We start from the raw sequence: 57,671 nt of genomic DNA, 5'->3' as shown, positions 1-57,671 counted from the left end.
CGCTCGCGGCGATCGGGCAGGAGAGCATCGACGTCGTCATTTCCGACAATGCGTTGGAGCATGCGCTCGAGCCCTGGCAGGAGTTGCGGGCCTTGAAACCGCTGTTGAAACCCGGTGGCAAGCTGCACATCGTGGTTCCCTGCGAAAACATCAGCTGGGTCTATAAGACGAAGGACATCAATCAGCATGTCTATTCCTGGAGCCCGCAGAGCATTGGCAATCTGCTCAAGGCGGCTGGCTATGAGGTCGAATATTCCCGGCCCTATATCCACAAATGGCCGCCCAGGATGAGCAGGCAGCTCGCACGACTCGGACGCCCCGTGTTTAATTTCTGTTGCCGGGTCTGGGGGCAACTCGATCGCCGCTGGTTTCAGATCGAGGCGATGGCCACGAAGCCCATGAGCGATCATGACTGAACGGCGAGTCATGATGATCCAGCAGGGCGCGCGACGAAACTTCGTCTATGCGCGACATTTGGAAGCCGCGAATTTGCTGCATAGTCTCGTGACCGACGCCGCCTGGCCGGAGGGCGATGCTGGCTCATTGGCGCAATTCGCCGCTCGGTTCGCGCCGCGGCTTCGCGGGGCCATCGCGCGCCGGACGGTTCGCGGTGTGCCTAGCGCACGCTTGCACGCTAGCGTGCTGCCCAACCTCGTCTCGACGTCGATGTCCTTTCTGCATGCGGAACGCGCCTACCCGCTGATCGACGAGGCGCTCGCTTGGCCCAATCGCCTGCGCGGCCTCGAGGGCGCTGACATTGTCGTCAATTATCACGGCAATGGCGGCTCGTTCCTGGCGTTTGCCAAGCGCCGCGGCGCGCGGATTGTCTCCGATTTTGTCGTCACGCCCAAATATCTCGAGATCGAACACGAGGAACGCTCGCGATGGCCGGGTTGGGAAAGCGACAGCACTTCCCCGTCAGTAATCGAATTCTACCGCAAACGAATGAGCCGCCTCGTCGCCATATCCGATCTCTACCTTTGCCCCTCGCGGGCCGTGGCGCGCGATCTCGGAGATTTGCCCGGCTTCGATCCGGCGCGGGTGAGGCTCGTTCCCTACGGCGCCAGCGGCGTCCTGCTGCGCGAGGCCCGGCCGGAGCCGGGGCGAGTGTTGTTCGCCGGCGCGGCGGGCCTGCGCAAGGGCATTCCGTATCTCGCCGAGGCGGCGCGCATCTTGAACCAGCGGGGAATGAACATCGCACTCATTGTCGCCGGTCGGGTGTCGCCGATTGTCCGAGCGCGGCCGGAGACACAAGACCTCGTCTTCCTCGGCGCGCTCGACCGCGAACGGATGGCGGAGGAGTTCGCGCGCACGGATGTATTCTGTCTGCCCTCGCTCGCCGAAGGGTCCGCGACATCGATTTATGAGGCCCTGGCCAACGGCCTTCCGGTGGTCACGACAGAATCGAGTGGTTCGGTCGTTCAGGACGGCGTCGAAGGCCTGATCGTTCCCGAACGCGACGGAACAGCCATAGCCGATGGAATCGCGCGCATCGTAACCGATCGGCGATTGCGGGCCGCCATGTCGGCGGCGGCGCTGGCGACCGCGCAACGATACAGCGACGAGGCCTGCGGCCGCGCTTTTGTCGCAGTCATCCGAAAGCTGGCAGGTTTGAGCGACGTCCGCCTCGCTGAGCCGAAGGCATGACTCCTGATCTCAATCAGGGTCGAACCGGGATTGCTCACTCTCTTTCCGATCTTAGAGCAATTTCCGATCTGATTGGATCGAAAACGGGCCTGCTGAATTTGGCGTTGCTGGCGATCGCCAATTTCGTCTCGGTGCAGTCATTCAAGCTCGGCGCAATTTCTCTGCCGTGCATGCTGTTGATGACCAGCTTCGTTTACTTCTACCTCATGCCAGGACTGTCCTCCGCCGACGGCCAAGTGACGCCGCGGTATGCGGGCGGGTATTCCCTCGCAAATCCCACAAGGCGCCAATAGCGAGATTCCTCGGTGGTTACGCCGCTCTTCGTCGGCGGAGGTGAGCAGGTGGTGACTGCATTTTGTCATCGACCAAACGCCGCACGTCGAGCGCCCCTTGATTTTCGCCTGCAAGACCCACACTCCAACCGGCTCTCCCAAGGTTTCTGGAATGAAAGTTCTCGTAGATTGCACGCCGCTCGCCTGGGGGGGAGGGGTTCAAGGAGCTATCGCCCTCCTCGTCAATTTGCGACAACAGTCCGATATCGATTGGCAGGCGGTTGTGCCCATCCCACTCCAGTCTTTCCTTCCGCCGGAAGTCGCTTTCGATGCTCGTGTGTTCTTCGTGCAGAAAAGACACAATTTTGACCGCGTGTGGCTTCGCTATAAGCTGCCCCATATCGAAGCCGCATTTGCGCCGGATATCGTATTCACGGTTAGCGGGCCGGCATACTTTCGCGCGCGCGCCTACCATGTCGTCGGCTTTGCGCTTCCCACTCTCATTTATAAACCCGACGGCCCGCTCACATCGCCGACGCTCCTCGGGAAGCTCACCGATTGGTTACGGTGTATCGCGCTTCGCCAAGCCGATCATTTTGCAGTCCAAACGCAAGTGGTTGCCGACAGGTTGGCACGCCGCCTCCAAATTGATCCAGACCGAATTTCCGTGATCGGAAACTGCGTCAATCCGCTTCTCGCGCAGCACAGTCCCGGAGAGGATCCGCCCATTGGATGTTTCGGAATCTTGATTCCAACGGCATATTATCTCCACAAGAATCTTGAGATTACGCCCCCAGTCGCGGCGGCGATGCGACGGCTCGATCCTGAGTTGGACTTTGAGTTCCGATTCACGCTGGAGCCGTCGAGTCCCCACTGGCGCGCGATTGCCGCCGAGGCGAAGCGGCTTGGGATCGCGGATCGCCTCGTTGCCGTGGGCACGTTGCGGCTCAACGAGCTGGCGCTCGCCTATCGAGCCGCTTCCGCAGTATTCCTGCCGACATTGCGCGAGGCCTCGACCGCCGTCTATCCTGAAAGCTTTTTCTTCGAGCGACCATTGGTGACGTCCGATATGGATTTTGCGCGCGAGCTGTGCGGAGACGCGGCGATCTTCGTGCCACCACAGGATGTCGACCAAATCGCTGCCCGCTTGATCGAGCTCGCTCGCTCTGCGGAACTGCGCTCGCGCCTCATCACGGCCGGACGACGACAATTGCCGCGCGCGTACCCAAGTTCCAGTGAAAAGTTCAAACTTCAGGTGGAACTGCTCCACAGAGTGATCGCCACGCGCAATATCGACGCACGCAGACAGCGATGATCTCGCGAACGAGATCCCGGCCTTTGTGAAAAGAACGTCAAAGGTCGACATCATACTCACCCCGCTCCTCGCATCGAGCGGCCGTGCCCATCGCCCGTCGTTTGCACCAGAGTTGTAACTTGACCGGCAGTGATCGCCGCTGACAGAGGACACGATGAGAAATTCTGAAGGCCTTGTTTTTTCTAGCCAGCAACCGGCGGAAGCCGCCCCCTGCCAAGAGGCTGTGGCGGGGCATTTTGAACGATTGGCGGAAAGTTACGCGACCAACTTTGACCCCCACACACACACTGGTGCCGCGGTTCAATTTCAACTGCGACGCCAACTCACTGTCGAATTGTTGTCTGGAGAGAAACCGCGTGCGCTCCTCGACATTGCGGCGGGCTCAGGCGAGATTACCCATGCAGTTGCCTCATTCCTCGCATTCGACGAGTTGCTCGTGAATGACATCAGCCCGGGAATGCTGCAGTTGGCTCAGCGAGGTTTCAAGCAGCGGCCACCGGCCGGCAGTATTACATGGACTAATGAAGACGGATTCGAACTGCTGACGAAGGCGGGCGCTGACCGATTTGACGTGATCCTTTGCCTTGGTTTGATTGCGCACACTGGTCGCCTCCCAGAACTCCTGGCGCGCGCCTTCACCAGCCTCCGGCGTGGTGGCGTGCTCATCTTGCAGTCCACTCTGACAGACCATCCAGGCGCCTGGATCAGCACCCTCTACGCGCGGTCGCCGTTGCGACGCGTGATCTACAAGGTCGAAGCTTTCTCCAAGGACGAGATACTTGCCGCTGGATCCGCGGCCGGGTTCGAGTTGGCTGAGATGCGTCGTTACGGAATCTGCCTGCCGTTCGGCGACCGCATTCTGCATCAGATCAATTATCTCCTCGAGGCGGCCTACGCCGGTAAGTTGAGCAAGCGTGGCGGAGAAGCTTTGTTCAAGTTGAGGAAGCCGATTTGAGCCCGGCTTAGACGTTCTGCGGACGGATGCATGCATCCGGCTCGGCTGCGGCGTGAGCGCGATGAAGTCGGCGCTTCATTTGCGCGAACCAGCCCATTCACGATGATGCGGCGTCGTAACAGCCCGTTGACGAAGTCGCGCCTGGCTGATTCGGTTTCCAAGTGAGATTCGGCTGAGGTTGGCTTGATGGCGATGCGGCGTGAGACGGGGACGCAGGGGGGATCTGGTTGTCGGCTGGGCCGAGCTACCGCGCTCTCCGGGGCACGCATTTTACGACGAGCTGACCTGCCCCTGAAAAACTCCACCAGCATCGATTAGAGTCCGGCCGATTGCAGGACGGACACGATGAAGAAGAAACGGTTCACGGAAGAGCAGATCATCGGGATTTTGCGGGAGCAGGAAGCCGGCGCGAAGGCGGCGGACCTCGCGCGCAAATACGCGGTTTCGGAGACGACGCTCTACAATTGGAAGAGCCAAATTCGGCGGGATGGACGTTTCCGAGGCCAAGCGGCTGAAGGCGCTGGAGGAGGAAAACGCGCGTCTGAAGAAGCTCTTGGCCGATCAGATGCTCGATGCGGCGGCGCTTCGCGAGCTCCTGGCAAAAAAATGGTAGGGCCCGCCGTCAAGCGCGAAGCCGTCGCGCACCTTCAGGCCGTCATGGGCCTGTCGGAACGTCGGGCCTGCCGGATCGACGCGATCGATCGCAAGACGGCGCGCTACACGTCGACGCGCCCGGCCGACGCCGAGCTTCGCGCCGAGCTGCGCGATCTCGCCAATGCGCGTCGGCGCTTCGGCTACCGGCGGCTGTTCGTCTTGCTTCGTCAGCGGGGCGAGCGCTCGGGTAAGAACCGCATCTATCGGCTCTACCGCGAGGAAGGGCTGACGGTGAGGAAGCGCCGCGCGCGCCGCCGCGCCGTGGGAACACGGGCGCGATTATCGTCGAGGCGAAGCCGAATGCCCGATGGTCTCTCGACTTCGTGCGTGACGCGAGAATGCCTGGCGGCGATCCTGGACACGTCGATCTCCGGAAAGCGGGTTGCGCGCGAGCTGTCGGCGCTGATCGAAAGGCGCGGCAAGCCTGGCATGATCGTTTCCGACAATGGGACGGAGTTCACCTCGAACGCCGTCCTGTCCTGGTCGGAGGCGAACAAAATCGAATGGCATTTCATCATGCCGGGGAAGCCGATGCAGAACGGCTTCTGCGAGAGCTTCAACGGCTGCATGCGGGACGAGCTGCTCAACGAGACGCTGTTCTTCGGCCTCGACCATGCGAGAGAGAAAGTTCGCTCTTGGGTTCACGATTATAACCACCGGGGCCCGCACTCTTCCCTCGGCTATGCGACGCCAGCGGACTATGCAGCCGCGCTCACCGCAACAGGCGATCGGCTGCGCAATCCGGACCAGCTCCGCTGATCGCCTGTTGCTCACCCCACGCCTGCGGGCGTATCAACCGCCGGGACTCAAATCGCCGCTGGATGAAACTTCGGGGGCACGTCAGTGGGACGACGAAGCGGCGCGCGACGCCGTCTACGCCAATCGCGCGCGGCTGAAATCCAGCGTCGGCCGCGCCGCTATGCGGCAAGCGCCGCGAACTGGTCGAACGCAGCTTCGCCCATGTGCTCGATCGCGGCGGTATGCGCTGCACATGGCTGCAAGGGCGCGAAAATATCGCCAAACGCAACCTGATCCAGGTCGCAGGCTTCAATCTCGGCGTCCTGATGCGCGCCCTCGTCGGTTGCGGGACGCCAAGAGAACGCGCCGAGGCGGCCAGAAACGTCTTTTTGTTCGTTATTCGGACGGATAGCGCCACGGGCATCGTCATCATCGTTGACATCGGCAGCGCGCCGGCCATGCTCGCCGTCATCGCCGCTCCGGAACTCGATTAATCAAGCCGCGACTTCGTCACCGCGCTGGTAACTTGAGGCAACTCTCGTCCCGTGCTCATAAAGCAAGCTGCATCCCGGCATAGACCACACACACCTAATCCCTGGACCAACAGCGAAATGTGCGCTTTCTAGCAAGCATCAGCGCGAAGGTTGTGGCCGCCGCCCATCGCGGCCAGGACAATCAGGACAGCTTCGTCGATGAGACGATCGCGCTCAGACATACTCAGCTCGCCATCATCGACATGTCGCCGGCAGGCAAGCAGCCCACGCGGTCCCCGGACGGCCGTAAGATCATCGTTTACAACGACGAGAGCTACAATTTCCGAGAGCTACGGCGCGACCACGAGAAGCGGCGCGAACCGGAGCGTGCTCTCGTCGGACTGCGGGTCGGCAAAATGACTGAGGTGGGCGAGGCTTGGCTTGGTGTCGAGCCGGGAGACAATGGCGATGCTTGAGCACCGCGGAATGGTCAACGGACGCACGAAACCGTTGCGCGTCGCTGTGTTCAACGCCAGCGAACGCTACCACGGCTATGCGACCGGGGTCGGGAAGCACGCTGTCAACATGGTCGGGGAACTTGCCAGAAGGAAAGACGTCGACCTGACATTCTGGGTGCCAAAGGACTACTGGGCCCTAGACCAATCGGCACCTTCGATGGCACCACTCGCCCATGTCCAGAGTTGCCGTTTGCCGATATCACGACGCGCTTATGCCGCTGCAACCCTGAGCTTGAACTGGCCCTCTCTCGACTTGTACTCCGGCGAGGTGGATTGGATCTACAGCCCGCGGGAGGTCCTCGTCAGCGCGCGCCATGCGAACACGGCGGTAACGATACACGATGTCTATCATTTCGAGCCCGGCCGCAAAAAGCGCTTCGATCCACGAACACTCATGCGGTTTGCAATGTGGTCACGGATCGTATCGCGGGCCTCGGTCGTCCTGACAGTGTCGGAATTTTCGAAAAGCCGCATTTGTGAAGTGTTCGGAGCCGATCGGGCACGCGTCCAGGTTCTCGGCAACGGCATCGAGCAGCACTTCTTCGATATATCGCGTATGGATCCCGACGTGGCGTCGCCCTTGAGCGGAGTGAAATACTTCATTGCAGTGGGCGGCATCTCCCGGAAAAAAGGCGGCCACAACTTATTGCGCTTTGCCGAGCAGCTCGCAATCCAGGCGTCGGAGATCCGGCTCGTGGTGATCGGTCCAGTAGAGCAGGAATTTAGAAGTGACGCCTCTGCGGCGCGGAATGTGATGCTCATCGACGGCGGCATCGACGACCTGTCGATGGGCCGCTGGATCCGTGGAGCCATTGCCCTTGTCTCCCTCTCGAATTACGAGGGGTTTGGCATCCCAGGACTTGAGGCCATGGCAGCGGGCGTTCCCGTCGTGGCGAATAGGGGGGGAGGCGCGTTGCCCGAAATCATTGGTGAAGCGGGCTTGATGATCGATGCCGATTCCGCGACTGACCTCGCCGAGGCCGTGGAACTCCGGCGTGACGCCAATCTGCGCGACACGCTTATCAAGCGGGGGCATGCGCGCGCCGCCGAATATCGTTGGGATCGGTTCTGCGACCGGCTCGCCACTCTCCTCAGCGCTTACGCCGCACGCCCGTATAGCTGACGGGCTGATATGGGCCAAGCACATCAGCGAGCGCCCGCTACGGCCGAAGACCGAGTGATGCAATTTGGTGGAACCATGTGCTTGATATCTGGAATGCCACGCTCGCTGCTTAGCCCAGCCGGTAGTGGCGCCGCTTCTCGCGCTTCATGAAACGTTGGTGCCAGAACTTCCTTCAGCCTCGAAAACAAGGACGACTCATGACGGACGACTATGCGGGATATTCCGTATGGAAGCAGTGGAATCCTTCGCAGTTCATGGTCTGCGGCCCCTATGAGAGGCGCTATTATAAGGGTGAGTTCCGAGGGCTAGACTTGTCTGGCCGGAGAATACTCGAATTGGGATTCGGCAATGGCGGCTTCCTCCGTTATGCAACGGACCAGGGAGCCAGAATATCCGGCACGGAACTGCTCGCCGAGGCGCGAGCAAGCGCAGCGGAACGCGGCGTGCGCGTCTATGCGCTCGATTTGTCCGACGCCTTGACGGAGGACACAGGCAATTTTGACATCGTTGTCGCATTCGACGTCATGGAGCACTTGACGCGCGAGCAGCTTCTCGTCTTGTTCGAGTCCTTGGCGAAGCTGCTGAAATCCGGCGGACATGTATTAGCGCGCTTCCCCAATGCCCAAAGCCCACTTGGTTGCGTGACCCAAAACGGCGATTGGACACATCGCTCCGCGCTCTCCGGGCAAGTGCTGATGCAGCTTCTGGTCGGCAAGCCTTGGACAATGGTACGCGCCGAAAACCCCTTCACGGTGGTCGATGCTGACAGCGCGCTGAAGCGAATCGGAATGCGCTTGCGCTACGCCACGCGCCGGGGTGTCGAATGGACCCTAGCCAAGCTCTACGGAATCGCCATCGCGCTCGACCCCAATGTCACCGTTCTACTCAGACGTGACTGAATACCAGAACTCTCCCGGCTCCCGTGAACCGATAGATGGTTTTTTCGGTGGGAGCGTTCTCGAAAGCGCGTTTTTCCGGTGAATCCGCGTTCATACGTCGGCACCGACGTTGACCAGGGCCTTCGCCGGCTTATGGAGGAAGACGGAGATGTTCAAATTTGCCTATCGCATGCAGCAAACGGAGATGTTCAAATTTCTCCGTCTCGTCCGGGATTGGCTACTTGCGCCAATTTATAAGAAACAAGATACGCTGCATGACTATCTTGTGAGAACACAATGGACTCAATCAGTGAGCGCAACGAAAAACCCACTTAGTCGCTTCGGGGCTAAGTATTTCTCTCAAACAGACGAGGATGGAATCACACTCGAAATTGTTAAACGTCTTGGTATTGCGAATGGAACATTTGTTGAGCTTGGTGTAGGCGATGGACTAGAAAATAACACTCTAATTCTTCTAGCGATGGGTTGGCGCGGGTTCTGGATCGGCGGCGAAGATTTGTGCTTCAATCATAAGTTGAACCCACAACGATTCGCTTTCTTAAAGGCTTTTGTAACGCTGGAAAATGTCATACCACTCATGCGGCAGGGCTTCGAAAAGTTGGCGATTATTACTGCAGACGTTATAAGTATCGATTTAGATGGCAACGATTACTATTTTGTAAATGATATACTAGAGAGTGGCGTATCTCCTAAGCTTTTTATAGTTGAATATAATGCAAAATTCCCTCCGCCAATTAAATGGACTATTGATTACGATGCAAATCATTTATGGGACCATAGCGACTATTCAGGCGCATCTTTACAACTGCTATCAGATCTGTTATCGTGTTTCTCTTATACATTATTATGTTGCAATGCGGCGACGGGGGCTAACGCATTTTTTGTTCGGGATGAATATCTATCGTATTTCCCAGAGGCTCCAAAAAATATTGACGATATTTTCGTCCCGGCCAACTATCAGCTTTTTAAACAGGGTCACCGCCCGTCGCCAAAAACCATTGAGCGAATGCTCAGTATGGGCGGGTCTTCGTGCGGCGGCGCGGCCCCCGTGATTGCTGAAAAGCAAGTTCGTCAATACGTGGACTGAATGCACCCGAGACAGTTTCTCGCCCCTCCTTGTTCGGAATTATCGAGCTTTCAACTAGGCTTTGCGTATTAGAACAAACATAGAACTCGTCGATTTGGCGACGAGCAGCGCCACGCCTACCTCATGGTTCGCCCGATGGCTTCGAATGCGTCTGTCGCTGCGACTCGGGATCGAAAAACGCTCTCAGCTATAGGTGAAAGTAGTGACCAACGGAGGCTTGACCAGCGATGCTTTCTAAGACAACTTGGCACACAATAATTTTAAGTCGCCTGGTCGGTATTATTGATTACCCTCTATATCGGGCGCAAACTCCTAACGTTATTGTTTTATCACGCCTGTTTGGCGTAAAATCGATTGATTTACGAATCCCCTCATCCTTATCGGCGGACAACCCAAGTATAATTCCTACTGCGTCAGGATGGATGGCAATTGTAAGGGCACATAATTGGATAACAAGTTGTTGCGGTCGGTTTATCGGATTTCATGGATCGGATTTGCACAATGAAAACTGGCTGTTAACTCTTAATAACGATTTAAAAGTCATCGAGCGGCTAAAACTTTGTGATTTATCCGATTATACAACAACAACGGATGAGCATCCCGCGCGAAATGGCATTGAGGATGCTCGGTTAAGCGAAATAGACGGAGATGTCTATTTAACAGGAAGTGCTTATAATACAGTAACTGGGCGCTGCACAATGACAAGGGCGCGCGTCGTCGGAGATCGACTGGCGGATGTGACATTCCTCAGGTCCCCGTTCCAATGTGCGCAAGAAAAAAATTGGATGCCCGTAGATATTGATGGCGTTATGAATGCGATCTATCGCGTCAGCCCATTCTGTCTATTGCGATTGGAAGGCGAGGCTAAGGTCGTCATCGAAAGCACAGGTAAGCCACATTTGCGGGTGTATAATGGATCGTCACAACTTGTGCCATTCGGCGAAGGCTGGCTGTGCCTGCTTCATCGTCGCATTAATGTGACACGAAGAAGCTTTCGCTCAAGGAAAAATAGTGTATCTGGGATATTCTATGTACACCGCTTTATTCATTTTGATAGATCGTGGGAGATCGTCTCGGAATCCGGAGATTTCTTTTTTGAAAAAAGGGGTCTTGAATTCTGCGCCGGGCTCGCTCGGAAGGGTGATCGCTTCGTTGTTTCGTATGGCCTGAATGCTAGCGCGGCGAAGTTGATGGAACTCTGCAAGTTTCAAATTGAAAGCTTACTCTCTGATCCTGCTCAATAAGAGTTCGTCCATGAACGAAAACTGAACTCATGCCGCCGCGACCACACACGCAGAAAGTGATGATCTTGCAGCCGAGATCCCGGCCTTTGCAAAGATCGTCGACACGCGAAGTCGTGCTCATCCCGGCAATATCGCTCCTCGTATCGAGCAACCATGTAAGTCTCGCGCCGTTTGCGCCAGAGCGGCTTACCGTAACATTATCCAGCCGAACGGGATGCTGAGTGTCGGCCGACGGATCATGCTAGGTCCCACGGATTGATTATCGTCGCCCCGGTGTCGTTGAAGTCGGCGATATTCCGGGTAACGACGATGAGATCGTGAACGATCGCCGTCGCAGCAATCAACCCGTCTACATCGCCCCGCGGACGAATTGCCGCGATCCGGCCCCATTCGACGGCGATCTGGTCGGTGATCGGCAGGATGCGATCTGCATGGTCGCTTCGCAGCTTGCGTAGCCATTCGGCGAGATGTCCGGCGGCTTTGGGGTCCAACTTCTGCTTCAGCGCAATCCCCCGCATGATCTCACCAAGCGTCAGGACACTCAGATATACGCCGAGCGGATCGACGGAGCGTAGCCACGAGATCGCCTGTGGCGCGCCGCGCCGGGCCTCGGAAACGACATTTGTGTCGACCAGATACATCAGAAAGCAGGACTACGGCTCGGCGTCTTTGCGCGTTGCATGACTGCCTCGGCGAACTCGCCGTCCCAGCTCGGGCCAGTGAACAGGTCGTCGACAAACGACGGCCTGCCGGGGCGCAACGCATCATAGTCGCGCGCCGACAGCACGACGACCGCGCGTTCACCGCGCAAAGTGACGGTCTGCGGGCCTTCCTCGCGCGCCTTCTGCACTACCTTGGAGAACTGGTTCTTAGCGTCCTGCAGCGACCATTCCACGAGCTCGCTCCTAGCTAGGCTGTCTAGCCATATAGCCGGAAGTTCTGAAATGTCAACACTCTCTCGGAGCCCGGATCGACGTTGGTCACAATATCTGATCGGGAGACTATATGGGCCATGATCGAAGGCGGAGGCGGAGGACGAATAGAGAAACAGTCAATTTCGAGGGCAGCAATTTCGAATGAGAGGTGATCCAATGCGTCTGGCGGCTCTTCTTCGTCATCGAAGGCTCCTGATTCGCAGCGAGAATCCTCGCCGCTGTCAGGCAGAAAATCCAATCAAGCCACTGTCCGAATTTCCGAGGTCGCCTCTGATCGCGTTCATTACAGCTGATCTATGTCCTCGCAGCGTGAGCAGTCACATTCTCACATGCGCGACACACCCAAAAAATTTGCGCCCCAACGGAAGCTGATCAGGGACCAAGTCATGGTCGGGATTTACCAAGATCGCTTGACAGAAACTCTTCGAGGTTCGATGAAACGCATTATTGAGGTATTGAAAGCGGTGCGTTCCAGAGATACACGCGGCTTTCGCATGCTTAGATACACGCTGATGTCGATTTTCACCCGGGGAACTGGAACCCTAGCAAATTTTTTCATCCTACCGTTCATGGTAAGTTATCTCGGACCCGATCGTTACGGTGTTTGGGCCACTCTCAGTTCTCTAATGATTTGGTTCTCTCTTGCCGACGGCGGGGTTACCGCCGGTGCTACGGCGCTAATCGCTCACGCCCACGGCGCAGATGACAGAATCGGAGTCCGAAAACTTCTTTCCACGACATACGCCGCCGCTTCTAGCGCAAGTTGTATTATTGCACTTATTGCACTTTATGCAAGTCCGCATATCGATTTTGGCTGGGCGTTGAATATATCAAGCCCACAACTTCAAATGGAAGCGCGCGATGTTGCAAATGTAATTCTATATCTAGGGGCAATGTCATTTCCAACAGCAGTTGCAATTCAGGCTCGCACGGCGCTTCAACAAGGCGACGTCGCAAAACAGTGGGAATTTATATCTACTATATTAACAATATGCGCGCAGGTTATCTCTATATATACGCAGTCAAGTATGGTAATAGTTGTATTTGCAACACTAGGGATTCGTCCTATCATAAATAGTGTTGCCTCACTATATTTTTTCAATAATGATGGGATTGATATCCGTCCGCATTGGAAATTTGTCGAATGGCGTGTGTGCCAACGCCTATACGTTTCAGGATCGATTTATCTAACATTTATATCGCTACAGGCCCTCGCAGTTCAATCTGATCAAATACTTGTAGCGCATCTGCTAAACATTGAATCCGTAACAGACTACTATATAGTTCAGAAAATACTAACTGCTCCTTCATTGGTGACAGATATGTATTTGCTTGCCCAAATGCCAGCTTATGGCGAGGCTTTCGCGAGAGGAGATTTTCGTTGGGTGCGCCGCCATTTTATAATCTCAAATATTATTATAATAACGTTTAACGCGTTTGTGTCATGCGTCATCGTTGCTGTGTTGGATAAAATTCTTGCCGCCTGGATGGGAGAAGCAATCGATCCGTCGCCTTTGCTGGTCACCAGCATGGCGGTTTACGGGGCCGTCTCAGCGGTCGCGCATGGGTTCACTGGTTTTTTCTACATGGCGACGATCCACCGCATGGTGCTGTTCGGCCAGCTTGGGATGGTGGTCATCAATCTGCCTCTAGCGATTATTCTCATTCCGAAGATTGGCAGCGCTGGCGCGGTCATAGCGACCAGTATTGGATATTCAATCGCCGTCATTGCGCCCGGCATTTGGAGGATCATCAGCCTTTTCCGCGATTTTTCAGAGGTGCAAACACGCTTGGTCGGGCAGGGCTCAAACAAGAGCCCCGCTTTGACGGAGTGATCGGCGATACTCGGCTTCAGCCGAGCAGGTGGAACAACGCGATGATCGATTTCAAGGGTGGCCTCTGACAGTCGCAGCTAGGGCCGCAGGGAGGCGATCTTCCGTTCTCGCCTCTTGCCTTCCTCGACTGGACGTCGGGGGCGACCCCGCTGGGAGACTCTGGCGCAAACGACGAAAGACGGGAGCTATCGACGAAAGTGGGTGATGTCGCGGCGAGAGGCAGACGGCATATTAGCCCGTTGACGAAGTGAGGCTCACCTGATTCTGTTCGTTGAAGAGAGACGAATGCGGCTATCGTGACGGCGATGCAGCGAGAGACGGGGGCGCAGGGCGATTTGATCGTGACATGGATCGATCTGCCGCGTTCTCTGGGGCACGCATTTTACGACAAGCTTCAAAAAGGTGCTGCTCGACGCCGATTTCGATGCCTTCGTCGTGGACGCATGCAAGCCCTATTACGCAGCGCGGATAGGCGCGCCGTCGTTGCCACCGGGCCGGTATTTCCGTATGCGCATGGTCGGCTATTTCGAAAGGCGCGACAGCGAACGGGGCATCGTGTGGCGCTGCGCCAATTCCTTTTCGCTGCGCGATTTCCTGCGGCTTTCGACACGGGACAAAATTCCCGATCACTTCTGACTGTCGAAGACGCACTCGCGTCTCCAGCACGAAGTCCACGAGAAGGTTTTCGGCGTTGTCTTGAAGCTTGTCGCCGAGCAGGGTCTTGTCAAGAGTAAGCGCATCGGCGTCGCCGACTCAAACGCGGCGTTGCGCAGCATCGTGCGGCGCGACAATGGCGAGACCTATCGTGCGATGCTCGAGTGCATGGCGAAGGAAAGCGGCGTCGAGACGCCGATTATCGACGTCCTCGTTCGACTCGACCCGCAAGAGCAAAGGAGAGAAGCTGTCGAACGAGGACTGGACGAACAAGACGGACGCTGCGGCGAAGATCGCCAGGATGAAGGACGGGACGACGCATCTCGCCTACAAGCCGGAACACGCGGTCGATCTCGAAACGGGCGTCATCGTCGCTGCGCCGATCTAAGAAGCCGACGAGGGCGATACGACGACGCTCGGCGAAACGCTGAAGACGGCGAAGAACAATCTTTCGGCTGTCGGCCTCGTGTCGACGTAGGACGATCCTGCGAAATCATCGCGGACTTGGCTATCATTCGCGCGAGGTTTTGAAAGCTCTCGACGACGGCGAGTGGAAGAGCCGAATCGCCGAGTCTTCGCCGGCGAAGGGCTATTTGCGCCGGTGGTAACGCGCCCCTGAAAAACTCCACCAGCATCGATTAGAGTCCGGCCGATTGCAGGACGGACACGATGAAGAAGAAACGGTTCACGGAAGAGCAGATCATCGGGATTTTGCGGGAGCAGGAAGCCGGCGCGAAGGCGGCGGACCTCGCGCGCAAATACGCGGTTTCGGAGACGACGCTCTACAATTGGAAGAGCCAAATTCGGCGGGATGGACGTTTCCGAGGCCAAGCGGCTGAAGGCGCTGGAGGAGGAAAACGCGCGTCTGAAGAAGCTCTTGGCCGATCAGATGCTCGATGCGGCGGCGCTTCGCGAGCTCCTGGCAAAAAAATGGTAGGGCCCGCCGTCAAGCGCGAAGCCGTCGCGCACCTTCAGGCCGTCATGGGCCTGTCGGAACGTCGGGCCTGCCGGATCGACGCGATCGATCGCAAGACGGCGCGCTACACGTCGACGCGCCCGGCCGACGCCGAGCTTCGCGCCGAGCTGCGCGATCTCGCCAATGCGCGTCGGCGCTTCGGCTACCGGCGGCTGTTCGTCTTGCTTCGTCAGCGGGGCGAGCGCTCGGGTAAGAACCGCATCTATCGGCTCTACCGCGAGGAAGGGCTGACGGTGAGGAAGCGCCGCGCGCGCCGCCGCGCCGTGGGAACACGGGCGCGATTATCGTCGAGGCGAAGCCGAATGCCCGATGGTCTCTCGACTTCGTGCGTGACGCGAGAATGCCTGGCGGCGATCCTGGACACGTCGATCTCCGGAAAGCGGGTTGCGCGCGAGCTGTCGGCGCTGATCGAAAGGCGCGGCAAGCCTGGCATGATCGTTTCCGACAATGGGACGGAGTTCACCTCGAACGCCGTCCTGTCCTGGTCGGAGGCGAACAAAATCGAATGGCATTTCATCATGCCGGGGAAGCCGATGCAGAACGGCTTCTGCGAGAGCTTCAACGGCTGCATGCGGGACGAGCTGCTCAACGAGACGCTGTTCTTCGGCCTCGACCATGCGAGAGAGAAAGTTCGCTCTTGGGTTCACGATTATAACCACCGGGGCCCGCACTCTTCCCTCGGCTATGCGACGCCAGCGGACTATGCAGCCGCGCTCACCGCAACAGGCGATCGGCTGCGCAATCCGGACCAGCTCCGCTGATCGCCTGTTGCTCACCCCACGCCTGCGGGCGTATCAACCGCCGGGACTCAAATCGCCGCTGGATGAAACTTCGGGGGCACGTCAGTGGGACGACGAAGCGGCGCGCGACGCCGTCTACGCCAATCGCGCGCGGCTGAAATCCAGCGTCGGCCGCGCCGCTATGCGGCAAGCGCCGCGAACTGGTCGAACGCAGCTTCGCCCATGTGCTCGATCGCGGCGGTATGCGCTGCACATGGCTGCAAGGGCGCGAAAATATCGCCAAACGCAACCTGATCCAGGTCGCAGGCTTCAACCTCGGCGTGCTGATGCGCGCCCTGACTGGCTGCGGATCGTCGAAGGAACTCATCGACCTCGCCAAAAAGGCCAAGCTGTTCGTCTTCAAACGGACGTCGTGATCGCCATTGTCGTCATCGCCGAATTCAACGGCGTACTGGCCATGCTCGCTGTCACCGGGCTGATAAGGGGTTAGTGTGCAACAGACGCTCCCAGAAGGAGCGTTACGCTGTCGCCTTCCATCAGAAAGACGAAATTGGCGCGCCCCGATTGAAACGGATCCGAACCGCTTCGATCACCATCGCCGGAGTTGCGCTCCTGCACAGGATCCCGAAAGGCAAGTTCAGACTCGGAAGTCTCGGCATCAACGAGAGCTGCGCCCTCGCTATCTGGAATGCCGGCTCGGTGGATAACCCAGCCGATACTGGCGCCGTTTCTCGCGCTTCATGAAATATTTGCACGAGAATATGGTAGAGATGGAAGACGCGCGATGCAAATGAAACATCCGACAAAGTCGCGTATAAGAGAGATGATCTCGTACTATCTGTCGAAAGTTCGCAGCGTGTCAAATCTTACCCAGAGCGCCGAACACGGAGCGCATTTGAGCGATCGCGACGAAAGCGAACTTATGAATGCGGTGAGCTTCCACGACGATCTCGCTGATGCCTGGGACGACAAATATCTTTCGGGAGGCTTCCAGCGACGCGTGGACTTCTTTCGACGAAAGATCGCGCCGGCGATTGCGCGGCCGGGCCGTTGGCTGGATGCTGGCTGCGGCAGCGGCTTTTTCTCGCGCCTCTTGGCTGATCGAGAGAGGCATTTTACAGGTCTCGACGCATCGACGCCAATGATAAACTCCGCCCGGCACCTCGCTAAGCGATACGGCCTTTCCGATTTGACGCAATTCGAAACGGTGGCGGACCTCGATCGACTCTCCTATGCAGATGGATATTTCGCGGGTTGCATATGCCTTAGCGTGATCGAATATCTCGATCGGCCATATCAGTGCCTGGATGAATTGGCGCGGGTCATCGAACCAGGTGGCTTTTTAATCGTTTCCGTGCCGCATGCGAATTCTCCGCTTCGATTCGCGCAACGCCTCGCGGATCGACGATTCCGATGGAGTGGCTCTGGAGCATGGAGCTATCTGTCCGTTTCGAAATTCGAGACCACCCCATCCGCACTCGACCAGGCCTTCTTTGAACGCGGCTTCAATGTCACAGAAATGTTCGAATTCGATCCTTTGATTCCGGCGCCACTGCTGCGTGTTTTCCCGCCGAGCCTCATATTCGCCATAGCAGTCAAGAATGGCGTGGCCATCTCAGAGCAAACCGTCGAGGGCGCCGGTCAGATGGAAACTCGGAGGGGGGGGGCCGTTCCCCGAAGGTAGCCGCCTGCGTGAAACGGTTCTGGTGCAAACGGCGTGACCGGGACATAATCGTTCCGAGGGCGGAACCGGACGCCGGGGTTATGGGCGGTGCTGAGCGTGGGGAGTGTCGCGGCAGCGATCGTGTCCCAGAGCGTGGTGTAGCTGGATCGAGGCGGACACTGGGATTTCCGGCTTTGGCCGGCAGGATCAGGCGGTCACAGCGGACAGCCTGACGATGGGATCATCGCTCAAAGACGCGATGGTTTCCAGCGTCATATAGCGACCGCGCTGCACGGCCCATTCATCGTTTGTCTCGAGCAGGATCGCGCCGACGAGATGAACCGCGCCGGGATCGCCGGAGGCCATTTCGTCTGAGTCACGCCGCGATGGCGGGCTCCTCGAGTTGCGCATAGTAGCGCGCTTCGGCTTCTACCGGCGGAATGTTTCCGATCGGCTCGAGCAGTCTGCGGTTGTTGAACCAGTCGATCCATTCGAGCGTGGCGAACTCGACCGCCTCGAAGCTTCGCCACGGCCCCTTTCGCCAGATCAGCTCGGCCTTGCCCCAGCCCCGCGATCATAGCCCCAACCGACCCGTGAGAAAAATTCGCGACAGAGCCGGATTATGTCCCGGTCACGCCGTTTGCACCGGAACCCCAGGGAGCCCTATGGATACGAACGGATAGATTTGTCGACACTCCAAGCGCTATGTCACTCCCCGTGCCGAAGGTACGCCTTTCGATCCTCCGTGGGCGGAGTGCTTACTCAACCATACTGCGGCAGCGTGGCAAAGACGGACACTAGATCGATGTGAACCCTGTGTCATCCGCGTTAGCGTATCGTTCCGGAGAGTAGCGCCAGCCACGGCGGCCGCTACAGTGACGAGGCCGAGGGAGCGCCTCGTCATCGTCGCCAAGGAACAGCTCGGAGCCGATAGACGGTCCCGCTCGTGCGGCAGTCGTGGGAGGTAGGTATGGGACTCGTTACATCAGGAATAGGCATCGTGACGGTCGTCCTGCTCATAGCAATCTTTGTCGTTTCCGCGGGAAGGTTCGTACTAGGAGCAATGTGCCTACCGAGCATGATGGCGCTGACCGCCATTACCTATTTCTTCGTCATGCCCGCTATCTCACTCTCGGGCAACAACGAAGCCCACTTCGGGATGGTTCTCACAACGCTTGAATGGCCGCATTTCGCAGTCCTATTGTATGCGTTGGGAGCTTACGCTGCCTGCGTAGCTGGACGCCGCGACCTAGCCGTCGATCCGGCGCGGCCTCGGTTGGTCGAGCGTCGGTCGAGTGATGCGGTTTTCTGGTTTCTCGCAGCGTCGGCAGCTGCAGGGATTGCAGTCACCGTGGCCTTGGGGCGCCTCAACCTCATGGCGGACGAGAATTATTCGGCGTCCATCACGGCGGATGTGAGCGATTTTTCCTTTCTCAATATGTCCTTCACGATGCTGTTACCGCTCACACTCGTCGTTCTTATTCGGGAGAATTTCAACGCGCGGTCACTTGTAGTCCTGGTAGTCGTATGCCTGATACTGCTGACAACGGGTTTCCGGACCCGGTTGATTTTCATGGGCTACACCGTGGCCGCGAGCTTCCTGCTCATGCGCCGTATCAAGATCAGGGTGAGTTACATTGTCGTCGGGACAATTGTCGGGATCCTCGGCGGCAACGCCATGGGCCAGGCCAGGACCTACGGCCAAGGCGTCGACCTCGCTAAGCTCGATGGCATGACCTGGACGGACATCCTGTTTTCGTTTGGCGGAGAGGTCGGGTCGCTTTATGCGTTTTCATTTACCGCCTCCAACCCGTTGCCCGAGCTCATTTTCGGCAAGCCGTGGATCGTGGGAATGGCGCGTCTCATTCCGAGCTTCATCTGGAAGGACAAGCCTGGGCCGGATTATCTAGCCCACTATTTGGGCGGATTCAGCACCGAGGGTGTCGAACAGGCCGGCGTCTCCGCGCCGCAGCATGTGGAAATGTTGCTGCAGTTCGGCTGGGTTGGACTGCCCATATTGGCATTTTTGTATTTCTGTCTCGCCATCCATCTCGTCCGTCGCCTCAACCACCTGGGACGAGAAGCCCGCATCGCCGGGTGCGCGCTCGTGCCGGTATTCTTCGGCTTCTACATGCAGACACGGGGATATTTCTTCCAGATTCTGGCGGACGGGCTGTTTACTTTCGGCCCATTGTTCCTTATGCATTTATGGGACAAGCGGTCCCTCGGTCGGCCAATCGCCCCCGCTTCAAGAACATTCACGTTCATTGGGCGCCTCTGAGTGTCGGTCCGAAGACAAGGTGAATCGGATGAATCGCTTGTGATTCAATAGAGGCGGTCTGATTCTCGCGGAGACCGCCGATGTGGACGAATGAAAACCGCGCACGATACGATCGTAGCAAATTGCGCTACCCGAGCGACATGACGGACGCGGAATGGGCGTTTGTCGAGCCGCCGATCCCGCCTGCGAAACGCGGTGGCGGGAAGCGCACAATCGAGATGCGCGCGGTCGTGAATGGCTTGATGTTTGTGCTCTCGACCGGCGGCCAGTGGCGCGCGTCCCGAAGGATTTGCCGCTCAAGAGCACGGTCTACGGCTATTTCGATCTTTGGACCTACGACGGAACGCTCGATTGATGTGCCCCGAAGTTTCATCCAGCGGCGATTTGAGTCCCGGCGGTTGATACGCCCGCAGGCGTGGGGTGAGCAACAGGCGATCAGCGGAGCTGGTCCGGATTGCGCAGCCGATCGCCTGTTGCGGTGAGCGCGGCTGCATAGTCCGCTGGCGTCGCATAGCCGAGGGAAGAGTGCGGGCCCCGGTGGTTATAATCGTGAACCCAAGAGCGAACTTTCTCTCTCGCATGGTCGAGGCCGAAGAACAGCGTCTCGTTGAGCAGCTCGTCCCGCATGCAGCCGTTGAAGCTCTCGCAGAAGCCGTTCTGCATCGGCTTCCCCGGCATGATGAAATGCCATTCGATTTTGTTCGCCTCCGACCAGGACAGGACGGCGTTCGAGGTGAACTCCGTCCCATTGTCGGAAACGATCATGCCAGGCTTGCCGCGCCTTTCGATCAGCGCCGACAGCTCGCGCGCAACCCGCTTTCCGGAGATCGACGTGTCCAGGATCGCCGCCAGGCATTCTCGCGTCACGCACGAAGTCGAGAGACCATCGGGCATTCGGCTTCGCCTCGACGATAATCGCGCCCGTGTTCCCACGGCGCGGCGGCGCGCGCGGCGCTTCCTCACCGTCAGCCCTTCCTCGCGGTAGAGCCGATAGATGCGGTTCTTACCCGAGCGCTCGCCCCGCTGACGAAGCAAGACGAACAGCCGCCGGTAGCCGAAGCGCCGACGCGCATTGGCGAGATCGCGCAGCTCGGCGCGAAGCTCGGCGTCGGCCGGGCGCGTCGACGTGTAGCGCGCCGTCTTGCGATCGATCGCGTCGATCCGGCAGGCCCGACGTTCCGACAGGCCCATGACGGCCTGAAGGTGCGCGACGGCTTCGCGCTTGACGGCGGGCCCTACCATTTTTTTGCCAGGAGCTCGCGAAGCGCCGCCGCATCGAGCATCTGATCGGCCAAGAGCTTCTTCAGACGCGCGTTTTCCTCCTCCAGCGCCTTCAGCCGCTTGGCCTCGGAAACGTCCATCCCGCCGAATTTGGCTCTTCCAATTGTAGAGCGTCGTCTCCGAAACCGCGTATTTGCGCGCGAGGTCCGCCGCCTTCGCGCCGGCTTCCTGCTCCCGCAAAATCCCGATGATCTGCTCTTCCGTGAACCGTTTCTTCTTCATCGTGTCCGTCCTGCAATCGGCCGGACTCTAATCGATGCTGGTGGAGTTTTTCAGGGGCAGGTCAGTTGCAGACCAGGGGCGAATTGCTTCCAGCCCAGCAGTTCTATGCGCTCGCGGAGTGAGCCGCGTCACTCTCACACGCCCGCGTCCAAAAAACAAAATTTGCGACAAAGCGCCTCGGCCTCACGCCGCCCCGCATCCATTTGACGTGACATCGCCGAAAGCTGGCGTTGTCGCCACGGCTTCGCCGAGCGACCGCGCCAGCTCGTTTACGAAAAAGTCTCGTGATTAATGGCTGATCATCCAGGGCCTCGCAGAAGGGAAAGACTTGGCCCCCTCCCCAGAGGTTTTCGACGCCCCGCCGCAACAGGCGCAGCCGGCTCCGTGCGACGATGACCGCCGCGGCGCATAGCGGCTCCGCTCATTCGCCTCGAACGCGCCTCGGCTCGCCGAGCTCATCAGCGACGTGCGCGGCGCCGTCAGCACGACACGCGGTGCCGAGGCGCCGCAATCGGGACAGTCGCAAGGCTCGAGATAATCCGCCATCGGGCGCATTGTCGTGAACGGTCCACAGGCGTCGCAGAGATATTCATAGATCGGCATGACCGCCTCATTTGTCGGGAACGATCGGCATCTGGACCGAGCCGTCGAGATATTTGATCGGACCCGCCGCCGACGGCGAGATATCGAAGTCGAAGATTTGGGTCGGCAGCCACAGGGTCGCGCAGGCGTTCGGCACGTCGACGACGCCCGAGACATGCCCCTGTACCGGAGCCGTGCCCAGGATCGAATAGGCTTGCGCGCCCGAATAGCCGAACTTCTTCAAATATTCGATCGCGTTCAGACAGGCCTGGCGATAGGCGACCGTCACATCCAGATAGTGTTGGCCGCCGTGCTCGTCGACAGAAATGCCTTCGAAGATCAGATAATCATTGTAGGTCGGGGTAATCGGGCTCGGCTTGAAGATCGGATTTTTGATTCCGTATTTCGACATTCCGTCCTTGATGACGTCGACCTTCAAATGCAGCCAGCCGGCCATCTCGATAGCGCCACAGAAAGTGATCTCGCCGTCACCCTGGCTGAAGTGCAGATCGCCCATCGACAATCCACCGCCCGGCACATAGACGGGAAAGTAAATTTTCGAGCCGCGCGAGAGATCCTTGATGTCGCAATTGCCGCCGTGCTCGCGCGGCGGCACGGTACGCGCGGCCGTCGCCGCGGCCCTCGCCTTGGCCTCGCCTTCGAGGCGGCCGAGATGCGCCGTCGGCGCGAAAGGCGGATTGGCGAGCCCGGGAATGCGCGTCGGATTGGTCGCAATCAGCGCTTCCTCGCGCGTGTTCCATGTCTCCAGCAGCTTAGGGTCGGGCAAGCAGCCGATCAGGCCGGGATGGATGAGGCCGGCGTAGCGCACGCCCGGCACGTGACGGGATTTGGTGAACAGTCCCTCGAAATCCCAGATCGATTTCTGTGCGAGCGGAAACTGCTCTGTCAGAAAGCCGCCGCCGTTCTGCTTGGAGAAGAAGCCGTTGAAGCCCCATTGGCTCTCCGGCTTCGCGCCGATGTCGAGCAGATCGACGACGAGGAGATCGCCGGGCTCCGCGCCTTTGACGCCGATCGGTCCCGACAGGAAATGCACGATCGATAGATCGATGTCACGCACGTCCGAGGCGTCGTCGTTGTTCTTGATGAAGCCGCCGGTCCAGTCATAGGTCTCGATGATGAAGTCGTCGCCCGGCTTCACCCAGGCGACGATCGGTATGTCCGGGTGCCAGCGATTGTGCACCATATCGTTTTCGAATGCGGATTGGGTCAGATCGACCTTGATCAATGTTTCGGCCATTGTTCTCTCCCTTCGTGGTTAGCCGGTCAGACCGACAGAAAGTTTGCGACCTTCGTCTCGTCGATCGTCGCCCGGCTCTCGGAATGGACGATCTCGCCGTTCTCGAGCACCAGCACGCGATCGGCGATGTCGAGCGCGAAGGACAGGACCTGCTCGGAGACGACGATCGACAATCCGCGCGTATCGCGGATCTTCTTCAGCATTCGCGCCATCTCGCGAATGATCGAAGGCTGTATGCCTTCCGTCGGCTCGTCGAGCAGCAGCACTTTGGGTCGCGAGGCGAGCGCGCGCGCGATAGCGAGCTGCTGCTGCTGGCCGCCGGAAAGATTGCCGGCCTTGCGCCGTCTCATATCCAGCAGCACGGGAAACAGCTCATATATGTCTTTGGGAACCTCGCGCTCGCCCGTGACCGTCAATCCGGTCTCGATGTTCTCTTCGACCGTCATCGCCGGAAAAATCATCCGGCCCTGCGGCACATAGGCGAGGCCGGCGGCGACGCGCTGGTGACTCTTCAGCGCAGTGATGTCGCGATCGGAGATTCGCACGGCGCCGGCGGTCGTGCGCGCAATGCCCATCAGCGCCTTCATGAGCGTCGTCTTGCCCATGCCGTTGCGTCCCATGAACGCGACGATCTCATTCGGCGCGACCTCCGCCTCGAGGCCGTGAATGACCTCGCTCTCGCCATAGGCGACCCGCAATCCTTCGATGGCCAGCATGGCGCTCCTCAATGTCCGAGATAGACTTCGACGACCTTCGGGTCTGTCTTCACATGCTCCATCGAGCCTTCCGACAGCACCTTTCCCTGGTGCAGAACGGTGACGCGATGTGCGATGTCCTCGACGAACTTCATGTCGTGCTCGATGACGAGCACTGATCGGCCGACGATGATCTTGTTCAAGAGCTCCGCCGTGTTGCGCCGTTCGGAGACGCTCATTCCTGCGACCGGCTCGTCGAGCATCAAGAGCTCGGGGTCCTGAATCAGCAGCATGCCGATCTCCAGCCACTGCTTCTGCCCATGGCTGAGATATTCGGCGCGCTCGGCCAATTGATCGGCGAGATAGATCGTCTCGGCGATCTCCTCTATGCGCTCGCGAACCGCCCGATCGCGACGAAACAGCAGCGCGCCGAGCACGGAACGGCCGCGCGGGTAGGAAATCTCCAGATTTTCGAACACGGTGAGATCGTCATAGATGGACGGGTTCTGGAATTTGCGTCCGACCCCCGCCTCGACGATGCCGTTCTCGCTCATGCGAGTGAGCTCCTTGTCGCGAAAGCGAATCGACCCGGAGGTGGCGCGCGTCTTGCCGCAGATGAGATCGAGCACCGTCGTCTTGCCAGCGCCGTTCGGGCCGATGATGACGCGAATCTCGTTCGGCTCGACATAGAGCGACACGTCGTCCACGGCCTTGAAGCCATCGAAGGAGACCGACAATGCTTCGACCGAGAGAAGGAAATCCTGATGTGTCGACAATGGCGTCACTCCGCGAGTTCATGATCGAGAGAGCGCGTCATCGGCGTGCGCCAGAGAGCCCGCAGCTTCGCGACGAAGCTTCTCGCGAGGCGCGGCGCGGAGCTGCGATAGACTCCCGCAAGGCCCTCCGGGAACGACAGCACCACGACGACGAACAGCGCTCCCAGTCCGAACAGCCAAAGTTCGGGAAAGCTTTCGGATAGTCGCGTCTTGGCAAAATTGACCAGCAGCGCCCCGCATACGGAGCCGAGGATCGATGAGCGTCCGCCGACCGCCGTGTAGATCACCATTTCGATCGACGGAACAATTCCGACGAAGGACGGCGACATGAACCCGACCTGCAATGTGAACATGGCGCCGCCGAGCGCCGCGAGCGCCGCCGCGAAGCAGAAGGCGAATATTTTGAAGCTCGAGACGGAGTAGCCGGAAAAACGCACGCGGTCCTCCTTGTCGCGCATGGCGACGAGAATGCGGCCGAGCTTCGATCGCGTGACGAGCTGCGTTGCGACGATGGCGGCGAGCAGCAGCCCGCATTCGATATAATAGAGCGTGAGCTTGGTGCCATCCGAGCGAATGTCCCAGCCTTTGAGCGTGCGCAGATCGGTGATGCCATTGATGCCGCCGGTGTAGCCCTGCTGGCCGACGATCAATATTGTGAGGATCAGCGCCACCGCCTGAGTGATGATCGCGAAGTAGACGCCGCCGACACGTCGCTTGAACATCGCCGCGCCGATGATGAAGGCGAACAGCGTCGGAACCAGCACCACCGCCGCGAGCGTGACGCCGAGATTCTCGAACGGCTTCCAGAACCACGGCAGCGCGGTGAGCTGATTCCAGTCCATGAAGTCGGGAATGCCGGGCGTCGATTGGATTTTCGTGTTCTCGACGCTCGACGCTTCGAGCTTCAGGAACATGGCCATGCAATAGCCGCCGAGACCGAAGAAAATTCCCTGGCCGAGGCTCAGAATTCCGGCATAGCCCCAGCATACGACGAGGCCGATCGTCACGAAGGCGTAGGTGAGATATTTTCCGACGAGATTGAGCCGGAAGATGTCGAGAGCAGCCGGCAGCACGACGAGGATGAGCGTCGCGAAAGCGAGGAGGCCCAAGAGCTCGGACCGGCGGAAAAGCGCATTGTCTCCACGGAGTTTCATCGCCGCACCTTGGTTGCGAACAGGCCCTGCGGACGCAGCATCAGAATGACGACGACGCCGATCAGCGTCGCGACCTGCGCCATGGAGCCGGAGGTGAAGAATTCGAGCGTCGATCGCGACTGCGAGATCGCGAAGGCGGATGCGATGGTGCCGATGAGGCTCTGCGCTCCGCCGAAGACAACGACGAGGAAGGAGTCGACGATGTAGAGCTGGCCGGCGGTCGGCCCTGTCGATCCGACCATGGTGAAGGCCGACCCTGCTATTCCCGCGATTCCGCAACCGAGCGCGAAGGTCGCGCGGTCCACTTTCTGCGTGTCGATTCCGACAGCGCCCGCCATCACTCTGTTCTGGACGACCGCGCGCACTTGGCGACCGAGGCGAGACTTGTAGATCAGCAGAGCGACTCCGGCGGTGATGACCGCTGTCAGCGCCATCACGAACATGCCGTTGATCGGCACCTCTATGGTGGAGGTGATCTGCCAGGACCCGAGCATCCAAGGCGGCAGCTCCACGCCGACCTCGCGCGCGCCGAAGATGGAGCGATAGAGCTGCTGGAGAATGAGGCTGAGGCCCCAGGTCGCGAGCATCGTATCGAGAGGGCGCTTATAGAGACGGCTGATCAGCGCCCATTCGACCATGGCGCCGAGCAGCGCCGCAGCGAGAAAGGCGACGATCATCGCAACGAAGAAATAGCCTGGAAACAGCGCCGGAAGATACGTCTCGAAGAGCTTGGAGGTGAGATAGGTCATATAGGCGCCGAGGATCATGAACTCGCCATGCGCCATGTTGATCACGCCCATCTGACCGAAGATGATCGCGAGGCCGAGCGCCATGAGCAGAAACACCGAGAACAGGATAAGTCCGGCGAATCCTTGCATGACGAAGATCGAGCCGAGATCACTGAGCGAATAGTCGCCGAGCATCCGAGCCTCCATATGTCGTGAGGAAAAGGGGCGGCCGAAGTAAATCGGCGGACCAGTCGCCCGGTCCGCCGATCCTTCATTGATAGCCTTTCGGGAACGGATCCGGCTGAACGAGCTCGGCGGTTTCGTAGATCACCTCATATTGTCCATCGGCGCGCGCGCGCCCGACGCGCGTCTTCGACCAGAGATGATGGTTCTCGTGAATGCGCACATAGCCTTCCGGCGCGCCTTTGAATTCGACACCGGGCGAAGCGGCGGCGACCTTGTCGATATCGAACGAGCCGGCCTTCTCCACGGTGAGCTTCCACAGCCAGGGACCGAGATAGGCGGCCTGGGTAACGTCGCCGATCACGGTTTTGTCGCCCCATTTCTTCTGAAAGGCGGAGACGAAGCCCTTGTTATTGGCGTTGTCCAAGGACTGAAAATATTTCATGCAGGCGTAGGCGCCGGCGATATTCTCACCGCCGATGCCGTCGATCTCGTCCTCGGTCACGGAGATCGTGAGCAAGGTCTGCTTCGACAGATCGATGCCAGCCGCCTTGAGCTGCTTGTAGAAGGCGACATTGGAGCCGCCGACGATGATGGCGTAGATCACATCGGGCTTGGTCAGCTTGATCTTGTTGATCACCGAATTGAACTGTGTGTGCCCGAGCGGGAAATATTCCTCGCCGACAACCTTGGTTTTCAGCACGTTCTCGATATGCTTGCGGGCGATCTTGTTGGAGGTGCGTGGCCAGATGTAATCGGATCCGAGCAGGTAGAAGCTCTTGGCGCCCTTCTGCTTGGTCACCCAGTTCAAGCCGGCGATGATCTGCTGCGTCGCCTCCTGACCCGTGTAGATGACGTTCTTCGACTGCTCGAGCCCCTCATAGAAGGTCGGGTAATAGAGCATGCCGTTGTACTGCTCGAACACCGGCAGGACCGCCTTTCGCGAGGCGGAGGTCCAGCAGCCGAACACGGCGGCGCATTTGTCGTTGACCAAAAGCTTCTTGGCCTTTTCGGCGAAGGTCGGCCAGTCGCTGGCGCCGTCCTCCTGCACGAATTTGATTTTGCGGCCGAGCACGCCGCCTATCGAGTTGATCTGCTCGATGGCCAGCTTTTCCGCCTCGACGGAGCCGGTCTCGCTGATCGCCATGGTTCCCGTGACGGAATGCAATATTCCGACAGTGACCTCGCTATCCGTCACCGCCAGCCCAGTCGTGTTGGCGGCGGAGGCCGCCAGAGCCGACCGTCCGATGAAGCCGAGCGCAGGTGTCGCCGCGAACGCCGAAAGCATTTGACGGCGGGATAGATTGCGCGCGTCGCCGGATTTGGTGGTCATAAAGTCTCCCCTCACACTGTCGGGACGAGCCCGTCCTCCGGCAAAGACTGGCCTTCCGCCGGGCTGCGAGGCCATACGTCGATTCGCGTATTCGCCTACGCATATCGCGCCGCTATCTTCGCGATCGGGTCGAATGGCGAAGGGCGTCGGCTCAGCGTCGGTGCCGCGGAAACGGGCGTCGCGAACGAAATACGGGCGGTGGATTCGCCGTGGCGAGGCGTAGTTTCGTCGGCGCCCGGCGAAGCGCGGGGCGCAGGGGCGATCGGAGATGACGGCACAGCAGCGGATCGTTCGGGTCCGACGCGAATACAATAAATGGGTCGCCGATCAGACCCTCGAGGACTACGCTCTGCGCTTCACCGCGGAACGCGCGCGCCGATGGTCGCCGTTTCGCGTCGCCAACACCGCCATTGCGTCAGTGTCCTTCCTGGCTCTCGAGGCCATCGGCGCCGCGATCACTTTGACCTGCGGATTCACCAATGCCGCGGCGGCGATCATCGTCGTCAGCGTGATCATCTTCGTCACCTGCGTGCCGATCGCCTATTATGCCGCGCGCTATGGCGCGGACATCGATCTTTTGACCCGCGGCGCAGGCTTCGGCTATCTCGGATCGACGATCACCTCGATCATCTATGCGAGCTTCACCTTCATCTTCTTCGCCATCGAGGCCGCGATCATGGCCAAGGCGCTGGAGGCGGGACTCGGCGTGCCGGATGCTCTCGGCTATCTCGTCTGTGCATTCGCCGTGCTGCCGATCGTCACGCATGGGTTCACATCGATCAGCCGATTCCAGATGTGGACGCAGCCCCTTTGGATCGCGCTCCATGTCGCGCCTTTCGCAGCGATCGCGCTGCAGGATCATGCGACGCTATCCGCTTGGACGAAATTCACCGGCCGCATCGGGCCGCTCGACGGGAAGCTCGATCTCACTTTGTTCGGAGCCGCGTCCGGCGTCGTCTTCGCGCTCGCCGCTCAAATCGGAGAGCAGGTGGATTTTCTGCGTTTCCTCCCCGGAGCCGCGACGGTCGGAAGGGCGAGGTGGTGGGCGTCGCTCATCGCCGCCGGTCCCGGCTGGATCGTCGTCGGCGCGGCCAAAATGCTGGCCGGGTCGTTTCTGGCCTATCTCGCCTTCAAGCACGGCGTCCCGCCCGAGAACGCCGGCGATCCGACGCAAATGTATGTCGTCGCCTTCGGCTATGTGGTGCGCGACGAGACGATCGGCCTCGGACTCGCCACCACTTTCGTCATTGTCTCGCAGCTGAAGATCAATGTGACCAACGCTTATGCGGGATCGATCGCCTGGTCGAACTTCTTCTCGCGGCTGACGCACAGCCATCCCGGCCGCGTCGTGTGGCTGGTGTTCAACATCGTCATCGCGGTCGTCTTGATCGAGCTCGGCGTCTATCGTGCGATCGAAGGCATTCTCGGCTTCTATTCACATGTGGCGGTCGCATGGATCGGCACGCTGTTCGCGGATCTCGCCATCAACAAGCCTCTCGGCCTCAGCCCGAAGGGCATCGAGTTCAAGCGCGCCTATCTCTATGAGATCAATCCGGTCGGCTGCGGCGCGACGCTTTTCGCCAGCGTTTTGTCGATCGCCGCGCACGCCGGGGCGCTGGGCGAAACGTTGAGCGCCATGTCCTGCTATCTCGCTCTCGCTGCGGCGCTCGTCGCCACGCCTCTCATCGCCTATGCGACGAAAGGCCGATTCTACATCGCCCGGCGTGAGCGGACGCCGGCCTCGGCGGAAGCGCAAAAATGCTGCATCTGCGAGCATGAGTTCGAGCCGCAGGACATGGCGAGCTGTCCCGCCTATGCCGGCCCGATCTGCTCGCTATGCTGCACGCTCGACGCGCGCTGCGGCGACGCCTGCAAGCCGGAGACGCGGCTCGCGGACCAGCTGCGACGCTCGCTCGCGCGTGTGCTGTCGGAGCGTGCGGCGGAGATGCTCGGCTCGAATGTCGGGCGTTATCTCGTCATCTTCGCCCTCATCATTTGTCTGCTGGGCGGCGCGCTCTGGCTCGTCTATTGGCAGGCGGTTCTGGATGCGCGCATCGCACCCGCGCTCATCGGACCGCCTCTGCTCAAGGCCTTCGTGATCTTGAGCTTGATCTCGGGAATCATCTCCTGGTTTTTCGTGCTGGCGCAGGAGAGCCGGTTGGTGGCGCAAGAGGAGACGCAGCGCCAGACAACGCTGTTGATGCAGGAGATCGAGGCGCATAAGAACACCGACCGCGCATTGCAGAAGGCGAAGGAGGCGGCGGAGGCCGCCAATATCGCCAAAAGCCGCTATGTCGTCGGCTTGAGCCACGAGTTCCGGACGCCTCTCAATTCCATTCTCGGCTATGTTCAGCTGCTCGAGCGACGGACGCCGTCGGTTCCCTCCGACCCAAACGCTCTGCGCACGATTCGTCGTTCGGCGGAGCATCTGGCCAGTCTCGTGGACGGACTGCTCGACATCGCCAAGATCGAGGCCGGCCGCATGGAGGTGCATCGCGACCATGTGCGTCTGCCGGCGGTGCTGCGGCAGGTCGTCGACATGTTTCGGCTGCAGGCGGAGGCCAAGGGCGTGGCGTTTCGCTACGAGGTTCGAGGCTCGTTGCCGAAATGGGTGCGGATCGACGAGAAGAGGCTTCGGCAGATTCTGCTCAATCTCCTGTCGAACGCTGTGAAGTTCACCGAGGTCGGCGAAGTTCGATTCACGATCGTCTATGACCGCGACATGGCGACATTCGAGGTCGAGGATACAGGTCCCGGCATAGCTTCGGATCAGCACGAGCGAATATTTCGTCCGTTCGAGAGACTCGAATCCGTCGGACGAAAATGGGCGCCGGGAACAGGGCTCGGCCTCACCATCACCAAGCTCATGACCGAGGTGCTCGGAGGCGCGATCTCTTTGCGCAGCAGCGTCGGCCACGGCAGCCTGTTCTCGGTCAAATTCTATCTCCCGCAATCGGCGCCGCCGATCATTTCGGCGCGGCCGGATTATTCGCAGATCAGCGGCTATGACGGCGCACGCGTCACTGTGGTCGTCGCGGATGACGAGGCGAGCCATCGGGAGCTGGTCGCGCGCCTGCTCGCGCCGCTCGGCTTCGTCGTTTTTACTGCGCGGGACGGGACGACCTGTCTCGATCTGGTCGAGCGAGTCGCTCCCCAGCTCGTATTGCTCGACATCAACATGCCCGGGCCATCGGGTTGGGAGGTCGCTCAGACGGTGAGGCGTCGCAAAGGGCGAGACGTGGCGATCGTCATGCTTTCGGCGGACGCCGAAAAGGAGCTCGATGTCGACATCGATCGATGCACATACGAAGGCTATCTCGTGAAGCCTTTCAAGCTCGGCGATCTGCTCGACCTCATCGCCGCGACCTGCGATCTCGTCTGGCGATTCGGCGCGTCGCGGCCTGACGCGGAAGCCCGCGACGCCGGGGCGCGACGGCGGCTGCCGGTCGATGATATCGTCGCGCTCGCGGAGATCGGCCATGCGCGCGGAGTGACTGCGTTGCTGAAGAAGTATCGAGCCGAGTTTCCAGAGGAAGACTCGCTCGTCGAGACGCTGAGCCGGCTGTCGATCGAGATGAAATTCGACGAGCTCGTGACCGTCGCGCGGAGGTCGCAAGTGCGCTCGGATCAGCGAGATCAGATGGAAGCGAGAGATGAAGTCTAGCGTGATCCTCATCATCGACGATGACCCCGGCGCGCTCGCCTTCCTTGCGACGGCTATAGAGGATCGCGGCGCGACGGCGCTCGTCGCGCGAAGTGGGGAGTCGGCTCTCGCCATTTTGGAGCGCTTGACGCCCGACATTATCCTGCTCGATGCTGTAATGCCGGGGCTGGATGGATTCGAAGTCTGCCGCCGTCTCAAGCGGGACGACCGTCTCGCCGGCGTGCCCGTCATCTTTATGACCGGGCTCAGCGACACCGATCACGTCGTTCAAGGTTTCACCGTCGGCGGCGTCGACTATGTGACCAAGCCGATCGTCGTCGAGCAATTGCTGGTGCGGCTGAGTGCGCATATGGCGACGTCCCGCATGGCCCTGCGCGCTCGATCTGCGCTGGACGCCTCCGGCCGTCATCTTTTGGCGACGGACCGACGCGGCTCGGTGATTTGGAGCACGCCGAAAGCCCGCTCGCTGCTCGATCTCGACATGGAAGACGACGACGTCACGGTCTCGCGCCGAGCCGCGCAATTGCGCGCGCTCATGCCCGATGGGCGCGCGAATGCGCAGAAGGAGGCGATCATCACCACCAGGGCCGGCGTCAGAATCCGCATTCTCTATCTCGGCCTCGTCAGCGGGGACGAGCTGCTGTTCTGCCTGACGGAAGCCGATGAGAGCGGCGCGGAAGGCGCGCTGTCGCGCGCTCTGTCGGTCACGCCGCGCGAATCCGAAGTGCTGCTCTGGCTGTCGCGGGGAAAATCGAATGCGGATATCGCCGCAATTTTGGGACTGAGCCCGAGAACCGTGGACAAGCACCTCGAGCAAATCTACAAAAAGATGGGCGTCGAGAACAGAACAGCTGCCGTTCGCATGGCGATTCAGATTATCGAACGCCTTTGAGAAGCGTCATCATGCGGCGCAGCGCCGAGCTGGTCGCAATTTTGGACCGCGTCCTACCGATCGGCAGGAGACGAGGGCGGACGCGTCCTCATCGGGCTTTTTGCTCCGCGAGCGCGAGGCAGTAGGCTCGCCAGCCGCCGTGGCCTGTGACGTCGGCGGCGTCGCTCAGAGCGGCGGGCTCGACGAGAAATCCCTTCGGCGCAGACCCGTCTGCGAGGCGGATTGTTCCGATGCAGAGCGGCGGCGGAACGGCCGCGACGAAGCGGCCGAAAGCGGCGACGTCCAGCGTCCAGACCTCGATTTCCACGCCGCCCGAGCCGGTTTCGTCCCGGATGAGACCTGGCTTCGGCGGCGTTTGGCCTGCAAGCGCATAAAGCCGGTAGCCGGGTTCCGTGCGTGTCGCGCGCGCGAATCTCGCACCGAGCGCCGTCAAATCGCCATTGAGCGGCATGCCGGAGAGATGCGCGCCGACGACGACGATCTCGATCCGCTCTCCATCGTCGGGCGGAGTCGCAATGCGCGGCCGCCTTCGCCAGCTGGTCGCGCCGAGCCCTTCGTCTGCGTGCAAGTCGCGCGCGAGCGCCGCGACGAGGGCATCGCGATTGGCCTGCGCCAATAAGGTGACGCTCGCCGGGCGGCCATCAGCGAGCGCGCCGACGGGAACGGCGACGCCGCAGAGATCGAGCAAATTGACGAAATTCGTGTAGGTTCCGAGCCGCGTGTTGGCGTCGAGCGGCTCCGCCGCGATTTCCGCGAGCGTGTAATGGGTCGGCGCCGTGGGGACGCAGAGAAGATCGACCGACGCCAGCAGCGGCTCGATGCGCGCCTGCAGCGCCCGCAGCGCATAGGCGCTCTCGAAAGCGTCGACTGCCGACAATCCGCTCGCGCCGCAGATGATGGCGCGAGTGACGGGATGCAGCGCCGCCGCATTGGTCTCGATGAACGCGCGAATCGCGGCGTAGCGCTCGGCGACGAAAGCGCCGCTGTAGAGCAGATCGGCGACGGCGTGGAAATCTTCGAAAGGCAGCGGCATGATTTGGCAGCCGAGCTGCTCGAGCCGCCCGAGCGCAGCGTCATAGGCCGCTCGCATTCGCGCGTCGCCGAAGAAGCGCGGCTCCGCCGGGACGCCGACGCGCAGCCGCGGAGGCCGCGCGCCGAGCGGAGCTTTCGGGACTCTCTTGGAAAACGGATCGCTGGCGTCATGCGTCGCCGTGATCTCGAAGACGCGATAGGCGTCCTCGACAGTGAGAGCGAAGATGGAGACGCAATCGAGCGACCGGCAGGCCGGCGTGACGCCCGAGGTCGAGAGCGCCCCTAGGGTCGGCTTCAAGCCGACGATATTGTTCAGCCCCGCCGGTATGCGCCCCGAGCCCGCCGTATCCGTCCCGAGCGCGAAGGCGACGATGCCTCGAGCGACGACGACGGCCGAGCCCGAAGACGAGCCGCCTGGCGCGAGCGTCGGATCGATCGCGTTGCGCGGAACGGGGTAGGGCGTTCGGACGCCGACGAGACCTGTCGCGAACTGATCCATGTTCGTCTTGCCGATGCAGAGCGCTCCCGCGCGCTTCAGCAGAGCGACGACGGTCGCGTCTACCTGTGGGACATGAGAATAGGCCGGGCAAGCGGCGGTTGTCGGCATTCCGGCGACGTCGATATTGTCCTTGACGGCGAAAGGAACGCCCCAGAGCGGGATGGCGGGGTCGAAGGCGCCGAGCGCGGCCGCCTCGCGCAGCAGCGCCTCCTTAGGCGCGAGATGGATGAAAATACCTGGATCCGCCGCCGCCTCGAGCCGGTCATAGACGGTCTCGACGACCGCGAGCGGCGAGAGGCCTCGCGCATAAGCGTCGAGAAGGCTTTCGATGTCGAATTGCAGCATCATCGCTCCGAATCGAGAATCTCGACAGGCTTCGTCCAATGGATCAGCACGACGCAGCCGTCCTTCGACCAGACCGAATGCGCGGTGCCGGGGACGTTCAGCGCCACGGAGCCGGCGCGCAGCTCGCCGGTCTCGTCGCTCTGCGCGCCGTCGAGAACGACGATGGTCTCGAGGCCCATATGCCTATGTCTGGGGACGCACGCGCCCGGCGCGTAGCGGAGCACGGCGAGCGAAGGGTCGTTCGGTGTCTCGCCGCGTTCGAGCCAGCAAATGTCGACGCCATCGCGAAAAGGCGAGAAGGTGAGCGCGCGCCAGCCGCCGGCGAGGAGATCGGCGTAGCATCGATCAGCCATCGCGCAGCCCCGCGAGAATTTGCTCGGTCTTCGCTGTCCATCCGATGATCGCGCCTTGGGCGCGGATCATCTCCAGCGTAGCGGTCTCGAAATGCGGAAAATAGCTCGCGGTCGCATCTTCGGCGAGGAGGCATTCATAGCCGCGGTCATTGGCTTCGCGCATCGTGGTCTGCACGCAGACTTCCGTGGTGACGCCGGCGAAGACGAGCTGCCGAGCGCCGAGCTGCGTCAGCTCTTCTTGTAGTGAGGTCGCGTAAAAGGCGCCCTTGCCTGGCTTTTCGATCACGATCTCGCTGGGGAGAGGGGCGAGCTCGGGCAATATGGCGGCGCCGGGCTCGCCGGCGATCAGCACACGGCCCATCGGACCCGGATCGCCGATGCGCAGGCGCGGAGCGCCGCGGTCGCGCTTGGCGGGAGGGCAGTCCGACAGGTCGGGACGATGACACTCCATCGTATGGATGACGGGAAGGCTGCGCGCGCGAAAGCTCAGCAGCAAACGCAGCACGGTCGGCACGATGGCGCGAAGCCGGGAGACGTCGTTGCCGAGGCTCTCGCCGAAGCCGCCGGGCTCGATGAAGTCACATTGCATATCGATGATGACCAGCGCGAGCGCGCTCGGCTCGAACTCGAAGGCGAACGGCTCCGCCATGATTTTCGCCATCAGCACCTCCCCGCCATATGCCGGCCGATCTCATGCGCATCGGCGGTCGCGATCGGAGTCTCGTAGACGATCGCGCCCTCCGACATGACGAGAATTCGATCCGAAAGCTCCAGAAGCTCGCCGAGGTCCTCGGAAACCAGCAATACGGCGGCGCCGGCGTTGCGGGCTTGCATGATACGAGCGCGAATTTCCGCCACCGCCGCGAAATCGAGGCCGAAGCAAGGATTGGCGACGATGAGGAGATCGACGTCTCCGGTCAGCTCGCGTGCGAGGACGGAGCGTTGGACATTGCCGCCGGAAAGCGTCGCGATCGGCGCATCAAGGGAGGCGGTCTTGACCTCGAAGCGATCAACGAGCCGTTCCGCGTCGCGACGGATCGCCCGACCGTCGAGCCAGCGCCGTGACCTTCCGTCGCGATCGAGATCGAAAGTTCGGAAAGCCAGATTTTCGGCGACGCTCATCAGCGGCGCGCAGGCGTTGCGCAGCGGCTCCTCGGGAATGAAGCGCACATTGAGCTCCTTCATTTCGGCGCGCGTCGCGCCATAGCGCGAGCCTTTGACCCTGATCTTGCCGGATTTCGGCGCGCGCTGGCCTGCAAGGACGTCGAGCAGCTCCCTCTGCCCATTGCCGGCGACTCCGGCGACTCCGACGATTTCGCCGGCGTGAAGGACGAGATCGTCGATTTCGATCGATTTCAGCCCGGCGCTGTTCGGCGCCCGGAGCGTTCTTATTTCCAGCACGGGCTCCGCCGATTCGGCGACGGCGGCGCGGGCGTCGAGCGTCGCGATCTTCTGCTCGCCGATCATCATCGCCGCGAGCGCGGAACGGTCGAGCGCGCTTATCGCGCCGCCGCCGGCGCGCCTGCCTTTGCGCAGCACGGTGACGTCGTCGGCGAAGGCGAAGACTTCGCGGAACTTGTGCGAGATCATCAGCGCGGTGAGCGCGCCGCTGCGCGTCAGCGCGCGCACATGGCCCAGAACTTCTTCCGCCTCGTCAGGCGTCAGCGCGGAAGTCGGCTCGTCGAGGACGAGAAAGCGCCGTCCGAGATAGAGCTGCTTCGCGATTTCGAGCTTTTGCCGCTCTCCCGCGGAAAGCGCGCCCACCGGCCGGTCGAGCGGGACGCGGAAGGGCATGGTTTCCATGAATTGCGTGAGCGCGGCGCGCTCCTTTCGCCAATCGATCACGAAGGGCGCATCGGCGCGCGCGATCACGAGATTCTCGGCCCCCGTCAGCGACGGCGCCAAGGTGAAATGCTGATAGACCATGCCGAGCCCGAGTGTCGCCGCGTCGCGCGGGCCGAGGATCTGCGCCTCGCGGCCGTCGACGAGCATCTGCCCGTCGCTCGGCCTCTGATAGCCCAGCATGCATTTGACGAGCGTCGACTTGCCCGCGCCATTCTCGCCGAGCAGAGCGTGGAAGGAGCCCGCGGCGACGCGCATGGACACGTCATCGAGGGCGAGGAAGCCGCCGAAGCGCATCGTCATGCCGAGCGCTTCGACCTCGATCGCGCGTCCTGTCGCGGAGCCACTCATTCGAGCCTCACGGAAGCGCGGCGAGCAGCGCGGCGGAGGTCGCCACCGCGCCGAAGACGCCGCCTTGCATCTTGATCATCTCGACCGCGGCGCGATGATTGCCAAGGTCGGTGGCGCCGCAACAGTCTTCGAGGAGCAGACATTCGAAGCCACGGTCATTGGCTTCACGCATCGTCGTGTGGACGCAGACATCGGTGGTGATGCCGGTCAGCACGATGTTTTCTATGCCGCGCTGCTTCAAGATCAATTCCAGATCGGTCGCGCAGAAGGAGCCCTTGCCCGGCTTGTCGATGATCGGCTCGCCGTCGAGCGGCGCCAGATCCTCGATGATTTCCCAGCCCGGCTCGCCACGCACGAGAACGCGCCCGCACGGGCCGGGATCGCCGATGCCGGCGCCGATCCGGCGCGAGCGCCACCGCTTGTTGGCCGGCAGATCGGCGAGGTCGCGTCGATGCCCTTCGCGCGTATGGATGACGTGATAGCCCTTGGCGCGCATGGCGCCGAGCACGGATTTTATGGGCTCGATCGGCGCGCGCACGAGCGAGAGATCATAGCCCATCGCATCGACGTAGCCGCCCTTGCCGCAGAAATCGATCTGCATGTCGATGACGACGAGCGTCGTATTATCGGGACGCAGAGCGCCATTATAGGGCCAGGGATAAGGGTCGGCGGCGATATATCGTTCCGCGGCGGCGCGCTCGTTCATGGCGTCGTCTCCTGTTCATCTCGTGATCGACAATTCGCACGGCGCTCCGGCGAGCGCTCGTCCGGGAGAAGAGGTCGCGATCATGATCGCGAGCGTCAGCGCGTAAGGCGCGGCGTAGAACAGATAGTAGCCATGGGTCACGCCGACCGATTGCAGCGCCGGGCCGAGCGCGCCGGCCCCGCCGAACAGCAGGGCCGCCGCGAAGCAGCCGAGTGGATTCCAACGCGAGAAGACGACGAGCGCCACGGCCATCAAGCCTTGGCCGGACGAGATGCTCTCATTCCAGCTGCCGGGGTAATAGAGCGAGAGATAGCCGCCGCCGATCGCCGCGAGGCCGCCGCCCGCCGCCGTCGCGAGCAGGCGCACGCGATCGGGGTCGATTCCCATGGCGCGCGCCGCGTCCGAGCTGTCGCCGACGGTTCTGAGAATGAGGCCGGCGCGTGTGTTGCGAAAGGCCCATTGCAGGAAAACGGCGAGCGCCGCGCCGATGACGAACAGCGCGTTCACGTCGAGCGCGGCGCGCAGCTGCGGAATGTCGGACCAAAAGCCCAAGGAAATGGCTGGCAAGCGCGGCGCGGAAGGTTGGATGAACGCCTTGCCGAAGAAGAAGGCGAGCCCAGTTCCCAGCAGCATGAGCGCAATGCCGATCGCTATGTCGTTCACGCGCGGAAACTTGCAGATCCAGCCGTGCAGCAGGCCGGCGGCGATTCCCGAGACGCCGGCGGCCGCGACGCCGAGCCAGGGCGAATTCGATAGCACGGCTGTCGCGTAGGCCGACATTGCGCCGAAGATCAGAATGCCTTCGAGCCCTATGTTGGCGCGCCCGGCGCGCTCGGTGATCGTCTCGCCGAGCGAGACGAAGATGAAGGGCGTCGAGACGCGGATCGCGCCGCCGACGATGGCGAGCGGCACGCTCCAATATCCAATGTCGGTCGTCTGCATCGCGTCAGCCTTTCCGCGCCCAGCGCTCGGGCGTAAAAATATGGAATCGCCCATAGAGCGTCTCGGCGAATAGAACGACGATGAAGACCATGCCTTGCAGGACGAGGATCGTGGCGTCCGGCAGCTCCATGCGGCGCTGTATGAGTCCGCCGGCGGCGCCGACTCCGCCGAGCAGCATGGCCACGGGAATGATCGCGAGCGGATTTTGCCGCGCGAGAAAGGCGACGAGGATGCCCGTGTAGCCGTAGCCCGAGGCGAGCGACGCATTGGCGGCGCCATGGACTGCCGCGACTTCGATCATGCCGCAGAGGCCAGCAGCGGCGCCCGCGAGCGCGCAGAAGGCGACGATCAGCGCGCCGACCGGCAATCCCTGTATGCGTGCGGCGCGCAGATTGCCGCCGGAGATTCGCGCGGCGAAGCCCCAGGAGGTCTTCTCGATCAGGACGGAAGCGAGAAGGCAGAAAGCAATGCCGACGACCAACCCCCAATGCACGTCGGTCCCCGGAATGGAGCCGATGCGGTCCGCGTCCGGCAGCGGCGCGGTGGACGGCTTGTTGAGGGAAGCGGGATCTCGCAAAGGGCCTTCGACGAGATGATTCATGAGCGCGATGGCGATATAGGCCATCAGCAGGCCGGAGATCGTCTCATTGACGGCGCGGTAATGACGCAGGGCGCCGATCGCGCCGATCCAAGCGCCGCCGACCGCCATGCCGGCGAGCGCCATGGCCGTGACGACGAGCGGCGCCGGCGCCGATGAGAGAGCCGAGCCCGTCGCCGCGGCGGCGACGCCGCCGAGCGCGATAGCGCCTTCGCCGCCGATGATGAGAAGCCCGAGCCGGGCGGGAAGAGCGACGCAAAGTCCGGCGAGCAGCAGAGGCGCGGCGCGCGACAACATGTTCTGGATCGAGAACCAGCTGCCGAAGCCGCCGCGCCATAGCAGCTCGAAAAATTGCGCCGGCGATTTGTCCAGCGTCAAAAGAAGCAGGCTGAACAGCCCGCAGCCTGCGAGCAAGGAGGCGGCGACGATGACGAGCGGCTCGGCTCGGCGAGCGATCCAGGCGCGCTCCGTCGCAAAGTCGCGGCGCTCGCCTCGTCTCGCCGGGTCGTCGGTGATCGTCTCGGTCATGTCGTCCGCTCCATGCGCGCCCGAGGCCATGTCAGGAGATCGCCCCGATGACGCCTTCGACGAGATAATTCATGCTCTCGAGCTCGACGGCGGTCTCGAGATATTTCTTGCCCGCGGGCACGACCAGCGCGCCCTTGTTGTCCTTCAGCGGGCCGGCGACGATCGCGTAGCCGCCCTTGGTCATTTCGGCCTTTTTCGCCTCGAATTGCCGCCTCGCCGCATCCGGCGCCATGGCGCCGAGGGGGCTCGTCTTGACGAAGCCCTCCGCGAGGCCGCCGCGCGTGAAATTCGGCAAAGGCTGGCCGGCCAAAAATTTCTCGACATATGTTTTATAGACTGTCGCCCAGTTCCATTCGGCGCCGGTCAAATAGCGCTCTGGCGCGAGCGGACGTTGGTCCGCGTGATAGCCGCAGACATAGGCGCCGCGCGCAGCCGCCGTCTGAACGACGACCTTGGGGCTGTCGACATGGCAGGTGACGACATCGACGCCCTGATCGAGCAAAGCGTTGGCCGCTTCCGCTTCTTTGACCGCGAGCGACCACTCTCCTGTGAAGATCACCCTGCAGGTGATGTCGGGATCGACGGAGCGCGCGCCGAGCAAAAAGGAATTGATGTTGAGAAGCACCTGCGGAATCGGCTTGGCGGCGACAAAGCCGAGCTTCTTGGTCTTCGTCATATGGCCGGCGACGACGCCATTCAGATATTGGCAGGAGCCGATATAGCCGAAATAGGAGCCAGCATTTTTCGGATTCTTGTCGGTCCACAGTCCCCCGCAGTGGCGGAACTCCGTCTGGGGATATTTGCTCGCCGCCTGCAGCACGAAGGGATTGAAATAGCCGAAGGACGTCGGAAACAGCAGCGACGCGCCCTCGAGATTGATCATCGACTCCATCGTCTTGACGACGTCGATCGTCTCCGGGACCTTCTCTTCCTCTATGACGGTGACGCCACGCAGCTTCTTCACCGCCGCGGCGCCCTCGGCATGCGCCTGATTATATCCATAGTCGTCCTTCGGGCCGACATAGATGAAGCCGATCGTCACGGTCGCCGCGGCCGCGGGCCGCGCGCCCAGCGCCGAAGCCGCCAGCCCCGCCGCTGCGCCCTGGAGGAGATGCCGCCTGTCGAAAATCATGCGTCGCGTCATGGAGAGCTCCTTTCCGCCCCGCGGCGGCTCTGCAATGTGTATGCAATTGATAGTCCATACGCAGAAATCTAATTGTTTCAATGACTGTAATAAGTTATAACTTACTAACTGCCCTATCATTCGGCATTTGCATGCAGTTTATGCCGAAGATTTGGTCATCAGCGCACGGAAGCGGCGATGGAGGATCGGCTCATTGTCATCGGAAGAGGACCAGGCGAGACCGAGCGAAAGCCGACGGAAGCTCGTGCGCGCGGGCACGACCGTCGACCAGATGGTGCGGGCCATTTCGGATCGCATCGTCACCGGCGGCATGCATCCGGGCGAAAAGCTGGACGAAGCTTCGCTGGCCGACCGTTACAAGGTGTCGCGCACGCCGGTGCGCGAGGCGTTGAACCGACTCTCGGCCATGGGTCTCGTCGAACGTCGTCCCAATCGCGGCGCCATCGTCGCCGTCGTCTCGCGCGCGCATCTCGCATCCATGTTCGAGAGCATGGCCGAACTCGAAGCGATCTGCGCTCGCTTTTGCGCCGAACGCATGACCGAACAAGAGCGCCGCACGCTGGAGATCGAGCATAGAGCCGCCGCCGAGCTTGTCGCGCGAGAGGCGGAAGCCGACTATGAGCTCTTCAATTCGGACTTCCACACGCGTCTCTATCGCGGCGCGCATTCGCCGCATATGTGCGAGCTCGCTTCGCAGACGCGTCGCCGGTTGGCGCCGTTCCGTCGCGCGCAATTTCGGCTCGACGGGCGGTTGCAAAAATCCTGGCGCGAGCACGACCGCATCGTCCAGTCGATACTCGCGCGCGACGCGGCGGCCGCCGGATCGGCCGCCCGAGATCATTTGACCGTCGTCGGCGCGGCGAGCGTGATTTTCGTCAACGACGATGTGATCGCCACGAACTCTTGAGCTGGCCCGATTAAAAGACAACGCGACACGGGAATACGACCGCCGCTTCCGCCACCACACGTAGACCCCGGTAACCGAAAGCGATGTGACCGAAAGGCCACTGGTGAAGACGAAGAGCCTGTAGGGAAGACCGAAGGGCTCTGTCGCGAATTTTTCTCGCGGGTCCGTTTGGGCTATGATCGCCGGGCTGGGGCAGGCTGAATAGTCCGATGATCGATTTCAAGGGCAGCCATTTTGAACGCGACGTGATCCTATGGGGCGTCCGGTGGAATGTGGCGTATCCGATGAGCTATCGTCAGCTCGAGGAAATGATGGATGAGCGAGGCGCCGAAGTCGCCCATTCCACGCTCAACCGCTGGGTCGTCAAGTATGCGCCTTTGCTGAAGAAACAGTTCCGTGCTCGCAAGCGCGCGATCGGATCCAGCTGGCGTCTCGATGAGACCTACGTGAAAGTCAAAGGCTGCTGGAAATATCTCTATCGGGCGGTCGACAAGGCGGGCGCGACGGTGGGTTTCCTGCTGACAGCCAAGAGGGACCGCAAAGCTGCGTTGCGCTTCTTACGCAAGGCGATCGGCCGGCATGGCGGGTTTGTCGTAAATTTTTTGTCGCGGGTCATTTTGGGCTATGACCTCCGGCATCAAGCACTTCAGGCCGTCGACCACGGCGATCAGTATGTCGCCGACGCAGCGGTTTTTCAGCTCGTTCATCACCCCAAGCCAAAATTTGGCGCCCTCCGCGGTTTCGATCCAAAGCCCCAAAATGTCCTTCGTTCCGTCTGCCGTGACGCCGAACGCGAGATAGACCGCCTTGTTCCGAACCAAGCCCTCATCGCGGATTTCACGCGCAGCACGTCGAAGAAGACCAAGGGATACATCGCCTCGAGCGGCCGGTTCCGCCATTCGGCGACGGTCTCCAGCACGGCGTCGATGACCGTCGACCAAGCCACCCTTGGAAAAAACCTCCTTCGGATCGCGTCCCGACAACTATTGGTCCAATGTGTCCTTCTTAATCGCAATAGCTCGCCTCCTGCGGTTCTACTATGGCCTCACACACAAGATTCCTGACAGTCCCGGACTTTTTGCTGCACGCGAAGCAAGATGTCGCCGCCGCCAAAGCGTGTTTCCGTGGCGCGTTCGCGCGCCACGGACCGCCGCCGCGCAAAATCAGGCTCGACGGATATCAGGCGTCACATCGGGCGGCGCGTGAGGTTCTCGCACAGCATCGTCGCGGCGCGCCGACTCGAATTCGATCTTCGAAATACCTGAATAACCGAATTGAACAGGATCACCGATCCACCAAGCTTCGTTTGGGGCCGATGCTCGGGCTCGAGCGATTCCGACATGCGGCGATCACCATCGTCGGCGTCGAGCTCATGCATCGCATCAGAAAGGGGCGATCCGCGCTGAGCAGATCTAGAACCGCCGGGACGACTGCGCCGAAATCTGGAGTGCGGTGCTCGCTGCCTGATCCTAACGAACTGCCTGACCCCATCGCGTAGCTATCGGCAAAAATTGCACGGAAACCGCTTTAGTCATCGCCGCCAAGGTGGTGCGCCGGCGCTTTCCGAAGCGTCAACAGCGCAACAGATATGATAGAGCGAACTCGCAGGAGCAAAATCGTTCTTCACGCATCCGTGGGCGTCGAATTCATCGATCCAGCTGCCCGAGAGAGCTGGCTCGAGAAACCGTTCGTGCATCGCGTCCAGGAAGTCCTTCGCCCTCGGGCCGCAGAAACGCTCCTGTCGCGCACTCATCACCAAGGCGGCCTTTGCCGCCTCCGTATAAAACCAGAGGCGCGTCGAACGATCCACGGCTCCGCCAATCGTCCCGCGCGCGAAGATTTCGCAGTTGGAGTCGACGCCAACGTGCAGCGCCGTGTCCCAGAGTCGATCCAAAGCGTTCGCCAGATCGAACCGTTGCAATTTTTCGTAGCGATCCAATAGCCAGATCCACTCGAAGTGATGGCCGGGCTCGAAAGGAAAGTGAGGGCTGTCGAGGGGACGCCATTCATTGTCGAAAAACTCGACGACGACCGAGCCTTGACTTTGAAGAAAGCGCGCAAAGAACAGGTCGCGCACTGCCGTCGCGCGTTCGAAATAGCTCGATCTTTTTGTCGCATCGAAAAGCGCAAGTAGCGCCTCCAGCAAATGCATGTGCGGATTTTGACGACGGTGGCCGCGGGAGTCCGGGAGCGTCTCGATATATCCACCATGCGCCGAGGCCATGTATCCGTCCAGGAAATCCAGTGTCTTATCCGCTAGCGCAATATAGGCGCGATCCTGTGTCGTCTCATAGGCCGTCGCCAAGCCTAGCAGGACGAACGCATGCGTATAGAGATCGCGACGACTATCGACGACTGCGCCGTCACGCGCGACAGAAAACGCCCAGCCACGCGCGCCATCGACGCCGTAATATCGCCTGACCATCGAATCGGCCGCCCGCGAGACCAAGTCCTCGCTGTCCGAAAGCCAGCCGTTTCTATGCGCTGTCCCAAAAGCGTAAATCTGGCGAGCTTGCACCATAGCTCGCCTCGGCGTGTCGAGCAGAGGCTCTCCTCGAGAGGAGAGACGTTCGACAAACGAATCCGTATCCCGATCCCATCCGACCGACGACCATAAGGGAAGAGCTTTCTCCTTCAACCAGGCGCAGACGGAGCACGGCGCCACCACTCTCGTCATATCATTCCTCTCGGGTTCGTGACGTTCGGCGTAGGCGAATAGACTTGCGCGCGATCGACGCATGTCGACGGTAGGTTCTCTGAGCCGCCGGGCGAGCACGTCTCCACGCCGATCGGCGCCCCTACGATTTCGCGCGAGCATGACGCTCGGCAACACGCTCGATCTCCGGTCGTATAGACTCATAGAGATCGCCCCCTGGGAACAATAGTCCTCGGATCCCTCCACGCCGCGCCGCCTCTACGTCACTTTCTTTGTCGCCAACGAGAAAACTCATAGCGACGTCGATCGGCCAGTCTTCCAATGCCTGCAGGATCATGCCCGGATTGGGCTTACGATCTGGATGATCCGGGTGCCGCCATTCGATATCGATGGCTTCGGGGTGGTAGGGGCAGAAATAGAACGCGTCGATGTGCGCGCCCGCCGCAGCGAGCTGCTCGGACATGGCCGTATGAAAGCGTTGGACATCCTCGATGCGAAAGAGCCCGCGCCCAACGCCCGATTGATTGGTGACCACGATGACCAAGCCCCCCGAGTCATTGACGCAACGAATGGCTTCAATGGCGCCCGGAATCCAATCGAACTCCTCCGCACGATGGCTATAGCCAAAATCGCGATTGAGCACCCCGTCGCGGTCAAAGAACACGGCAGGACGACGTCGAGCGGAAAGGTCACGACGCGCTTCGAAGAGAGAGTCTGGCGTTCCGATATCGATGAAATAGCCTTCGAACTCTGCCCCGGCCAGCGTGCGCGCTTTCGCGAGTCGAGGATAAACGTTCAACTCCATCGAGCTCGGCCACTCTCCGACGCAGCCTAATATCTCCCGTCGAAACACGCCGACGCCGCCATTGATCAACGCCGCCCCGGCGCCACACTGCTTTTCGTGAAAGGCGACGACATATCCATTCTCCGTTACCACGCTGCCGTAACGGCTCGCATTCGATGTCCGACGGAGCGCGAGCGCGCCCATGAGGTTTGGATCGCTCTCTATCAACGCCGTGAGCCGCCGCAAATTGACGTCGAACAGCGTATCGCCATTCACCAGCAAAAAAATCGGGTCGAGCAATGGCTCCGCATTCTTCAATGCGCCCGCTGTTCCCGCCGGAACGCTCTCGACGATCACACGGACAGCCGCTCCGTGAATGGAGCGGCCATCGTAGCGCTGCGCTATTTTGTCGGCCAAATGTCCCGCGAGCAATAGAATATCCTGGAACCCGTGGCGAGCGATTTCGAACAGCAGAAGGTCGAGAAACACCATATCTTCGTCGATGGCCATGAGCGGCTTCGGAGTTGCGGCCGCTAAGGCGCCGAGACGAGTTCCCTTGCCGCCGACCAATATTACCGCCTGTTTCGTCACCATCGCGCCGCGAACCTCTCGTCTGGGCATTCCATCGAAGGTCAGGTCGTTCGCTTCTGAAATTTGGACCAGGCCGCTTTCGAAAGCTCTTTCCAGGCGCCAGCGAATATATCGTGTGACGGAAGAGAGAGCGCTCCCGCCCAATGCGCCAGATAAATCTCTTTGCCATCGGGATCGAGCGGCTTGCCATCTCGGAAGGTGATTCCGGGCGCCTTGTAGAAATTCTCATGCGAAGCATTGTCGACGCAATGTGGCAATAGCGCCGTCTTCAACCCACGCCGATGCACGACAAAATTCATCAGAGGCTGCGCGAACAGCTGACCTCGCTTGCGAATGTCGTGAAACATCTCGACGTCGCTGTCGATCGTTGCGAGAACATCGGAAAGCGTGAGGAAGCGGCTCGACGTCACCCAAAATCCGTCGTTGAATAAGAGAGCGTCGTCCAAGAAGGCGTGTCTTTTTCGATTCTCGTTGTAGACATAGTCGAAGCTCGGCGATGCGACGATGAACTCGACCTTCCCCCTTTCGAGCCGACCGAAAACCGGCCTCAGATCCCGAAAAAGGATCACATCGACGTCCACGTAGGCGACCTCGTCGAGAGGCAGTACGAGCGCCTGCAGCTTACGAAGCCGGCGTCGATTCGCGTTGAAGATCCCGGGATAGAGTTGATAGGACAATCGATCGATTTCAACCGGCTCGCTTTCGACAATCGTCGCGCCATATAGTTCCGCCGCGCGTTTGGTTAGAGACATATTGTCATCGTAGGGGATGAGATAGAGCGGAAGCGAGGAGTTCGTGACGCTATAGCTCTCCAAGAACGGTAGCAACCAATCGATCACTTTGTCATTGGCGACAATCGAGACTCCATATCGTCGGTCGGCGGCGGGCGATTGATCGAACTCGGTCTCGTTCATCTGTAGTTCCGTATCCTATGCGGACGAATATCCCATTTGATCGACGCCAGGAATCGCGGCTCGAAATTGCCGCTGCGTTCCAACCGCGAAAGCCCCGACGTTCGAGTAGAGGGTACGCCGCGCGATGCATCCGTCACACCAATTTCAGCTGAAGCAGAAAGTCCTGCGTATGGCGAAATTAAGACTGCATCCCGAAACAATGTCGCGCTTTTCCGACTCTCTACAAGATGTCGCTTTTAACTCGAATGCGACATCATCTGGAAACACAGTTCCCCGGCTAAGGCGCTAAAGGGGCGCGGGTGGCAGTTCCAAAGAAGGCTTCTTGAACGACATGCCGCGCTTCGAGAGAACGAACAATCCGAGCCCCACCCGGTTATTCGGCCGGAAGCTCGATGGGAAAACGGTCGCCATCGTTCATCCAGCTTGGTCGTCATGTGGAACCTATCGCGTCATTTGCGCCCAGGCCCTGGCCTATCGCGCGCTCGGCGCGCGCGTCCTGTCGATCGCTCTGATGGATGCGCCGACCGCCCAGGCGCCTCGCGGAAAGCGGTGGCGGAAGTATTTGAGCGAAACTCACGATCTGCCGGTCGACGAGCGCTATTTTTCCGGTCCGCCCACTCGAAGCTTGGCGAGCCTCTCCTTGCTCAAAGACGGATGGTGGCCGCTCATCCACGGGGACCAAGCGTCGTGGCTGATCGAGCTCGTCGAGCGGACGCCATTACCCAACGGCCTCGACGACGAAGCGATCGACCTGGTTCACGCCAATCACTTCTTCACATTGCCGTTCGTGCGGCGATTGGTAGGAAAACGTCGAGCGCCCGTGGTTCTCGAGACGCATGACGTCCAAGCCTCTCAATTCCTGCTTCGTAACCGAGATGGGTTCTTTATTTCCCCGCAAATTGGATTCGACGCGCTTCTCGCTATCGAGCTCGAGTGGATGAGAACAGCGGACATTTGCGTGCATCTCAATTACGAAGAGTGCGAGCTGTTCGAGCGCTTGCTGCCGCAAATGCGTCATGCGCTCGTCTACCCTGCGGTTCCGCCGGCGGCGCAATCGCGAAGGAGCGAGAGGATCATAGCTGTCGCGAGCGGACACTATCCGAACTATCTTGGAATCAAATGGCTGTTGGAGGAGGTTCTGCCTCTGGCGCCGCAGGTTTCGATCGACATCGTCGGCGATATCGATCAAGTGATCAAAGCCCGCGACAAGCGACTGTACGACGCATATCGACATCTATTTTTGGGTCGCGTGCCGGAGATCGAGTGGGTCTATGAACGCGCAGCCTGCGTTTTGCTGCCCACACTGGGAGGATTCGGGCTGTCGATCAGGACGGTGGAAGCTCTTTCCAGTGGTGCGCCCCTGATTGCGACGCCGCTTGCATTTCGTGGCCTGAATGTCGATTTGCAAGAGATTCGCAACGTCACCGTCGCCGCGGATGCGCCGAGCTTCGCCGCTGCGCTGCGGCACGTTCATGCGCGCTCGAGCTGCGGCGATGGCGTCACGCCGAATTGCACGAGCGACACCCGCCGCTTTTTCGATCGAGTGTTCGGTTTCGATGCTTATGTCGAGGCGCTCTCGGGAATAGCTGCAGAGATGTTAGTCGCATGAACCAGTCCTTCTTCTTCCGTCCGGCGCACTCGGCGTCACTCGTCGACAAGGAAGTGGCCGTGGTGCATCCGGCGTGGCATTCCTGCGGAAGCTACCAGTCGATCCTCGGTCAAATCGCCGCGTATCGTGCAATGGGCGCACATGTTTCGACTATCGCGGTCAGCACTGATCCCGGTTTCGTTCCCGGCCGCTCCTGGATATGGCGGTCCTACCTCGAGTCGACGTCGGAACTCGAAAGCGATGCGCGCTTCGTCGGCGGCGCCCCCCTCCGCACGGTTTTGCACCCCAAATTCCTTCGCGATGCCGTTTGGCCGTATGCGCATGGCAATCAGGCAATCATCCGCACGGCTCTTGCGGAGCGAGCGCTGTTCTCCAAAGATCTCGAGAGACGATCGTTCGATCTCGTGCACTGCAATCACTTTTTTTTGATGCCTGTGGCCGTGCGTCTCTCCCGGGGGCGCTCGCCTATTCTTCTCGACAGTCACGATCTGCAAGCGCGTCAATTCATGCTGATGAATACGAAGATCGGGTGGCTGCGTCCACATGCGAGCTACGAGTCGATGCTCGCAGTCGAGCTCGAGAGCATGCGGCGCGCCGATCTGCTCTTGCATGTGAATGTGGAAGAGCACGAAGCTTTCGCGCTACTGCTTCCGGAGAAGCGCCATGCTCTCCTCTACCCGGCAGGTCCAGAGGCGCCGGTCGGCCCGGGTGGCGATGACATCGTCATCGTAGCGAGCAACAATACCGCCAATGTCGAAAGCGTCGTCTGGTTTCTGCGGCAGGTTGCGCCGAAGATCGCGGGGATCAACATCAGAATCGTCGGCAATGTCGATAGCGGCGTGCGATCGGAAGCGCCCGAGGAGTTCGGACGCTATCGCGATTGGTTCGTCGGACGCGTGGACGATGTCCGAAGCGTCTATGGAACCGCTCGCCTCGTTCTTCTACCGATGGTCCAGGGCTTCGGGCTGTCGATCAAAACGCTGGAAGCGATGGCGAGCGGATTGCCAATGATCGCGACCTCCGCCGCTCTACGTGGAATGCACGATGACGCCGCCTCTCTCGGAGAGGTGACAGTCGCCGACGACCCGGAGGCATTCGCACATGCGCTGCGGGAAAAAGCGCGAGAACGCAGTCCGTCAGAAGCGCAGCGACGAATGAGCGGGGTGAGAGCCTATTACGACGCGAATTTCTCCTTGTCGGTCTATGAACGAAATCTCGAGGCTCTGGTGGCATCGACCCTGGGGAACGGATGTCAGCCATGAAATCTCTCGCTAACGGCTCAGACCTCCTTCTGCCCGGAATACGCAGCGTCCAGGCGACGGCCGTCTCGACCATTCGTTCGCGCGCGCCATTGCGCTTGGGGTTCGGTGGCGGCGGCACGGATCTTTCGCCATTTTGCGATTTGCATGGCGGCGCGGTGTTGAACTGCACGATCGATCGCTACGCATATTGCTATGTCACTCCGCGGAACGATATGAAGGTGATCTTCGACGCGCGCGACAAGGGGGTAACCGAATGCCACGCGTTCGGCACGCCGATCGACAGCTCGTTTGGTTTGCGGCTCCATAGAGGGATATTCAATCGATTTCTCGAGGATGGCGTCCTATCGCGATCTACAGGCGTCACCATAGTGACGACGGCGGATGCGCTCGCAGGTTCTGGGCTCGGAACGTCGTCCGCGCTCGTCGTCGCTATGTGCGAGGCAATGCGGGAATATGCGGGCGCGCCGCTCGGACGTTACGAGCTGGCGCATTTGGCGTTCGAGATCGAGCGTCGAGAGCTTCGGCTCGCAGGCGGCAAGCAGGATCAATATTCGGCCGCCTTCGGAGGGGTCAATTTCATCGAATTCTTCGACCAGGATCGCGTGATCGTGAATCCGCTGCGCGTGCATAGGAATATCTTGCTGGAGCTCGAAGCGTCGCTGGTGATTTGCTTTACCGGGCTGTCCCGAGATTCCGACGCGATCATCGACGCCCAGATCAGCAGAATCGTGTCGAAGGACGCTGGCGTCGTCGAAGCAATGCTGTCGCTCAAAGAGGCGGCGTTCGCGATGAAGCGCGCATTGCTCGCAGGTGATTTATGTGCTTTTGGAGACACGTTGAATCGGTCTTGGCTGTCGAAGAAAAGCACCGCTGCAACGATTTCGAACGATCTCATCGAGCGACTGCTGAAGATCGGGCATGACGCCGGCGCCTATGCCTGTAAGGTGTCGGGAGCCGGTGGAGGAGGTTTCCTTTTGTTCATGACGCCGCCCGAGCGCAAGTCGGAACTGATCGGTGCGCTCAATGTTGCCGGCGGGGAAGCGACACCGGTGCGTTTGACCGAAGATGGCGTCGAGGCTTGGACGCAGCCTTGAGATAACGACTTCCGCCGGTCCTGACGGCGTCGCGGCTCGTCGCGCGGCGGTCGCACCCACTAGATCGGAAATACAATTCTGGCGATGAGGCCGTGCGGCTCGCGGTGGCGGAGGTCGAGCCGGCCCCGATGCGCTTCGACGATTTCTTTGACGATAGAAAGTCCGAGGCCGACGCTTCCGGGCCGCGCGGAGCGCGAAGGGTCGAGGCGAACGAAAGGTTCGAGAATTTCCTCGATGCGTCCGGCAGGAACGCCGGGACCGTCATCGGCCACGTCTAGCACGATGCGAGTTCCGTCCGTCGAAGCGGAAACGTCGACGCGATTGCCGAAATGAATGGCATTTTCGATCAGATTGGTCAGGGCGCGATTGATCGCGTTGGGTCGACAGAAAAAGCGAATGTCGGCGCCGCCTTCATAAGCGATCCGGGCTCCCGTTTCTTCGAATTCGTCACACAAGGTCGACAAAAGAGCGCCGAGATCGAGCCATTCCTTCTCTTCCTCGTCGAAGGCGCCGTTGAGAAAGGAGAGTGTCGAGGCGACCATCGAATGCATCAGATCGACATCGCGCAGAAGCTTGCTTCTGAGACTTTCCATTTTTCCAGCTTGCAGCTGTAGGCGCATGCGCGTGAGAGGCGTCCTGAGGTCATGCCCGACAGCCGCGAGCATGCGCGTGCGATCGCTCATAGAGCGCATGACGCGCTCCTGCATCAGATTGAAGGCTCTCGCCGCGCGTCGTATTTCCAGCGGCCCCTCTTCCTGGATGGGCTCCAGCGTGATCTCGCGTCCGAAGGCGTCGGCCTTGTCGGCGAGACGACGCAACGGTCCGGTGACGCGCCAAACGGCCCAAGCGGACAATGCGGCGAGCGCGACGCAGAGAAACAGCAGGGCTCCCACGAGCGGAAAAGTGAGCCATGGAAAATATTGTGCTCCCGGGTTGCCGGTTCGGACCTCCAGCGTTCGTCCATTCAATGGTAACAGCGCTTGAAGATCGGTCACCGGGTCGCCGGAGCCGCAAGAGCGGACAGTCGGTTCGGAAAGAGCATGGTCGAATTTCGATCGCAGCGCCGATTGGAGATTCTGAGCGTCCTTGTCGTTGCCGTCGCAAATGACCGGCGCGGACGTCAATTGGACGACGAAATCACTTCGGCGCGCGCGGGCGACGATAGCCGCACGCGCATCCTCCGGCGCTCCGAGGACGCTCTCGAAGAGGAACGCGATTCGATAGGCGCTCGGCCAAGGCCATGGCGGCGGCGGAGGGAGATTGGTGTTGATGGTCGACAGAATGGCGAGGAAGAGAAAGAAGGTCGTCGCGGAAGACACGGCGATGATCGCAATGATCTGACCGAGCGTCGTCGCGAAGAAGCGCTGAATCATTCGATCGAGACTTCCGGCTGGAAAGCGTATCCATCCGCGCGCACCGTATGGATGACATCGGTGAACGGATCGTCGCCAGAAAGCTTGCGGCGAAGACGGCTGACAAGGAGATCGACAGATCGCGGCGCAATGGCGAAACCTTCGCCACGCGAGAGATTTATCAGCTCCTCTCGTGAGAGAATTCGGCGCGTGTTCCGGCAGAACACCAGCAGCAGATCGGTCTCGGCGCCGGTGAGTGGCACGCGCAAGCCGGTTGGCGAGCGCAGGAAGCGGCGCTGCGGATGGAAGGCATAGCCGGAAAAGCGCAAGACCAGCTCCGCGTCGAAACGTTCGCCGACCGGTGGGCGGCGAAGCACGGCTCGAATACGCGCCAGCAGCTCGCGAAGATCGAAAGGCTTGCCGACATAATCGTCGGCGCCGAGCTCCAACCCGACGACTTTGTCGACCGGCTCGCTCAGCGCCGTCAGCATGATGATGCGCGGGCCGCCAGACGAACGCAGGCTGCGGCAGAACTCGAATCCATCCGCGCCCGGCAGCATGACGTCGAGGAGAACGAGATCGATTTCCTCCCGCGCCAGGATCGGCCCGGCTTCCTCGGAGCTGCCGCAAGCCATGGCGACGAAGCCCTTGGCTTGCAGAAAGCTGGCGAGAAGATCGCGTATCTCGAGATCGTCTTCGACAATGAGGATGTTGTGGGTCTTGTTCAACGCTACTTCGGACTCCCGAGACCGCGCGCCGAGGTCGCCGAGGCGACACACATGGATAGGCGCGTTAGGGCCGATCGGCAATATTCGACCTGTGTCGATACTGACACATTGCGTGAAAATATCAAATAAACAAGCAATTAGTTGAGAACTGCCGAGGCTTGGTTTCATATGTGGGCCGATGACCGGGCAGCGTCGCCTCGGCCTTGGGTTTCGCCCGTTCTCATGGAAAAGCGCCTCTCATTCTACAGAACTTCCGATCGCCCGGCCCGTGCGATCGGAGCGACTGCTCGCCGGTGGCTGAGCCCGATCGTGGCGTTCGCCGTCATCGCGGGGATTGTGCTTCTGCGAGCGCCATGGAAAAGCCCCGGCATGGGCGCGCCTGGCGGCCTCCCCCCGGTAGGGTCCCCGGGCCTCGCATCCGCCCAATCGGTCTCCGTCGCGACCGTGACGAAAGGCGATGTGCCGATCATTCTCACATCGCTCGGCACATTGACCTCGATCGCGACGACGACTGTCAAATCGCAGATCAGCGGCTACCTCACCGAAATCCATTTCCACGAGGGGCAGATGGTGGAGAAGGGCGAGCTGCTCGTCCAGATCGATCCTCGCCCCTATGAAGCGACGCTCGCCCAATACCAAGGGCAGCTCGAGAAGGATCAGGCGCTGCTCGACAATGCGCGTCTCGATCTGCAACGCTACCAACGTCTGATAAAACAGGATTCGACATCCAAGCAGACGGTCGACACCGCAGCGGCCACGGTCCGCCAATATGAGGGGATCGTGCGCAGCGACCAGGGGCAGGTCGACGCGCAAAAGCTGAACCTCGCCTATTGTCGTATCGTTTCGCCGATCCGAGGCCGCGTGGGACTGCGCCAGACCGACCTCGGCAATTACGTCACGCCTGCGGATACGAACGGCTTGGTGGTCGTCACTCAGGTCGATCCGATCTCGGTCGTCTTCACCTTGCCGGAAGAGAGCTTGCGCAAGCTCATGAAGCGTTTGCGCGAAGGCGCGCGTCCGGCCGTGACGGCCTATGACCGCGCCTTTGCGGAAAAGCTCGCCGTCGGCGTTCTCGACGCGGTGGACAATCAGATCGACACGAGCACCGGAACCGTCAAGCTCCGCGCCTTGTTCGAGAACGCCGACGGCTCGCTGTTTCCCAATCAATTCGTCAATGTCGAGCTGCTGCTCGACACTCAGCGCGACGTGATCGTCGCGCCCGCGGCCGCCATGCGCGCCGGCGCGCCGGGGACCTTCGTCTATCTCGTCAACCCCGACGACACGGTTTCCGTGCGCAAGATATCGACCGGTGCGACCGCCAGCGGAAGCGTCGTGATCCTGTCCGGTCTGGCGCCGGGCGATCGCGTGGTCGTCGAAGGCGCCGATCGCCTGAGCGAGGGCGCGAAAATTTGCATCCCCGGCGCGCAGTCGGCGCGCTTGGGTCTGGCGCTCCCATGAATCCGTCGCGCTTGTTCATTCTGCGGCCGGTGGCGACGACGCTACTCATGACGGCCTTGCTCTTCGTCGGCGTCGTCGCCTGGCGTTATCTTCCCCTCTCTGCGCTTCCGACCGTCGAATATCCGACGATCCAGGTGCAGACCTTCTATCCGGGCGCCAGTCCGGAGGTCATGACCTCCGCCGTCACGGCGCCGCTCGAGAAACAGCTGGGGCAGATGGCGAGCCTGCGTCAGATGTCCTCGAAGTCCTCGGCCGGCGCCTCCGTCATCACGCTACAATTCGATCTGTCGCTGTCGCTCGATATCGCCGAGCAGGAGGTGCAGGCGGCGATCAACGCCGCGACGAATCTGTTGCCGAGCGATCTCCCGACGCCGCCCGTCTACGCCAAGATCAATCCGGCCGACGCTCCGATTCTCGTCATCGCCGTGACTTCGCCGACGACGCCGCTGATCGAGCTCCAGACGCTCGCAGACACAAGGCTCGCGCAAAAGATCTCGCAGCTCGCTGGCGTCGGCCTCGTGACGCTCGCGGGCGGCCACAAGCCGGCGGTTCGCGTGCGCGCCGATATTCGCGCCTTATCGGCGCATGGGCTCAACATCGACGATCTGCGCACGACGCTCGGCAATATCAATGTCAACACGCCGAAGGGCACGCTCGACGGAGCGCGTCGCTCCTATACGATCGACGCCAACGATCAGATTCAAGATCCGCGCGATTATCTCGATTCGGTGATCGCCTATAAGAACGGCCGTCCTGTCAGGCTCGCGGATGTCGCGAAGGTCGAGCGGGACGCGGAGAACACGCAGCTGCGGGCCTGGGTGAATACGACGCCGGCGATTCTGCTCAATGTCCAACGCCAGCCCGGCGCCAATGTCATCGATGTCGTCGACGCAGTCAAAGCGTTGCTGCCGCAGCTGACAGGCGGTCTCCCTTCCTCGGTTCGAGCCGAGGTTCTGGTCGATCGCACCACCACGATCCGCGCCTCGATCGCCGACGTCGAATTCGAGCTCGTCCTCGCGATCGCCCTCGTCGTGATGGTGATCTTCCTATTCTTGCGCAATCTGCGCGCGACCCTCATTCCGAGCCTTTCGGTTCCGCTTTCGCTCGTCGGAGCATTCGCCGCAATGTATCTGTGGCGATTCAGCCTCGACAATCTCTCCTTGATGGCGCTGACCATAGCGACGGGCTTTGTCGTCGACGATGCGATCGTCGTCATCGAGAACATCAGCCGTCACATAGAAGCCGGCATGCGCCCCTTCGACGCGGCGCTGAAAGGCTCGCGAGAGATCGCCTTTACCATCGTCTCCTTGACCGTCTCCTTGCTCGCCGTGCTGATCCCACTTTTCTTCATGAGCGACATGATCGGCCGTCTGTTCTATGAGCTCTCGGTGACGCTCGCCTCGGCGATCGTCATTTCGGCCGTCGTGTCCTTGACTTTCGTCCCGATGATGTGCGCGCGGCTCTTGCGCGAGCGGCCCATGCAGTCAGAAGCGCGCGCTAGCGACAGGGGATGGTTCGATTCTCTGCTCGCCGGTTACGACCGAGCGCTCGCTGTCTCCCTCGATCATCAAAATGTGACGCTCGCCGTCGCCGTCGCCACTCTTGTCCTGACGGCCGCGCTCGCTCTTGTCGCGCCGAAGGGGTTCTTTCCGGTACAGGACACGGGCGTCATCCAAGGCGTCACCGAGGCGGCGCAGTCCATCTCCTTTGCACGCATGAGCGAGCTGCAGACCGATCTCGCCAAGGCGGTCCTCGAAGACAAGGATGTCGCCGGCCTATCCTCCTTCATCGGGATCGACGGCGACAACACGACGCTCAACAGGGGCCGCATGCAGATCATTCTGCGTCCCAAATCCGAGCGACGCCTGTCGGCGCGCCAGATCATCCGCCGCATTCGAGAGCATGTCGCCAAGGTCGCTGGCGTCGCGCTCTACATGCAACCGGCGCAGGACCTCACCGTGGAGACCGACGTCAGCGCGACGCAATATCAATTCATTCTCGACAACCCCTCGTCGACTGAGCTCGGCGCCTGGACGCCGAAGCTCGTCGCCGAGCTTCGCAAGGCCTCCGGGCTGGTGGATGTCACCAGCGACCTCCAGGACGACGGCCTCGCTGCGATGATCGAGGTCGATCGCGCGACGGCGGCGCGCTTGGGCATCACTCTGGCGACGATCGACAACGCGCTCTACGACAGTTTCGGCCAGCGCATCGTCAGCACGATCTTCACGCAAGCCAACCAGATGCGCGTCATTCTCGAGGCCGATCCCGACCTTCGTCGCGGACTCGACACTTTCGATTCGATCTATCTGCCCTCGGGGACGGCGACCAGCGGACAGGCGCCGCTCTCCGCCATGGCGCGCGTCGTCGTCGGCCGCAAGCCGGTCCTGATCGGGCATTTTGCGCAATTTCCGGCGACGACGATCTCCTTCAATCTCGCGAGCGGCGCGTCGTTGGGCGAGGCGATCACGGCGGTCGAGAACGCCGAGCACGCGATCGGCTTACCGGCGAGCTTCGGGACGCATTTTCAAGGCGCGACCGCCGCCTTCCGATCTTCCTTGACCAATGAATTCTATCTGGTGCTCGCCGCCGTTCTCGTCATGTATGTCGTGCTCGGCGTGCTCTATGAGAGCTTCGTCCATCCTCTGACGATCCTTTCCACTCTCCCTTCGGCCGCCCTCGGCGCGCTGCTGGCCTTGGCGATCACCGGCTCCGATCTCGACGTCATCGCCATCATCGCGATCATTCTCCTGATCGGCATCGTCAAAAAGAATGCGATCATGATGATCGATTTCGCCATCGTCGCAGAGCGCGACGAGGGCCTGCCGCCGCGCGAGGCCATTCGCCGCGCCTGCCTTCTGCGCTTCCGGCCGATCCTGATGACGACGATGGTCGCGCTGATCTCCGCCGCGCCTATGGCGCTCGGCTCCGGCAATGGCTCGGAGCTGCGCCAGCGGCTCGGCGTCGCCATGATCGGCGGCCTCGCCGTCAGCCAATTGCTGACCCTCTTCACGACGCCCGCGGTCTATCTCGCCTTCGATCGATTGGCCGCACGATTGCGAGGACGTTTCGGCGCAGAGCGGCGGGAGAGCCTCACATGAGCATGGCGGCCCTCTTCGTCGGCCGCCCCGTCGCGACGACGCTGCTCACGCTCGCGATCGCCGTCTCCGGACTACTCGCCTTCGGAACTCTGTCGGTCGCC

The 57,671-nt window shown here is 60.7% G+C and carries 49 protein-coding genes and 8 pseudogenes (1 of these 57 running past the window's edge); 30 read left to right on the top strand and 27 right to left on the bottom strand.

What is annotated here, in order from left to right; genetic code table 11:
• On the top strand, positions 1-416 hold the 3' portion of the coding sequence (locus tag METLW3_RS0123185) for a class I SAM-dependent methyltransferase (RefSeq protein ID WP_134188299.1). The gene continues 319 nt to the left of window position 1, outside the view; the window shows 416 of its 735 coding nt (coding positions 320-735); the start codon falls outside the window, past its left edge; its stop codon occupies positions 414-416.
• Positions 417-540: 124 nt separating this feature from the next.
• Here the strand turns inward: METLW3_RS0123185 and METLW3_RS29380 are convergent, their stop codons facing one another.
• Positions 541-870, bottom strand: a complete 330-nt coding sequence (locus METLW3_RS29380) for a hypothetical protein (protein ID WP_348625830.1) — start codon at positions 868-870, stop codon at positions 541-543.
• Between the two features lie 126 nt (positions 871-996).
• On the opposite strand from METLW3_RS29380, the gene METLW3_RS29375 reads away from it, so the two are divergent.
• From METLW3_RS29375 to METLW3_RS28590, 11 genes and pseudogenes are all read left to right on the top strand, one after another.
• The gene (locus tag METLW3_RS29375) at positions 997-1,647 is read left to right on the top strand and encodes a glycosyltransferase family 4 protein (protein WP_348625829.1); all 651 of its coding nucleotides are present in this window, start codon (positions 997-999) and stop codon (positions 1,645-1,647) included.
• Positions 1,644-1,940: a hypothetical protein gene (locus tag METLW3_RS0123175; protein ID WP_134188300.1), complete on the top strand. Its 297-nt coding sequence runs from the start codon at positions 1,644-1,646 to the stop codon at positions 1,938-1,940. Before METLW3_RS29375 ends, METLW3_RS0123175 begins: the two co-directional genes overlap by 4 nt.
• A gap of 97 nt (positions 1,941-2,037) precedes the next feature.
• The gene (locus tag METLW3_RS0123170; protein ID WP_036290048.1) at positions 2,038-3,234 is read left to right on the top strand and encodes a glycosyltransferase; all 1,197 of its coding nucleotides are present in this window, start codon (positions 2,038-2,040) and stop codon (positions 3,232-3,234) included.
• A gap of 154 nt (positions 3,235-3,388) precedes the next feature.
• A complete protein-coding gene (locus METLW3_RS0123165; RefSeq protein ID WP_064033698.1) occupies positions 3,389-4,189 on the top strand; it encodes a class I SAM-dependent methyltransferase in 801 nt (266 codons plus the stop codon).
• Between the two features lie 345 nt (positions 4,190-4,534).
• Positions 4,535-5,668, top strand: a pseudogene (locus tag METLW3_RS26415) (IS3 family transposase).
• A 137-nt stretch (positions 5,669-5,805) separates the two neighbouring features.
• A complete protein-coding gene (locus METLW3_RS0123150) occupies positions 5,806-6,075 on the top strand; it encodes a hypothetical protein (RefSeq protein ID WP_134188308.1) in 270 nt (89 codons plus the stop codon).
• 152 nt (positions 6,076-6,227) lie between these two features.
• Positions 6,228-6,530, top strand: coding sequence for a hypothetical protein (locus tag METLW3_RS0123145; RefSeq protein ID WP_024882111.1), 303 nt, complete (start codon positions 6,228-6,230; stop codon positions 6,528-6,530).
• Complete coding sequence (locus METLW3_RS0123140; protein ID WP_024882110.1) at positions 6,517-7,695, top strand: glycosyltransferase family 1 protein; 1,179 nt, start codon at positions 6,517-6,519, stop codon at positions 7,693-7,695. The genes METLW3_RS0123145 and METLW3_RS0123140 overlap by 14 nt, the downstream gene beginning before the upstream one ends.
• Before the next feature lie 197 nt (positions 7,696-7,892).
• Positions 7,893-8,594: a methyltransferase domain-containing protein gene (locus METLW3_RS0123135; RefSeq protein ID WP_198022882.1), complete on the top strand. Its 702-nt coding sequence runs from the start codon at positions 7,893-7,895 to the stop codon at positions 8,592-8,594.
• 148 nt (positions 8,595-8,742) lie between these two features.
• Positions 8,743-9,681: a hypothetical protein gene (locus METLW3_RS27890; RefSeq protein ID WP_157516673.1), complete on the top strand. Its 939-nt coding sequence runs from the start codon at positions 8,743-8,745 to the stop codon at positions 9,679-9,681.
• A gap of 227 nt (positions 9,682-9,908) precedes the next feature.
• Positions 9,909-10,925, top strand: coding sequence for a hypothetical protein (locus tag METLW3_RS28590; RefSeq protein WP_157516672.1), 1,017 nt, complete (start codon positions 9,909-9,911; stop codon positions 10,923-10,925).
• A 236-nt stretch (positions 10,926-11,161) separates the two neighbouring features.
• Here METLW3_RS28590 and METLW3_RS0123130 read toward each other — a convergent pair whose 3' ends face one another.
• Together METLW3_RS0123130 and METLW3_RS0123125 are read right to left on the bottom strand one after the other, a co-directional pair.
• Positions 11,162-11,566, bottom strand: coding sequence for a type II toxin-antitoxin system VapC family toxin (locus METLW3_RS0123130; RefSeq protein ID WP_024882108.1), 405 nt, complete (start codon positions 11,564-11,566; stop codon positions 11,162-11,164).
• Positions 11,566-11,820, bottom strand: a complete 255-nt coding sequence (locus tag METLW3_RS0123125) for a type II toxin-antitoxin system Phd/YefM family antitoxin (protein WP_024882107.1) — start codon at positions 11,818-11,820, stop codon at positions 11,566-11,568. The genes METLW3_RS0123130 and METLW3_RS0123125 overlap by 1 nt, the downstream gene beginning before the upstream one ends.
• A gap of 426 nt (positions 11,821-12,246) precedes the next feature.
• Between METLW3_RS0123125 and METLW3_RS28585 the strand changes: the two genes are divergently transcribed.
• The 6 genes and pseudogenes from METLW3_RS28585 to METLW3_RS27185 all read left to right on the top strand — a co-directional run bounded on the left by METLW3_RS28585 (position 12,247) and on the right by METLW3_RS27185 (position 17,749).
• Positions 12,247-13,695 carry a hypothetical protein gene (locus tag METLW3_RS28585; protein ID WP_157096025.1) on the top strand — a complete coding sequence of 483 codons (1,449 nt, stop codon included), beginning with the start codon at positions 12,247-12,249 and terminating at the stop codon, positions 13,693-13,695.
• A 402-nt stretch (positions 13,696-14,097) separates the two neighbouring features.
• Entirely contained in the window at positions 14,098-14,331 is a 234-nt protein-coding gene (locus METLW3_RS27190; protein WP_024882105.1) for a transposase, read from the top strand.
• Positions 14,332-14,391: 60 nt separating this feature from the next.
• Complete coding sequence (locus tag METLW3_RS28580; protein ID WP_134188303.1) at positions 14,392-14,880, top strand: hypothetical protein; 489 nt, start codon at positions 14,392-14,394, stop codon at positions 14,878-14,880.
• A gap of 138 nt (positions 14,881-15,018) precedes the next feature.
• Positions 15,019-16,152 (top strand): annotated as a pseudogene (locus METLW3_RS26400) (IS3 family transposase).
• 137 nt (positions 16,153-16,289) lie between these two features.
• On the top strand, positions 16,290-16,481 hold the full coding sequence (locus METLW3_RS28575; protein WP_157516671.1) for a hypothetical protein: 192 nt from the start codon (positions 16,290-16,292) through the stop codon (positions 16,479-16,481).
• Positions 16,482-16,849: 368 nt separating this feature from the next.
• Positions 16,850-17,749, top strand: coding sequence for a class I SAM-dependent methyltransferase (locus METLW3_RS27185; protein WP_198022881.1), 900 nt, complete (start codon positions 16,850-16,852; stop codon positions 17,747-17,749).
• 186 nt (positions 17,750-17,935) lie between these two features.
• Here the strand turns inward: METLW3_RS27185 and METLW3_RS28570 are convergent.
• Both METLW3_RS28570 and METLW3_RS27885 read right to left on the bottom strand, forming a co-directional pair.
• Positions 17,936-18,070: pseudogene (locus METLW3_RS28570) on the bottom strand (IS256 family transposase); the annotation flags it as partial.
• A 34-nt stretch (positions 18,071-18,104) separates the two neighbouring features.
• A pseudogene (locus METLW3_RS27885) lies at positions 18,105-18,287 on the bottom strand (IS3 family transposase); the annotation flags it as partial.
• A 519-nt stretch (positions 18,288-18,806) separates the two neighbouring features.
• Here METLW3_RS27885 and METLW3_RS0123070 point away from each other — a divergent pair.
• Both METLW3_RS0123070 and METLW3_RS26390 read left to right on the top strand, forming a co-directional pair.
• Positions 18,807-20,009 (top strand): hypothetical protein, encoded by a 1,203-nt coding sequence (locus METLW3_RS0123070; protein ID WP_024882102.1) that lies wholly within the window; start codon positions 18,807-18,809, stop codon positions 20,007-20,009.
• A gap of 80 nt (positions 20,010-20,089) precedes the next feature.
• Positions 20,090-20,361, top strand: a pseudogene (locus METLW3_RS26390) (transposase); the annotation flags it as partial.
• A 17-nt stretch (positions 20,362-20,378) separates the two neighbouring features.
• Here METLW3_RS26390 and METLW3_RS26385 read toward each other — a convergent pair.
• From METLW3_RS26385 to urtA, 8 genes and pseudogenes are all read right to left on the bottom strand, one after another.
• Positions 20,379-21,512: pseudogene (locus tag METLW3_RS26385) on the bottom strand (IS3 family transposase).
• A gap of 288 nt (positions 21,513-21,800) precedes the next feature.
• Complete coding sequence (locus METLW3_RS0123050) at positions 21,801-22,115, bottom strand: zinc ribbon domain-containing protein (protein WP_024882101.1); 315 nt, start codon at positions 22,113-22,115, stop codon at positions 21,801-21,803.
• Positions 22,116-22,122: 7 nt separating this feature from the next.
• Positions 22,123-23,352 carry a formamidase gene (fmdA, locus tag METLW3_RS0123045; RefSeq protein WP_024882100.1) on the bottom strand — a complete coding sequence of 410 codons (1,230 nt, stop codon included), beginning with the start codon at positions 23,350-23,352 and terminating at the stop codon, positions 22,123-22,125.
• Positions 23,353-23,378: 26 nt separating this feature from the next.
• Positions 23,379-24,068: an urea ABC transporter ATP-binding subunit UrtE gene (gene urtE, locus METLW3_RS0123040; protein WP_024882099.1), complete on the bottom strand. Its 690-nt coding sequence runs from the start codon at positions 24,066-24,068 to the stop codon at positions 23,379-23,381.
• Positions 24,069-24,076: 8 nt separating this feature from the next.
• Positions 24,077-24,823, bottom strand: coding sequence for an urea ABC transporter ATP-binding protein UrtD (gene urtD, locus METLW3_RS0123035; protein WP_198022879.1), 747 nt, complete (start codon positions 24,821-24,823; stop codon positions 24,077-24,079).
• 5 nt (positions 24,824-24,828) lie between these two features.
• Positions 24,829-25,977, bottom strand: coding sequence for an urea ABC transporter permease subunit UrtC (gene urtC / locus METLW3_RS0123030; RefSeq protein WP_024882097.1), 1,149 nt, complete (start codon positions 25,975-25,977; stop codon positions 24,829-24,831).
• Positions 25,974-26,900, bottom strand: a complete 927-nt coding sequence (urtB, locus tag METLW3_RS0123025) for an urea ABC transporter permease subunit UrtB (RefSeq protein ID WP_024882096.1) — start codon at positions 26,898-26,900, stop codon at positions 25,974-25,976. The genes urtC and urtB overlap by 4 nt, the downstream gene beginning before the upstream one ends.
• A gap of 76 nt (positions 26,901-26,976) precedes the next feature.
• The gene (gene urtA / locus METLW3_RS0123020) at positions 26,977-28,221 is read right to left on the bottom strand and encodes an urea ABC transporter substrate-binding protein (protein ID WP_024882095.1); all 1,245 of its coding nucleotides are present in this window, start codon (positions 28,219-28,221) and stop codon (positions 26,977-26,979) included.
• A gap of 268 nt (positions 28,222-28,489) precedes the next feature.
• Between urtA and METLW3_RS0123015 the strand changes: the two genes are divergently transcribed.
• Positions 28,490-31,885, top strand: a complete 3,396-nt coding sequence (locus METLW3_RS0123015; RefSeq protein ID WP_024882094.1) for an ATP-binding protein — start codon at positions 28,490-28,492, stop codon at positions 31,883-31,885.
• The gene (locus tag METLW3_RS0123010) at positions 31,875-32,777 is read left to right on the top strand and encodes a DNA-binding response regulator (protein ID WP_036290041.1); all 903 of its coding nucleotides are present in this window, start codon (positions 31,875-31,877) and stop codon (positions 32,775-32,777) included. The genes METLW3_RS0123015 and METLW3_RS0123010 overlap by 11 nt, the downstream gene beginning before the upstream one ends.
• A gap of 88 nt (positions 32,778-32,865) precedes the next feature.
• Here the strand turns inward: METLW3_RS0123010 and atzF are convergent, their stop codons facing one another.
• Genes atzF through METLW3_RS0122970 form a run of 8 tightly spaced genes read right to left on the bottom strand, consistent with a single transcriptional unit; the run spans position 32,866 to position 41,117 of the window.
• Complete coding sequence (gene atzF / locus METLW3_RS0123005; RefSeq protein ID WP_024882092.1) at positions 32,866-34,656, bottom strand: allophanate hydrolase; 1,791 nt, start codon at positions 34,654-34,656, stop codon at positions 32,866-32,868.
• Entirely contained in the window at positions 34,653-35,006 is a 354-nt protein-coding gene (locus METLW3_RS0123000; protein WP_024882091.1) for a cupin domain-containing protein, read from the bottom strand. Before METLW3_RS0123000 ends, atzF begins: the two co-directional genes overlap by 4 nt.
• Positions 34,999-35,667: an isochorismatase family cysteine hydrolase gene (locus tag METLW3_RS0122995; RefSeq protein ID WP_024882090.1), complete on the bottom strand. Its 669-nt coding sequence runs from the start codon at positions 35,665-35,667 to the stop codon at positions 34,999-35,001. Before METLW3_RS0122995 ends, METLW3_RS0123000 begins: the two co-directional genes overlap by 8 nt.
• Positions 35,667-37,199 (bottom strand): ABC transporter ATP-binding protein, encoded by a 1,533-nt coding sequence (locus METLW3_RS0122990; protein ID WP_024882089.1) that lies wholly within the window; start codon positions 37,197-37,199, stop codon positions 35,667-35,669. The genes METLW3_RS0122995 and METLW3_RS0122990 overlap by 1 nt, the downstream gene beginning before the upstream one ends.
• 7 nt (positions 37,200-37,206) lie before the next feature.
• The gene (locus tag METLW3_RS0122985; RefSeq protein WP_024882088.1) at positions 37,207-37,905 is read right to left on the bottom strand and encodes an isochorismatase family cysteine hydrolase; all 699 of its coding nucleotides are present in this window, start codon (positions 37,903-37,905) and stop codon (positions 37,207-37,209) included.
• Positions 37,906-37,920: 15 nt separating this feature from the next.
• The gene (locus tag METLW3_RS0122980) at positions 37,921-38,847 is read right to left on the bottom strand and encodes an ABC transporter permease (RefSeq protein WP_024882087.1); all 927 of its coding nucleotides are present in this window, start codon (positions 38,845-38,847) and stop codon (positions 37,921-37,923) included.
• A 4-nt stretch (positions 38,848-38,851) separates the two neighbouring features.
• Positions 38,852-39,973, bottom strand: a complete 1,122-nt coding sequence (locus METLW3_RS0122975; RefSeq protein ID WP_024882086.1) for an ABC transporter permease — start codon at positions 39,971-39,973, stop codon at positions 38,852-38,854.
• Positions 39,974-40,004: 31 nt separating this feature from the next.
• Positions 40,005-41,117, bottom strand: coding sequence for a BMP family ABC transporter substrate-binding protein (locus METLW3_RS0122970; RefSeq protein WP_024882085.1), 1,113 nt, complete (start codon positions 41,115-41,117; stop codon positions 40,005-40,007).
• 271 nt (positions 41,118-41,388) lie between these two features.
• On the opposite strand from METLW3_RS0122970, the gene METLW3_RS0122960 reads away from it, so the two are divergent.
• Both METLW3_RS0122960 and METLW3_RS27880 read left to right on the top strand, forming a co-directional pair.
• A complete protein-coding gene (locus METLW3_RS0122960; protein ID WP_024882084.1) occupies positions 41,389-42,024 on the top strand; it encodes a GntR family transcriptional regulator in 636 nt (211 codons plus the stop codon).
• A 209-nt stretch (positions 42,025-42,233) separates the two neighbouring features.
• Positions 42,234-42,596: pseudogene (locus tag METLW3_RS27880) on the top strand (IS6 family transposase); the annotation flags it as partial.
• Between the two features lie 72 nt (positions 42,597-42,668).
• Here METLW3_RS27880 and METLW3_RS27875 read toward each other — a convergent pair.
• Positions 42,669-42,961, bottom strand: a pseudogene (locus METLW3_RS27875) (transposase); the annotation flags it as partial.
• A gap of 102 nt (positions 42,962-43,063) precedes the next feature.
• Between METLW3_RS27875 and METLW3_RS27870 the strand changes: the two are divergent.
• A complete protein-coding gene (locus METLW3_RS27870; RefSeq protein WP_083967391.1) occupies positions 43,064-43,522 on the top strand; it encodes a DDE-type integrase/transposase/recombinase in 459 nt (152 codons plus the stop codon).
• Between the two features lie 33 nt (positions 43,523-43,555).
• Here METLW3_RS27870 and METLW3_RS0122945 read toward each other — a convergent pair whose 3' ends face one another.
• The 3 genes from METLW3_RS0122945 to METLW3_RS0122935 all read right to left on the bottom strand — a co-directional run bounded on the left by METLW3_RS0122945 (position 43,556) and on the right by METLW3_RS0122935 (position 46,969).
• Complete coding sequence (locus METLW3_RS0122945; protein ID WP_024882081.1) at positions 43,556-44,701, bottom strand: AGE family epimerase/isomerase; 1,146 nt, start codon at positions 44,699-44,701, stop codon at positions 43,556-43,558.
• Positions 44,702-44,822: 121 nt separating this feature from the next.
• Positions 44,823-46,058, bottom strand: coding sequence for an HAD-IIIA family hydrolase (locus METLW3_RS0122940; RefSeq protein WP_036310333.1), 1,236 nt, complete (start codon positions 46,056-46,058; stop codon positions 44,823-44,825).
• A 38-nt stretch (positions 46,059-46,096) separates the two neighbouring features.
• Positions 46,097-46,969, bottom strand: a complete 873-nt coding sequence (locus METLW3_RS0122935) for a hypothetical protein (protein ID WP_024882079.1) — start codon at positions 46,967-46,969, stop codon at positions 46,097-46,099.
• A 331-nt stretch (positions 46,970-47,300) separates the two neighbouring features.
• Between METLW3_RS0122935 and METLW3_RS0122930 the strand changes: the two genes are divergently transcribed.
• From METLW3_RS0122930 to METLW3_RS0122920, 3 genes are all read left to right on the top strand, one after another.
• Positions 47,301-48,578, top strand: a complete 1,278-nt coding sequence (locus METLW3_RS0122930) for a glycosyltransferase (RefSeq protein ID WP_024882078.1) — start codon at positions 47,301-47,303, stop codon at positions 48,576-48,578.
• Positions 48,575-49,840: a glycosyltransferase gene (locus METLW3_RS0122925; RefSeq protein ID WP_051465594.1), complete on the top strand. Its 1,266-nt coding sequence runs from the start codon at positions 48,575-48,577 to the stop codon at positions 49,838-49,840. The genes METLW3_RS0122930 and METLW3_RS0122925 overlap by 4 nt, the downstream gene beginning before the upstream one ends.
• Positions 49,841-50,052: 212 nt before the next feature.
• A complete protein-coding gene (locus tag METLW3_RS0122920) occupies positions 50,053-50,934 on the top strand; it encodes a GHMP kinase (RefSeq protein WP_210163779.1) in 882 nt (293 codons plus the stop codon).
• A 59-nt stretch (positions 50,935-50,993) separates the two neighbouring features.
• On the opposite strand, the gene METLW3_RS0122915 is transcribed toward METLW3_RS0122920, so the two are convergent.
• Positions 50,994-52,307 carry an ATP-binding protein gene (locus METLW3_RS0122915; protein ID WP_036310330.1) on the bottom strand — a complete coding sequence of 438 codons (1,314 nt, stop codon included), beginning with the start codon at positions 52,305-52,307 and terminating at the stop codon, positions 50,994-50,996.
• Complete coding sequence (locus tag METLW3_RS0122910) at positions 52,304-53,014, bottom strand: response regulator transcription factor (RefSeq protein WP_024882074.1); 711 nt, start codon at positions 53,012-53,014, stop codon at positions 52,304-52,306. The genes METLW3_RS0122915 and METLW3_RS0122910 overlap by 4 nt, the downstream gene beginning before the upstream one ends.
• Positions 53,015-53,182: 168 nt before the next feature.
• Between METLW3_RS0122910 and METLW3_RS0122905 the strand changes: the two genes are divergently transcribed.
• Positions 53,183-54,472: an MdtA/MuxA family multidrug efflux RND transporter periplasmic adaptor subunit gene (locus tag METLW3_RS0122905; RefSeq protein ID WP_348625828.1), complete on the top strand. Its 1,290-nt coding sequence runs from the start codon at positions 53,183-53,185 to the stop codon at positions 54,470-54,472.
• A complete protein-coding gene (locus METLW3_RS0122900) occupies positions 54,469-57,570 on the top strand; it encodes an efflux RND transporter permease subunit (protein ID WP_024882072.1) in 3,102 nt (1,033 codons plus the stop codon). Before METLW3_RS0122905 ends, METLW3_RS0122900 begins: the two co-directional genes overlap by 4 nt.
• Positions 57,571-57,671: the final 101 nt, after the last annotated feature.

This window comes from Methylosinus sp. LW3 (genome assembly GCF_000527115.1).
GTDB lineage: Bacteria > Pseudomonadota > Alphaproteobacteria > Rhizobiales > Beijerinckiaceae > Methylosinus.
The sequence above is the reverse complement of the archived record's forward strand: the minus strand, read 5'-3'. Positions and strand labels throughout refer to the sequence as shown.

Coding starts and splice junctions, on each gene's coding strand:
- METLW3_RS27185 (WP_198022881.1), top strand. CDS start 16,850: ATGCAAATGAAACATCCGACAAAGTCGCGTATAAGAGAGATGATCTCG.
- METLW3_RS0122925 (WP_051465594.1), top strand. CDS start 48,575: ATGAACCAGTCCTTCTTCTTCCGTCCGGCGCACTCGGCGTCACTCGTC.
- METLW3_RS28590 (WP_157516672.1), top strand. CDS start 9,909: ATGCTTTCTAAGACAACTTGGCACACAATAATTTTAAGTCGCCTGGTC.
- urtC (WP_024882097.1), bottom strand. CDS start 25,977: ATGAAACTCCGTGGAGACAATGCGCTTTTCCGCCGGTCCGAGCTCTTG.
- fmdA (WP_024882100.1), bottom strand. CDS start 23,352: ATGGCCGAAACATTGATCAAGGTCGATCTGACCCAATCCGCATTCGAA.
- METLW3_RS0122990 (WP_024882089.1), bottom strand. CDS start 37,199: ATGAGTGGCTCCGCGACAGGACGCGCGATCGAGGTCGAAGCGCTCGGC.
- METLW3_RS0122940 (WP_036310333.1), bottom strand. CDS start 46,058: ATGGTGACGAAACAGGCGGTAATATTGGTCGGCGGCAAGGGAACTCGT.
- urtE (WP_024882099.1), bottom strand. CDS start 24,068: ATGCTGGCCATCGAAGGATTGCGGGTCGCCTATGGCGAGAGCGAGGTC.
- METLW3_RS0123070 (WP_024882102.1), top strand. CDS start 18,807: ATGATGGCGCTGACCGCCATTACCTATTTCTTCGTCATGCCCGCTATC.
- METLW3_RS0123165 (WP_064033698.1), top strand. CDS start 3,389: ATGAGAAATTCTGAAGGCCTTGTTTTTTCTAGCCAGCAACCGGCGGAA.
- METLW3_RS0123050 (WP_024882101.1), bottom strand. CDS start 22,115: ATGCCGATCTATGAATATCTCTGCGACGCCTGTGGACCGTTCACGACA.
- METLW3_RS0122945 (WP_024882081.1), bottom strand. CDS start 44,701: ATGACGAGAGTGGTGGCGCCGTGCTCCGTCTGCGCCTGGTTGAAGGAG.
- METLW3_RS0122915 (WP_036310330.1), bottom strand. CDS start 52,307: ATGATTCAGCGCTTCTTCGCGACGACGCTCGGTCAGATCATTGCGATC.
- METLW3_RS28585 (WP_157096025.1), top strand. CDS start 12,247: ATGGTCGGGATTTACCAAGATCGCTTGACAGAAACTCTTCGAGGTTCG.
- METLW3_RS0122935 (WP_024882079.1), bottom strand. CDS start 46,969: ATGAACGAGACCGAGTTCGATCAATCGCCCGCCGCCGACCGACGATAT.
- METLW3_RS0123140 (WP_024882110.1), top strand. CDS start 6,517: ATGGCGATGCTTGAGCACCGCGGAATGGTCAACGGACGCACGAAACCG.
- METLW3_RS0123135 (WP_198022882.1), top strand. CDS start 7,893: ATGACGGACGACTATGCGGGATATTCCGTATGGAAGCAGTGGAATCCT.
- METLW3_RS0122985 (WP_024882088.1), bottom strand. CDS start 37,905: ATGAACGAGCGCGCCGCCGCGGAACGATATATCGCCGCCGACCCTTAT.
- METLW3_RS0122970 (WP_024882085.1), bottom strand. CDS start 41,117: ATGACGCGACGCATGATTTTCGACAGGCGGCATCTCCTCCAGGGCGCA.
- atzF (WP_024882092.1), bottom strand. CDS start 34,656: ATGATGCTGCAATTCGACATCGAAAGCCTTCTCGACGCTTATGCGCGA.
- METLW3_RS0123015 (WP_024882094.1), top strand. CDS start 28,490: ATGACGGCACAGCAGCGGATCGTTCGGGTCCGACGCGAATACAATAAA.
- METLW3_RS0122975 (WP_024882086.1), bottom strand. CDS start 39,973: ATGACCGAGACGATCACCGACGACCCGGCGAGACGAGGCGAGCGCCGC.
- METLW3_RS27870 (WP_083967391.1), top strand. CDS start 43,064: ATGGCCTCACACACAAGATTCCTGACAGTCCCGGACTTTTTGCTGCAC.
- METLW3_RS0123175 (WP_134188300.1), top strand. CDS start 1,644: ATGACTCCTGATCTCAATCAGGGTCGAACCGGGATTGCTCACTCTCTT.
- METLW3_RS0122905 (WP_348625828.1), top strand. CDS start 53,183: ATGTGGGCCGATGACCGGGCAGCGTCGCCTCGGCCTTGGGTTTCGCCC.
- METLW3_RS0122980 (WP_024882087.1), bottom strand. CDS start 38,847: ATGCAGACGACCGACATTGGATATTGGAGCGTGCCGCTCGCCATCGTC.
- METLW3_RS0123000 (WP_024882091.1), bottom strand. CDS start 35,006: ATGGCTGATCGATGCTACGCCGATCTCCTCGCCGGCGGCTGGCGCGCG.
- METLW3_RS0122930 (WP_024882078.1), top strand. CDS start 47,301: ATGCCGCGCTTCGAGAGAACGAACAATCCGAGCCCCACCCGGTTATTC.
- METLW3_RS0122900 (WP_024882072.1), top strand. CDS start 54,469: ATGAATCCGTCGCGCTTGTTCATTCTGCGGCCGGTGGCGACGACGCTA.
- METLW3_RS0122920 (WP_210163779.1), top strand. CDS start 50,053: ATGAAGGTGATCTTCGACGCGCGCGACAAGGGGGTAACCGAATGCCAC.
- METLW3_RS0122960 (WP_024882084.1), top strand. CDS start 41,389: ATGGTGCGGGCCATTTCGGATCGCATCGTCACCGGCGGCATGCATCCG.
- METLW3_RS27890 (WP_157516673.1), top strand. CDS start 8,743: ATGTTCAAATTTGCCTATCGCATGCAGCAAACGGAGATGTTCAAATTT.
- METLW3_RS0123010 (WP_036290041.1), top strand. CDS start 31,875: ATGAAGTCTAGCGTGATCCTCATCATCGACGATGACCCCGGCGCGCTC.
- METLW3_RS0123130 (WP_024882108.1), bottom strand. CDS start 11,566: ATGTATCTGGTCGACACAAATGTCGTTTCCGAGGCCCGGCGCGGCGCG.
- METLW3_RS0122995 (WP_024882090.1), bottom strand. CDS start 35,667: ATGGCGAAAATCATGGCGGAGCCGTTCGCCTTCGAGTTCGAGCCGAGC.
- urtA (WP_024882095.1), bottom strand. CDS start 28,221: ATGACCACCAAATCCGGCGACGCGCGCAATCTATCCCGCCGTCAAATG.
- urtB (WP_024882096.1), bottom strand. CDS start 26,900: ATGCTCGGCGACTATTCGCTCAGTGATCTCGGCTCGATCTTCGTCATG.